This window comes from Nocardia vinacea, assembly GCF_035920345.1.
In the GTDB taxonomy this organism is placed as follows: Bacteria; Actinomycetota; Actinomycetes; order Mycobacteriales; family Mycobacteriaceae; genus Nocardia; species Nocardia vinacea_A.
On record NZ_CP109149.1, the window covers coordinates 9,351,225 to 9,408,688 of the forward strand.

The 57,464-nt window shown below is 65.1% G+C and carries 53 protein-coding genes and 3 pseudogenes (2 of these 56 cut by a window edge); 34 read left to right on the top strand and 22 right to left on the bottom strand.

Annotated elements, in window-relative coordinates:
* The 7 genes from OIE68_RS42395 to OIE68_RS42425 all read left to right on the top strand — a co-directional run.
* Positions 1-6,333: the 3' portion of an SDR family NAD(P)-dependent oxidoreductase gene (locus OIE68_RS42395; protein WP_327096508.1), read on the top strand. The gene continues 138 nt to the left of window position 1, outside the view; 6,333 of the gene's 6,471 nt are visible here — the last part of the coding sequence; its start codon lies beyond the left edge, outside the window; the stop codon is at positions 6,331-6,333.
* Between the two features lie 263 nt (positions 6,334-6,596).
* Positions 6,597-8,492: a beta-ketoacyl synthase gene (locus OIE68_RS42400; RefSeq protein WP_327096509.1), complete on the top strand. Its 1,896-nt coding sequence runs from the start codon at positions 6,597-6,599 to the stop codon at positions 8,490-8,492.
* Complete coding sequence (locus tag OIE68_RS42405) at positions 8,489-10,084, top strand: PfaD family polyunsaturated fatty acid/polyketide biosynthesis protein (protein ID WP_327096510.1); 1,596 nt, start codon at positions 8,489-8,491, stop codon at positions 10,082-10,084. Before OIE68_RS42400 ends, OIE68_RS42405 begins: the two co-directional genes overlap by 4 nt.
* A 223-nt stretch (positions 10,085-10,307) precedes the next feature.
* The gene (locus tag OIE68_RS42410; protein ID WP_327096511.1) at positions 10,308-10,640 is read left to right on the top strand and encodes a hypothetical protein; all 333 of its coding nucleotides are present in this window, start codon (positions 10,308-10,310) and stop codon (positions 10,638-10,640) included.
* A 3-nt stretch (positions 10,641-10,643) separates the two neighbouring features.
* The gene (locus tag OIE68_RS42415) at positions 10,644-11,921 is read left to right on the top strand and encodes a hypothetical protein (RefSeq protein ID WP_327096512.1); all 1,278 of its coding nucleotides are present in this window, start codon (positions 10,644-10,646) and stop codon (positions 11,919-11,921) included.
* Position 11,922: 1 nt separating this feature from the next.
* Positions 11,923-12,582 carry a hypothetical protein gene (locus OIE68_RS42420; RefSeq protein WP_327096513.1) on the top strand — a complete coding sequence of 220 codons (660 nt, stop codon included), beginning with the start codon at positions 11,923-11,925 and terminating at the stop codon, positions 12,580-12,582.
* A gap of 139 nt (positions 12,583-12,721) precedes the next feature.
* Positions 12,722-13,756, top strand: a complete 1,035-nt coding sequence (locus tag OIE68_RS42425) for an RDD family protein (RefSeq protein WP_327096514.1) — start codon at positions 12,722-12,724, stop codon at positions 13,754-13,756.
* Between the two features lie 24 nt (positions 13,757-13,780).
* On the opposite strand, the pseudogene OIE68_RS42430 reads toward OIE68_RS42425, so the two are convergent.
* Both OIE68_RS42430 and OIE68_RS47330 read right to left on the bottom strand, forming a co-directional pair.
* A pseudogene (locus OIE68_RS42430) lies at positions 13,781-13,873 on the bottom strand (carbohydrate ABC transporter permease); the annotation flags it as partial.
* Positions 13,848-14,195: pseudogene (locus OIE68_RS47330) on the bottom strand (ABC transporter permease subunit); the annotation flags it as partial. The pseudogenes OIE68_RS42430 and OIE68_RS47330, both read right to left, overlap by 26 nt.
* A gap of 118 nt (positions 14,196-14,313) precedes the next feature.
* Between OIE68_RS47330 and OIE68_RS42435 the strand changes: the two are divergent.
* Complete coding sequence (locus tag OIE68_RS42435; RefSeq protein WP_327096515.1) at positions 14,314-15,009, top strand: SGNH/GDSL hydrolase family protein; 696 nt, start codon at positions 14,314-14,316, stop codon at positions 15,007-15,009.
* Between the two features lie 22 nt (positions 15,010-15,031).
* Positions 15,032-16,453 (top strand): MFS transporter, encoded by a 1,422-nt coding sequence (locus OIE68_RS42440; protein WP_327096516.1) that lies wholly within the window; start codon positions 15,032-15,034, stop codon positions 16,451-16,453.
* Between the two features lie 263 nt (positions 16,454-16,716).
* Here the strand turns inward: OIE68_RS42440 and OIE68_RS42445 are convergent, their stop codons facing one another.
* On the bottom strand, positions 16,717-17,076 hold the full coding sequence (locus tag OIE68_RS42445) for a hypothetical protein (RefSeq protein WP_327096517.1): 360 nt from the start codon (positions 17,074-17,076) through the stop codon (positions 16,717-16,719).
* A gap of 276 nt (positions 17,077-17,352) precedes the next feature.
* Between OIE68_RS42445 and OIE68_RS42450 the strand changes: the two genes are divergently transcribed.
* Positions 17,353-18,165: an SDR family oxidoreductase gene (locus OIE68_RS42450; protein ID WP_327096518.1), complete on the top strand. Its 813-nt coding sequence runs from the start codon at positions 17,353-17,355 to the stop codon at positions 18,163-18,165.
* A gap of 170 nt (positions 18,166-18,335) precedes the next feature.
* Here OIE68_RS42450 and OIE68_RS42455 read toward each other — a convergent pair whose 3' ends face one another.
* The 8 genes from OIE68_RS42455 to OIE68_RS42490 are packed head-to-tail and all read right to left on the bottom strand — an operon-like array spanning position 18,336 to position 26,112.
* Positions 18,336-19,148: a carbohydrate ABC transporter permease gene (locus OIE68_RS42455; protein WP_327096519.1), complete on the bottom strand. Its 813-nt coding sequence runs from the start codon at positions 19,146-19,148 to the stop codon at positions 18,336-18,338.
* Positions 19,138-20,079: a sugar ABC transporter permease gene (locus OIE68_RS42460; RefSeq protein ID WP_327096520.1), complete on the bottom strand. Its 942-nt coding sequence runs from the start codon at positions 20,077-20,079 to the stop codon at positions 19,138-19,140. Before OIE68_RS42460 ends, OIE68_RS42455 begins: the two co-directional genes overlap by 11 nt.
* A complete protein-coding gene (locus OIE68_RS42465) occupies positions 20,080-20,931 on the bottom strand; it encodes a metallophosphoesterase (RefSeq protein ID WP_327096521.1) in 852 nt (283 codons plus the stop codon). It abuts the gene before it with no gap.
* Positions 20,928-22,301 (bottom strand): ABC transporter substrate-binding protein, encoded by a 1,374-nt coding sequence (locus OIE68_RS42470; protein ID WP_327096522.1) that lies wholly within the window; start codon positions 22,299-22,301, stop codon positions 20,928-20,930. The genes OIE68_RS42465 and OIE68_RS42470 overlap by 4 nt, the downstream gene beginning before the upstream one ends.
* A gap of 39 nt (positions 22,302-22,340) precedes the next feature.
* Positions 22,341-23,468 carry an ABC transporter ATP-binding protein gene (locus OIE68_RS42475; RefSeq protein WP_327096523.1) on the bottom strand — a complete coding sequence of 376 codons (1,128 nt, stop codon included), beginning with the start codon at positions 23,466-23,468 and terminating at the stop codon, positions 22,341-22,343.
* 8 nt (positions 23,469-23,476) lie between these two features.
* Positions 23,477-24,370, bottom strand: coding sequence for an alpha/beta fold hydrolase (locus tag OIE68_RS42480; protein WP_327096524.1), 894 nt, complete (start codon positions 24,368-24,370; stop codon positions 23,477-23,479).
* Positions 24,367-24,945, bottom strand: a complete 579-nt coding sequence (locus OIE68_RS42485; protein WP_327096525.1) for a YiiD C-terminal domain-containing protein — start codon at positions 24,943-24,945, stop codon at positions 24,367-24,369. Before OIE68_RS42485 ends, OIE68_RS42480 begins: the two co-directional genes overlap by 4 nt.
* Positions 24,946-24,954: 9 nt before the next feature.
* Positions 24,955-26,112, bottom strand: a complete 1,158-nt coding sequence (locus tag OIE68_RS42490) for an acyl-CoA dehydrogenase family protein (protein WP_327096526.1) — start codon at positions 26,110-26,112, stop codon at positions 24,955-24,957.
* 144 nt (positions 26,113-26,256) lie between these two features.
* Between OIE68_RS42490 and OIE68_RS42495 the strand changes: the two genes are divergently transcribed.
* Positions 26,257-27,186 (top strand): PDR/VanB family oxidoreductase, encoded by a 930-nt coding sequence (locus tag OIE68_RS42495; RefSeq protein WP_327096527.1) that lies wholly within the window; start codon positions 26,257-26,259, stop codon positions 27,184-27,186.
* 167 nt (positions 27,187-27,353) lie between these two features.
* Complete coding sequence (locus OIE68_RS42500; RefSeq protein WP_327096528.1) at positions 27,354-28,052, top strand: hypothetical protein; 699 nt, start codon at positions 27,354-27,356, stop codon at positions 28,050-28,052.
* 186 nt (positions 28,053-28,238) lie between these two features.
* Here OIE68_RS42500 and OIE68_RS42505 read toward each other — a convergent pair whose 3' ends face one another.
* A complete protein-coding gene (locus OIE68_RS42505) occupies positions 28,239-29,462 on the bottom strand; it encodes an ROK family protein (protein ID WP_327096529.1) in 1,224 nt (407 codons plus the stop codon).
* Positions 29,463-29,609: 147 nt separating this feature from the next.
* Here OIE68_RS42505 and OIE68_RS42510 point away from each other — a divergent pair, with 147 nt between their 5' ends.
* The 8 genes from OIE68_RS42510 to dgoD are packed head-to-tail and all read left to right on the top strand — an operon-like array spanning position 29,610 to position 37,627.
* A complete protein-coding gene (locus tag OIE68_RS42510) occupies positions 29,610-30,656 on the top strand; it encodes a substrate-binding domain-containing protein (protein WP_327096530.1) in 1,047 nt (348 codons plus the stop codon).
* Positions 30,647-32,167: a sugar ABC transporter ATP-binding protein gene (locus OIE68_RS42515; protein WP_327096531.1), complete on the top strand. Its 1,521-nt coding sequence runs from the start codon at positions 30,647-30,649 to the stop codon at positions 32,165-32,167. Before OIE68_RS42510 ends, OIE68_RS42515 begins: the two co-directional genes overlap by 10 nt.
* Entirely contained in the window at positions 32,164-33,204 is a 1,041-nt protein-coding gene (locus tag OIE68_RS42520) for an ABC transporter permease (RefSeq protein WP_327096532.1), read from the top strand. The genes OIE68_RS42515 and OIE68_RS42520 overlap by 4 nt, the downstream gene beginning before the upstream one ends.
* A gap of 19 nt (positions 33,205-33,223) precedes the next feature.
* Positions 33,224-34,108, top strand: coding sequence for an SMP-30/gluconolactonase/LRE family protein (locus OIE68_RS42525; RefSeq protein WP_327096533.1), 885 nt, complete (start codon positions 33,224-33,226; stop codon positions 34,106-34,108).
* Positions 34,105-34,716, top strand: coding sequence for a bifunctional 4-hydroxy-2-oxoglutarate aldolase/2-dehydro-3-deoxy-phosphogluconate aldolase (locus tag OIE68_RS42530; RefSeq protein ID WP_327096534.1), 612 nt, complete (start codon positions 34,105-34,107; stop codon positions 34,714-34,716). The genes OIE68_RS42525 and OIE68_RS42530 overlap by 4 nt, the downstream gene beginning before the upstream one ends.
* Positions 34,717-34,774: 58 nt before the next feature.
* A complete protein-coding gene (locus tag OIE68_RS42535) occupies positions 34,775-35,719 on the top strand; it encodes a sugar kinase (protein WP_327096535.1) in 945 nt (314 codons plus the stop codon).
* Between the two features lie 10 nt (positions 35,720-35,729).
* The gene (locus tag OIE68_RS42540; protein WP_327096536.1) at positions 35,730-36,485 is read left to right on the top strand and encodes an SDR family oxidoreductase; all 756 of its coding nucleotides are present in this window, start codon (positions 35,730-35,732) and stop codon (positions 36,483-36,485) included.
* Positions 36,482-37,627, top strand: a complete 1,146-nt coding sequence (gene dgoD / locus OIE68_RS42545; protein WP_327096537.1) for a galactonate dehydratase — start codon at positions 36,482-36,484, stop codon at positions 37,625-37,627. The genes OIE68_RS42540 and dgoD overlap by 4 nt, the downstream gene beginning before the upstream one ends.
* Before the next feature lie 23 nt (positions 37,628-37,650).
* On the opposite strand, the gene OIE68_RS42550 is transcribed toward dgoD, so the two are convergent.
* From OIE68_RS42550 to OIE68_RS42560, 3 genes are all read right to left on the bottom strand, one after another.
* The gene (locus OIE68_RS42550) at positions 37,651-37,860 is read right to left on the bottom strand and encodes a DUF2510 domain-containing protein (protein WP_327096538.1); all 210 of its coding nucleotides are present in this window, start codon (positions 37,858-37,860) and stop codon (positions 37,651-37,653) included.
* Between the two features lie 158 nt (positions 37,861-38,018).
* Positions 38,019-39,224, bottom strand: a complete 1,206-nt coding sequence (locus OIE68_RS42555; protein WP_327096539.1) for a lipase family protein — start codon at positions 39,222-39,224, stop codon at positions 38,019-38,021.
* A gap of 86 nt (positions 39,225-39,310) precedes the next feature.
* Positions 39,311-39,841 carry a CGNR zinc finger domain-containing protein gene (locus tag OIE68_RS42560; protein ID WP_327096540.1) on the bottom strand — a complete coding sequence of 177 codons (531 nt, stop codon included), beginning with the start codon at positions 39,839-39,841 and terminating at the stop codon, positions 39,311-39,313.
* 38 nt (positions 39,842-39,879) lie between these two features.
* Between OIE68_RS42560 and OIE68_RS42565 the strand changes: the two genes are divergently transcribed.
* Complete coding sequence (locus OIE68_RS42565) at positions 39,880-40,857, top strand: DMT family transporter (protein ID WP_327096541.1); 978 nt, start codon at positions 39,880-39,882, stop codon at positions 40,855-40,857.
* A 125-nt stretch (positions 40,858-40,982) separates the two neighbouring features.
* A complete protein-coding gene (locus OIE68_RS42570; protein WP_327096542.1) occupies positions 40,983-41,948 on the top strand; it encodes an NADP-dependent oxidoreductase in 966 nt (321 codons plus the stop codon).
* 50 nt (positions 41,949-41,998) lie between these two features.
* On the opposite strand, the gene OIE68_RS42575 is transcribed toward OIE68_RS42570, so the two are convergent.
* Positions 41,999-42,892: a LysR family transcriptional regulator ArgP gene (locus OIE68_RS42575; RefSeq protein WP_327096543.1), complete on the bottom strand. Its 894-nt coding sequence runs from the start codon at positions 42,890-42,892 to the stop codon at positions 41,999-42,001.
* Positions 42,893-42,957: 65 nt separating this feature from the next.
* Here OIE68_RS42575 and OIE68_RS42580 point away from each other — a divergent pair, with 65 nt between their 5' ends.
* The 5 genes from OIE68_RS42580 to OIE68_RS42600 all read left to right on the top strand — a co-directional run bounded on the left by OIE68_RS42580 (position 42,958) and on the right by OIE68_RS42600 (position 48,408).
* On the top strand, positions 42,958-43,587 hold the full coding sequence (locus OIE68_RS42580; protein WP_327096544.1) for a LysE/ArgO family amino acid transporter: 630 nt from the start codon (positions 42,958-42,960) through the stop codon (positions 43,585-43,587).
* A 105-nt stretch (positions 43,588-43,692) separates the two neighbouring features.
* The gene (locus OIE68_RS42585; RefSeq protein WP_327096545.1) at positions 43,693-44,505 is read left to right on the top strand and encodes a hypothetical protein; all 813 of its coding nucleotides are present in this window, start codon (positions 43,693-43,695) and stop codon (positions 44,503-44,505) included.
* Positions 44,506-44,555: 50 nt separating this feature from the next.
* Positions 44,556-45,353: an N-acetylmuramoyl-L-alanine amidase gene (locus OIE68_RS42590; RefSeq protein WP_327096546.1), complete on the top strand. Its 798-nt coding sequence runs from the start codon at positions 44,556-44,558 to the stop codon at positions 45,351-45,353.
* A gap of 116 nt (positions 45,354-45,469) precedes the next feature.
* Positions 45,470-47,731, top strand: a complete 2,262-nt coding sequence (locus OIE68_RS42595; RefSeq protein WP_327096547.1) for an MMPL family transporter — start codon at positions 45,470-45,472, stop codon at positions 47,729-47,731.
* Positions 47,728-48,408: a TetR/AcrR family transcriptional regulator gene (locus OIE68_RS42600; protein WP_327096548.1), complete on the top strand. Its 681-nt coding sequence runs from the start codon at positions 47,728-47,730 to the stop codon at positions 48,406-48,408. The genes OIE68_RS42595 and OIE68_RS42600 overlap by 4 nt, the downstream gene beginning before the upstream one ends.
* A 26-nt stretch (positions 48,409-48,434) precedes the next feature.
* On the opposite strand, the pseudogene OIE68_RS42605 reads toward OIE68_RS42600, so the two are convergent.
* A pseudogene (locus OIE68_RS42605) lies at positions 48,435-48,848 on the bottom strand (DUF1772 domain-containing protein); the annotation flags it as partial.
* Positions 48,849-48,857: 9 nt separating this feature from the next.
* Complete coding sequence (locus OIE68_RS42610; protein ID WP_327096549.1) at positions 48,858-49,712, bottom strand: SDR family oxidoreductase; 855 nt, start codon at positions 49,710-49,712, stop codon at positions 48,858-48,860.
* 432 nt (positions 49,713-50,144) lie between these two features.
* Between OIE68_RS42610 and OIE68_RS42615 the strand changes: the two genes are divergently transcribed.
* On the top strand, positions 50,145-51,098 hold the full coding sequence (locus OIE68_RS42615) for a hypothetical protein (protein ID WP_327096550.1): 954 nt from the start codon (positions 50,145-50,147) through the stop codon (positions 51,096-51,098).
* Positions 51,099-51,266: 168 nt separating this feature from the next.
* Here OIE68_RS42615 and OIE68_RS42620 read toward each other — a convergent pair whose 3' ends face one another.
* Both OIE68_RS42620 and OIE68_RS42625 read right to left on the bottom strand, forming a co-directional pair.
* Positions 51,267-51,476 (bottom strand): DUF397 domain-containing protein, encoded by a 210-nt coding sequence (locus OIE68_RS42620; RefSeq protein WP_327096551.1) that lies wholly within the window; start codon positions 51,474-51,476, stop codon positions 51,267-51,269.
* On the bottom strand, positions 51,473-52,363 hold the full coding sequence (locus OIE68_RS42625) for a helix-turn-helix transcriptional regulator (RefSeq protein WP_327096552.1): 891 nt from the start codon (positions 52,361-52,363) through the stop codon (positions 51,473-51,475). The genes OIE68_RS42620 and OIE68_RS42625 overlap by 4 nt, the downstream gene beginning before the upstream one ends.
* Positions 52,364-52,689: 326 nt before the next feature.
* On the opposite strand from OIE68_RS42625, the gene OIE68_RS42630 reads away from it, so the two are divergent.
* Genes OIE68_RS42630 through OIE68_RS42645 form a run of 4 tightly spaced genes read left to right on the top strand, consistent with a single transcriptional unit; the run spans position 52,690 to position 53,908 of the window.
* Complete coding sequence (locus OIE68_RS42630) at positions 52,690-53,043, top strand: hypothetical protein (protein WP_327096553.1); 354 nt, start codon at positions 52,690-52,692, stop codon at positions 53,041-53,043.
* On the top strand, positions 53,043-53,381 hold the full coding sequence (locus OIE68_RS42635) for a hypothetical protein (RefSeq protein ID WP_327096554.1): 339 nt from the start codon (positions 53,043-53,045) through the stop codon (positions 53,379-53,381). The genes OIE68_RS42630 and OIE68_RS42635 overlap by 1 nt, the downstream gene beginning before the upstream one ends.
* A 6-nt stretch (positions 53,382-53,387) precedes the next feature.
* Complete coding sequence (locus tag OIE68_RS42640) at positions 53,388-53,723, top strand: hypothetical protein (RefSeq protein WP_327096555.1); 336 nt, start codon at positions 53,388-53,390, stop codon at positions 53,721-53,723.
* Positions 53,720-53,908, top strand: a complete 189-nt coding sequence (locus tag OIE68_RS42645; RefSeq protein ID WP_327096556.1) for a hypothetical protein — start codon at positions 53,720-53,722, stop codon at positions 53,906-53,908. Before OIE68_RS42640 ends, OIE68_RS42645 begins: the two co-directional genes overlap by 4 nt.
* Positions 53,909-54,126: 218 nt before the next feature.
* Here the strand turns inward: OIE68_RS42645 and OIE68_RS42650 are convergent, their stop codons facing one another.
* Positions 54,127-54,870 (bottom strand): glucose 1-dehydrogenase, encoded by a 744-nt coding sequence (locus OIE68_RS42650; protein ID WP_327096557.1) that lies wholly within the window; start codon positions 54,868-54,870, stop codon positions 54,127-54,129.
* Positions 54,871-54,978: 108 nt separating this feature from the next.
* Between OIE68_RS42650 and OIE68_RS42655 the strand changes: the two genes are divergently transcribed.
* Together OIE68_RS42655 and OIE68_RS42660 are read left to right on the top strand one after the other, a co-directional pair.
* Positions 54,979-55,437: a MaoC family dehydratase gene (locus OIE68_RS42655; protein ID WP_327096558.1), complete on the top strand. Its 459-nt coding sequence runs from the start codon at positions 54,979-54,981 to the stop codon at positions 55,435-55,437.
* 64 nt (positions 55,438-55,501) lie between these two features.
* Complete coding sequence (locus OIE68_RS42660) at positions 55,502-56,467, top strand: alpha/beta hydrolase (protein WP_327096559.1); 966 nt, start codon at positions 55,502-55,504, stop codon at positions 56,465-56,467.
* Here the strand turns inward: OIE68_RS42660 and OIE68_RS42665 are convergent.
* On the bottom strand, positions 56,464-57,464 hold the 3' portion of the coding sequence (locus tag OIE68_RS42665; RefSeq protein WP_327096560.1) for a wax ester/triacylglycerol synthase family O-acyltransferase. 397 nt of this gene lie beyond the right edge of the window; 1,001 of the gene's 1,398 nt are visible here — the last part of the coding sequence; the start codon falls outside the window, past its right edge — the gene reads right to left on this strand; its stop codon occupies positions 56,464-56,466. The genes OIE68_RS42660 and OIE68_RS42665 overlap by 4 nt on opposite strands.

The following is a 57,464-nucleotide window of genomic DNA, read 5'->3' on the forward strand; positions in this document are numbered from 1 at the left end:
TCGCGCTGGAGCCTCGACGACTACTTCGACGCCGATCCGGACGCCCCGGATAAGACCTACTCGCGTCGCGGTGCGTTCCTGCCCGATATCGACTTCGACCCACTGGAATTCGGGCTGCCACCCAATCAGCTCGAAGTCACCAGCACCATGCAGACGCTCAGCCTCGGTGTGGCGCGCGATCTGCTGATCGATGCGGGCGCGGTCGATTCCGCCTGGTACGACCCGGGCAAGACCGGCGTCGTGCTCGGCACCACCGGACCGGTGCCGCTGATGCATCCGCTGGCGGCACGACTTTCGACACCGGTGTTGAAGGAGGCGGCGCGCTCGGTCGGACTCTCCGATACCGACGCCGATGCGATCGCCGATAAGTTCGTCGCGGCTTTCGCACCGTGGGAGGCGAATTCGTTCCCGGGCCTGCTGGCCAATATCACCGCGGGCCGGGTCGCCAATCGGCTCGGCCTCGGCGGTATCAACTGCACCGTCGATGCGGCGTGTGCGGCATCGCTTGCCGCACTGCGGACGGCCATTGCCGAACTGCAGGACGGCCGCGCCGACATGATGATCACCGGCGGTGTGGATACCGAGAACACCATCTTCATCTACATGTGCTTCAGCAAGGTGGGGGCGCTGTCGGCGAACGGACAGATCAGCCCGTTCTCCTCCGATGCGAACGGCACCCTGCTCGGTGAGGGCATCACCATGCTCGCCCTGCGGCGGCTGGAAGACGCACGTCGTGATGGCAATCGGATCTACGCCGTCATCCGCGGCCTGGGTTCCTCCAGTGACGGCCGGGCGAAGAGCATCTACGCGCCGCGTGCGGGCGGGCAGCGGGTCGCCCTCGATCGGGCCTATGCCGACGCCGAATGCTCACCGGCGGATGTCGCGCTTATCGAGGCGCATGCGACCGGTACGCCGGTCGGCGACAAGACCGAGCTCACCGCGCTGAAATCGGTCCTGTCGGACGCGACTTCGGAGTCTCGCTTCGCGGCGCTGGGCAGTGTGAAGTCGCAGATCGGGCATACCAAGGGTGCCGCGGGTACCGCCTCGGTCATGAAGTTGGCGCTCGCACTGCACCAGAAGGTGTTGCCGGGCACCATCAATGTGGATGCGCCGAATGCGGAGATCGCGCCGGACGACGCGCCCTATTACGTGAATACCCGGACGCGGCCGTGGATCCGGGATCCGCAGCGTCCGGTGCGTCGGGCGGCAGCTTCGGCATTCGGGTTCGGCGGCACCAACTTCCACGTTGTGTTGGAGGAGGCCGACTCCGGTCGGACCGAGCCGGTATTGCATCGCACCGCGCGGGCACATCTGTGGCATGCGCCCGATGTGGCCGGGCTGGTGGATGCGGTCCGCAGCGTGGATGGCATTGACGGCGGTGATATTCCGGAGGATCACGCCCGCATCGGATTCGTTTCGGTGGACGATGAGAACGCCGCGCACCTGCGGGCGCTCGCGGTGGACGAACTGGTCCGCAATCCCGAGGCCGTGGCGTGGGACCACCCGGAGGGCGTGTACTTCCGGGCGGCGGCATTGCCGGAGCGCAAGATCGGTGCGCTCTTCGCCGGACAGGGCAGTCAGTACGTCGATATGGGAGCGGATGCGGCACTGAGCAATCCGGCGGTCGGCGCGGCCTTCGATGCGGCGAATATCGCATTCGCCGGAGCGCCGGTGCGGCTGTCTTCGGTGGTGTTCCCGCCGCCCGCGTTCGATGAAGAAACATCATCGAAGCAGGAAACGTCTTTGCGCCGAACTGAATTCGCGCAGCCTGCGATCGGTGCGCTGTCGTCGGGGCAGTTCCGGGCGCTGGCGGACCGCGGGTTCCGTGCGGACGGATATCTGGGCCACAGCTTCGGTGAACTCACCGCGCTGTGGGCCGCCGGTGCGGTCGGCACCGAGGACTTCTTCGCCCTGGCCCGGGCGCGCGGTGCGGCGATGACGCCGGCCGCCGGTGTCGAGGCCGGGACCATGGTGGCGCTCGGTGCGTCGAGGGAGATCGCCGAGGAACTGCTCACCGGTGTCGACGATGTGTGGATCTGCAACCACAATGCGCCCGATCAGGTCGTTGTCGGCGGTGGGCCGGAGGGGATCGCCGCCGTGGTCGAGCGGGCCGGTGCGCGTGGGGTGGCCACTCGGGCACTGCCGGTGTCGGGTGCGTTCCACACGCCGTATGTGGCGCATGCGGTGGACGCGTTCGCCGACGCGACCGCGGCGGTGACGATCGGTGCGCCCGACGCGCCGGTATACGCGAATACCCCCGATGCCCGCTATGGCGATGATGTCGCGGCCAATCGAGCGCTGCTCACCGGACAGCTCAGTAAGCCGGTCGAATTCGTCGCCGCGCTGACCGCGATGCGTGCAGATGGCTGCACGGTGTTCGTGGAATTCGGGCCGAAGCAGGTGCTGACCTCATTGGTGCGGCGCACCCTCGGCGACGATGTCGTTGCCATCCCGACGGACTCCGGTCCCATCGGCAATAGCGATCTGGCGCTGGTACGTGCGGCGGTACGGCTGGCTGTGCTCGGCTTCGGCCTGCACGGCATCAATCGGCACGCCGCGCCTTTGCCTGCTTCGCGCACCTCGAATCGTGCGATGACCGTGACGATCTCGGCGCCCGAGTACGTGCCGGAGAGCCGGCGTGCGGCGTATGCGGCCGCACTCGACGACGGCTATCGCGTCAGTGTTGCCGCACCAACTCCTGTCGACACCGTCGTCGATCCTCAGCCTGAAACGCTGCCCGTGGCAGCAACTTTCGCCGAACCAACGGAGACGACCGTGTATCAGCCCTACGACTCGGGCTCGGACGCACTCGACAGTGCGCTCGTACAGCACCTACAGACCCACCGTCAGTTCCTCGACGGGCAGCTGGATATGGCCCGCAACCTGGCCGGGGCGCTCGGCAATGGATCGCTCGACGAGGCGACCGTGCGGGCGATCGAAGCCGTGAAGGATCACGGTGTGGCGATCAGTGAAAGTCATTCGCGGGCAAATGAAGTGCTCGCGCAGTTGGCGGAGCTGGAGGGTGGATTCGCGCCTGTTGCGCGGACGGCGGCCGTGACGCGGCGGGTGGAGTCCACTCGGCAGGCGGCCATCGAGTCGGCGCCTGAGCGTCGGCCGTTGGCTCCGAAAGGCGTCGGCGCATCGGGTGCTGCCGAAACCGATGCGGCGCATTCGGGGATCTCCACCAACGGTGGACCGGTCACTCCGGAGAGTGGCACTTCCGCCGCTCCCCAGCTCAACGGTGGCGTCGCCGCTGCTCCCGAGTTCCAGGCCAATGGTGGTGCGGCTGCTAGGGAGTCCGGAGGTGGCGCGGTATCCAGTTCTCAGGCCGCATCCACCGACGCACTGCTGAGCGCGTTGCGGGAGGTCGTGGCCGAGAAGACCGGGTATCCGGTGGAGATGGTGGATCCGTCGATGGATCTGGAGGCCGATCTCGGGGTGGATTCGATCAAGCGGGTTCAGGTGATCGGGGCGCTGCAGGAGCTGTTCCCGCAGCTGCCGAACCTCGGGCCGGAGCAGTTGGGGACGCTGCGGACGCTCGATCAGATTGCGAGTTTGCTGGGTGCGGGTGGGGCGGCCTCGGAGGGGTCGGGCGCGCCTACGGCGGCTCCCGGAACCGCTGGGCCGACTGCACCTGCGGTTGCCGGAACTGCTGGGGCGGCTGCGGTTGGTGCCGAAGCTGCTGTACCTGCCGGAGCTGCTGCGGCGGCCGGTGCCGGAAACACCTCGGCGGCCGCACCCACGGGTGACGACCTGCGGATCGCGTTGCGGGAGGTCGTCGCCGAGAAGACCGGCTATCCGGTCGAAATGGTGGATCCGTCGATGGATCTGGAGGCCGACCTCGGGGTCGATTCGATCAAGCGGGTTCAGGTGATCGGCGCACTCCAGGAACGGTTTCCGGACTTACCCAGCCTCGGTCCGGAGCAGCTCGGCACGCTACGCACAGTGGATCAGATCGTCGACGAGCTCGCGACGTCGGTGGGCGGTGATGTCCACCCAAAAGCTGAGGCCGCGGCCGAAACGCCGCGGTATGCCGTCGAACTGATCACCCTGCCGTCGCTGGACCGGGCCGTTGCCCCATATCGCGAGGGCGGTGTGGTCGCGCTGGTCGACCTCACCGGCCAGGCGGATGCAGACTGCGCCGCCATCGAATCCGTGCTCACCGAGCAGGGCTGGTCGGTGCATCGGACGGATTCGGCAGGCCTGTCGGATCTCGATTCCGTCGATGCCTTCCTCGCGGTGCTGAGCTGTGAGTTCGCCGATTGGGAGGCCGCGCAGCGGTGGCTCGGCGCCGCCGTGCTGACCGCCGGTCATGCGGTGCCGCGCCTCGCGAAGACCGCTGATCGGGCGGCGTTCGTCACGGTGACCCGGATCGACGGTCACCTCGGCTTCCTCGGCACGGCGGGTCCGATTGCCGCACTGCTCGGCGGTGTCGGCGGTGTCGTGAAAACCCTTGCGGCCGAACAGCCCGCGCTGTTCTGCCGGGCACTGGACATCGACCCGGAAATCACACCGGCGCGACTGGCCGAGCTGGTCACCGCGGAGTTGCACGACGCCGCACGTGACACGCTCGAGGTCGGTATCGATGCGGCTGAGCAGCGCAGGACGCTGGTGCCCAGTGCACATGCGCCCGCCCGTTCGGTCAGCATCGTGCGTCACGCGCAGGGGCCGAGTGTACTTACAGCACAGGATGTTCTGCTCGTCACGGGTGGTGCGCGTGGCGTCACCGCCACATGTGTCAGAGCGCTGGCACAGCGGAGCGATGCGCGCTTCGTCCTGCTCGGTCGTTCCGAGCTGACACCTGAACCGGACTGGGCTGCAGGCGTTTCCGATGCCGAGCTCAAGGCTGCGGCGGTGCGCGCACTCGCCGGCACCGGAGCAAAGCCGCGCGATATCGAGCGTGCGTGCGCGCAAATACGGGCCACCCGCGAAATCAGCGAAACGTTGACCGAATTGGGTTCGCGGGCAGAGTATCTGGCCGTCGATGCCACCGACGAGGCGGCGGTACGCACCGCACTCGCACCGTGGCGCGACACCATAACCGGCGTCGTGCACGGGGCAGGTGTGCTGGCGGACTCCATGATCACCGACAAAACAGCCGAATCCATCGAGCGGGTACTGGATCCCAAGATCTCCGGGCTGGCCACCGTGCTGGCCGCACTCGGCGAACTACGGCATCTGGTGCTGTTCACCTCGGTGGCCGGACTGTTCGGTAACACGGGTCAGGCCGACTACGCGGCCGCGAACGAGGCGCTGTCTCGATTCGCGGTGAGCTATCGGCGGCGCTATCCCGACTGCCACGTCACCGCGATCGACTGGGGTGCCTGGGACGGCGGCATGGTGACGCCCGAACTGCGCGAGCATTTCCACGCTCGCGGCATCGCCCTGCTGGACCCAGAGACGGGTGCGGCGGCCTTCACCGAACAGTTCACCGCGGACCGACGTGACGATGCGGTAGTACTGATCGGTCCAGCCGAAAGTCTCACGGGCGATACGACAGTCGATCCACCCGCGATACAGGCCCGGCGGATCATCACCGGGCTCACCGACGATCCGATTATCCAGGCGCACCGAATCGGCGAACATATCGTGCTACCAGCCACGTTCGGCATCGGCGCGATGGTGAATCTGGCCGAGCGCAGCTTGCCCGGCCGAATGGTCGTCGGTGCCAGGGGTTTCCAGGTCCTCAAGGGAATCGTGTTCGATCATCCGCTGGATGAGCTCGAACTCGAACTCGTCCCCGGCGAGTCTGTCGATGGCCTGGCGCTGGTCGAGGCGGCTGTCCGCAGTGACGATGCGCTGCATTTCCGGGCGACACTGCTGCTGGCTGCCGAACCCGATCAGCCGCCGACCAAGGCGATCCCGACCGGCTCGGTCAGCGACGCGAATATCTACCGCGATGCCATCCAGTTCCACGCGCCCGCCCTCCAGGGCCTGCGCACGGTACTGGCGGCCTCGGACGAGGCGATCGTCTTCGAATGCGCCTTGCCCGCCGCGCGAGTGGCCGACGGCGCCTACGCCGGCCGCCTGCACGACCCGGTCCTCGCCGACCTGATCTTGCAGGGCCCACCGGTGCTGGGCTACCGACTCCTCGGAGCGGCCTGTCTGCCACTGGGCGTCGGTCGCGTGGACTACTACGGGCAGCTGCCCACGGACGAGCCGTTCCTGCTCACCGTGGACAACCCACGGCCCGGCAGCTTCGATGTCCGGATCGACGCCACCGCGACAACACCGGATGGGACAGTGCTGCAACGCTTCTCGGACGTCACCGTGGTGACGACGCCGGATCTGACCGCGAAATTCCAGGCTTCGGTCCGGGGGTGGATGGCATGACGATGCTCGAATTCGACGGGGTTCCGTTCGATCTGGTCGGCGCTGCTGCCGTCCGGGGCACGTCGGCGCTTGTGGTCCAGGAAAGTCCGGCGGCGCTGGGAAGCCCGGCAGCGCAGGGAAGCCCGGCGGCACAGGAAAGCCGGGGGGCCCAGGGAAGCCCGGGGGCGCACGAAACGTCTTCGGCGCACCAAACATCTGCGGGGAGCGGGACGCCTGGGGTGCATCAAATGTCTGTGGGGAGCGGGACGCCTGGGGTGCATCAAATGTCTGCGGGGAGCGAGGCGCCAGAGGCGCACCGAACGCCTGCGGTGCACGAAGTTGCGATGCCGACGGTGACCGCACTGCCACATTTGCACACCCAGGGACCGCTTACCGAGATTCGTTCGGGCGTCGTCGCCGCGCACCGCGCCGCGCTGAACGCCCAGGTCGCAATGCAACGGGCGATATGGCAGCGGACTGCGCGCCCGCAGACCCCCGATACGGCAACGGAACAGCGGCGCAGCGGATCGCCCATCTTCGGCGCACGCATCGCTGCCGCACCGGAGTGGGCATTCAAGCCGCCGGCCCGCACCACGCGGACCAGTCTGGATCGCGCGGCATTGCTACGCCTCACCGAGGGTGATGTCACCGGTGTGTTCGGATATCGGCGCTCCGGCGTCGAATCCGTCGCGCGACTATCGGCGGCGGGTCCCTTGGTGCTCACCGAGGTAGTAACTATCGAACTGCGCGGTGGCACCGGGCACGGTCGCGTGGTCGCACATTTCGACGGCGATACGTGGGCGGCTGCGGTACAGGCGGCGGAGGTGTTCGCACTGTGCACCGGAATGCACCTGTGCCTCTCGCGGAGCACGTTCGCCAGCATGCCCGGTACGGCGGAAAGTGCAACTGGCACAGTTGAATTCGTAGTCTCCGATATCGACCTGGTGCCCCGACCGCATGTCACCGGCACCGCGACCATCGCGGGTACCGCTCCGCTCCAGGTCACCGTGACGGTGGCCGAACCGGCGGGCGCGGGCGTCGGCCCAGGTGCCGCCGTACCTGGCCTACTGCTCAACGAATTCCACATGACCCACCTCGCCCGCGGCGATCAAGCCATCGCCATGGGACCCGAATTCGCCGAATACACGGGCGTCCGAGCGACCCGCCTACCGACGGGCGGGCTGCTCCTGGTCGACCGTGTTCTCGAATTCGACGGTGCCCGTGGCAAATTGGATGGCGCGACGTACCGTACCGAATACGATTCACCCGCCGATTCCTGGTACTACGGCGATACCGCCAACGAATCCATGCCGCATTTCGTGTACATGGAGACCTCGCTGCAGGCGGCGCTGCTGATGGGCTACTACGCCGGTCCCACGCTCACCCAGCCGGGTGTCACCCTGAGCCTGCGCAACCTCGGCGGCACTGCGACCGTCCTGCGCCAGGTAGATCTGCGGGACAAGACGATCGAGCAGACCTCGCGCCTGCTGTCGACGACGATCCTGCCCGGCTCGTCACTGCAGAATTTCGACTACACGCTGAGTGTGGACGGTGAACCGTTCTATACCGGCGAGACCATGTTCGGGTACTTCAGCGACGAAGCACTGGCGAACCAGACCGGCCTCGACGCCGGACGGTCCGTCCCGACCTGGCTGGACGAGCATCCGCAAGCCACCCGCACCATCGACGTCGCCGCTCGCCGCTCGGATCCGAATGCCCGGCTGTGTGCGCGACGCACCCTGGCACTGATCGATCGGATCGACGTGGTCGACGGCGGCGGAAAACACGGTGCGGGATATCTGCATTCACTACGCGAAATCGACCCGGCGGACTGGTATTTCGCCCGCCACTTCCACCTGGACCCGGTGATACCGGGATCGCTCGGAGTGGAATCGGTCATCCACGCCATCCAGGAGTGGATGCTCGATGCCGGATTCGCCGACACCATCGGCGATCCGGTCTTCCGCATCCCCAGCGATATCGCCTTCAGCTGGCGCTACCGCGGCCAATTCCTGCCGACCGACGCAACGGTGCGGCTGGAGGCGCACATCAAGGAAGTCCGCAGGGGCGCAAACGGTGTCACCGTCATCACGGACGGTTCGCTGTGGAAGCCGGGGCTGCGCATCTACGAACTGGTCGATCTGGCAATCGAACTCGGTGAGCGAGAGGAGCGGCCGTGACCGCATTGTCAACCACCGTCGTCGCGGAAACCGCCGACGACATCACGGCCGTACTGCTCGACGTGCGGCAACCGTGCTGGATCGTGCGGCACGACGGCCGGATGGGCGCGACCTCGGATGCGGCGGTCGCGGCACGATCGCAGGTACTCACCGCGGTCGCGCCGCTGCCGCCGGAGTTGCTAGGGGACAGAAAGTTCCACGTGGCTCACGGCGTGCGCGCGGCATACGCGGCAGGTGCGATGGCCAATGGCATCGCCGCTCCGGCCTTGGTTGCGGCGATGGCGCGTGCGGGCTACCTGGCGTCATATGGTGCGGCCGGGGTGACGCCCCCGGCGGTGGATGCGGCGCTGGCCGAGCTCAGTTCGCTGGGAAAGCCCTTTGCCTGCAATCTGATTCACAGTCCGTCCGAACCGGCGCTGGAACGCGCGATCGTCGATTCCTGCCTGCGCCACCGTGTGCGCTGCGTAGAGGCCTCGGCATTCATGGGCCTGACCACCGAGGTCGTGCGATACCGGGCGGCGGGCCTCGGCATCGACCGGCACGGCCGGATCGAGGTGCGCAATCGCCTGATAGCCAAGGTGTCCCGAGTCGAGGTCGCGGAACCCTTCTTGCGACCGGCACCTGTCGCTCTGCTGCGCCGATTGGTCGAATCCGGTGATCTGACACCGGAACAGGCCCGCTTGGCCGAACATGTGCCGATGGCCGACGACATCACCGCGGAAGCCGATTCCGGCGGCCACACCGACCGTAGGCCGTTGCTCGTGCTGTTCCCGGAACTGGTCGCCGCGCGCGATCGGATTGCCACCACCGTGCCCGCGGCGGCGGCGGTGCGGATCGGTGCTGCCGGCGGTATCGGCACCCCCGCCGCCGCTGCGGCGGCCTTCGCGCTCGGTGCCGCCTATGTGGTGACGGGATCGATCAACCAGGCCACCCGCGAGGCGGCCCAGTGTGAAACAACCAAACAGCTACTGGCCCGAGCGGATTTCGCCGACTGCACGATGGCGCCATCCTCCGACATGTTCGAACTCGGTGTGCAGGTCCAGGTCCTGCGCCGCGGCACCATGTTCGCCGCCCGCGCCCAGCGCTTGTACGACACCTACCGCGCCTACGCCGGGTTGGACGACATCCCCGCCGACCTACGCCGCGACCTCGAGGCAACCCTCTTCCGGCGGCCACTGGAGACGGTATGGCAGGACTGCGTCGCCTACTTCACCGAACGTGACCCCGGACAGTTGGCCGGCGCGGACGAAGATCCAAAACGCAAGATGGCCTTGGTATTCCGGTGGTATCTCGGGTTGTCCTCCGGCTGGAGCATCCGCGGCGAAGCCGACCGTACCGCCGACTACCAGATCTGGTGCGGCCCCGCCATGGGCGGCTTCAACAACTGGGTCGCCGGAACCTACCTGGCCGCCCTCGACAACCGCCACGCAGCCGACATAGCCGACCAAATGATGCTGGGCGCGGCCTATCTCACCCGAATCGCGCAACTCCGCACCGCAGGCGTACGCCTACCAGCCGAATGCACCCGCTTCGTGCCGCGACCCATACAGCAGCCAGCTGGCCGAGCTGGCCGCGTCGAAAGCCGTTGCTGAGCCCGCGTTCTCATCACCCGCTGGGTGTGGTCTACGGTGTCTTGACGATCTCGCGCAACGATCCGCTGTACAGATTCGGCGTATTTCGCAGGGGGATGGGGGTGTTCACGTACTCGATGGAACCGACTTCCATGTGGTTGCGTCCAACTACTGAGGCATGTGGTCTTCCGCCGCTCCCATCCCGGGACCGGCTCGAGCCATATCGGTATGAAGGAGCGTGGACATGGCCAGTGTTCTGAGTACGGACATAGAGGTGCTCGGTAAGGCAGTCCAGTCTCTGAAGAGTGCTGAACAGGTGCTCACCGATGCTATGAAAGCGATGTCGAAAGACAGCCATCCCGACATCGGTACCAAAGAGCTCAACGCCGCCGCTGACAGCTTTCAGACTCGATGGAAATTCGGCATCGAACGCATCGGTGAGTCGGCCAAGACGACCGCGGAGGGCATTTCGAAGTGCCTCGAGGCTTACCAGACAACCGACAGCGCCTTCGCGAAGGCGCTCGAACAGGCCAAAGCGAGCGTCAACGGTACCGACACGCCGAACGCGCAGGGATAAGGCATGAGCGACAACCCCTACCCCAACCTGGGATTCAACCCTGTTCCTGGCTCGGTGAACGACGTGGCCGGCATGCAAGGACAGATCAACAGCGCATACGAAGCCGTCAAAGAAACGAACGGATTGTTGAGTCGTTTGCGCAACAACAACGACGATGTATGGAAGGGCGCCGCCGGCAATGCGTTTCGCGCCAGCTTCGATGCAACGCTGGCACAGGACCTCAACTATGCGCAGAGTTCACTCGAAAAAGCGGTGGCACTGATCCAAGAGTGGCACACGAACCTCGTCACCTTGCAGGAAACCGCCAAGGGATTGGACACCGAGGCCGCGGCGGCCAAGGCGCAGCACACGCAGGCTGTCGCGACATTGAGCAGTGCTCAGTCCAATCCGGACTTGTCACTGGCGAACCACACCTACACGGACGCGGAAAGTCTGCGGGCCGCGCAGACACGCATCGATGCCGCAGTGGCCCAGGTGCGGACTGCGAGTGCGGCAGTAGACGATTGGCAATCGAAGATCGATGCGATCATCAAACGCGCACGCGACCTGGAAACAGCGCACGACACGCTTGCCCGTCGTATCGCCCGGGAGTTGGACGCCGCCGCAAAGGATTTCGCTCCCAGCCCACCGGACAAGAGCATTTGGGACAGGATCACCGACGCCGTCAAATCCTTGGGTGAATGGATCGATGAGCACCGTGAGGGGATCCATCAAGTGCTGTCGATCATCGCAGCGGTCGGCAGTGTTGTCGCCGTCTGCACACCCCCACCTATCGACGCCATCGGTTTCGCGGTCGCAGCCGCTGCCACCGGCGGCTTGATAGCACTGGATCTGTCTGATCCAGAAATACGACAAGGCCTCGCGAACGGCGATTTGAGTACATGGGGCAAAGTCGGACTCGACTCCTTGGGGATTGCACCGGTCGGCGGCGCTGGTATTGCTTCGGCAAAGGTCGGCTGGAGCCTGTTCAAGGGCGGGGAGGCTGTTGCGGCGGGAACGCACGCCCTACAGGGAGTCGGTGTCGGTGAACGGTTCGGTGCGGCCGCGTATAACGCGGTGACACATGAGCCCTTGCTGTCGTCGAAGATCGTCGGTGCGCTCGGGGGGTCGAAAGTCGCGGAAGTCTTGAAGCTCGATGGTGCAGCCACCAAAGTACTGCAGCTCACCGGCGTAGCCGGGCCGCATGCGTCCGTCGCCGGAGTCGAAGCGGTGGACCTGTTCGCCCGTTCGGGCAAAGCGGTTTCCAAGATTCTGGACCCATTCAGTGGAGGTGACGACTGACATGCCGACAACCGACACATCCGCAAATGTATCGATCACAGTCGAGATCCCATCGGGGTATATGGCGCTACCGCTCGACACCATTGACGATTCCATCGCACAAGCCGAATCGCTGTTCGCTTCGCTCGGCCCCGGCACAGTGAGCTCCAGTGCTCCCGCGGTCCTTCGAACACTGAGGGTGTTGCTTACTCGCCTTGCACAGCTCAACACCATGTATTGCGGCCTCGGGAGGCACGTATCAGCAGACGGCCAGGAGATCTCGTCGACGCTGACCATAACGGCGACCGAGTATGGTGACCAAAGAAACCCACGGCTGACGCTGGGCGACGTGCTCACTGCGAGGCGAGATGCCGGTGAACGATTCAATAATGCCGAATTCGTCGAGGTAGCAGGGCAACTGATGCTGTTACTCGACCGGGTGAGAACTGTTCCAACCCCCGACCTGCCCGTATACGACACCTCCGAAACCGAGCAGTCGATCTATCAAATCGAGGCCGTTGTTTCCGCACCGGACGGATCTGCGATCGCCGTCATCGAGTTGTCTACGCCATTCGTAGAGTACGGGGAAGAGTATCTCCTGCCGGTTGCCGCGATGGCCGCATCGATAGAATTCGCGGTCACCCCGAGACAGTCGACAGGCCCATCCTCGTTGGATCTGTGAGGGTTTCGATGTGAATCAGACCAGCGTAAGGGACTCACCTCCGGCGATTTCTTGCCCGGAGACCAAAGCAGCGACACGGAAGGGGATGGTCGTTCGGTGGTCGCTGCTTCTGATCGGGTTGGCGTTCCTGGTCTTGACTATGGTGCTGATCGACGTTGGCGACCGAATCGAGTCCGAGAGCCGATCGGCGGTTGTCGGTGTCGGCAGGAATGTTGCCGCGGTCGGTATGACTGTGGGGCTGATCTTCGGCGTATCTTTACTCTGGATAAACCGCAGAAGGCGCAGAGCGCTCAAACGCTATCCGTGGGTTGCGTGGCCGATGAACTACATATCCACCGGTCGCTATGAATGGGTCGAACTGCTCGATCAGAACCGTCGACCGGTGTCAGCGCTGATCCTCAGCACCTGGCCACACGACATCGGAAAGCTGGTGAACCACAAGACAACAGAGGTGTGGTTCGCCGGCGATCCGTCGAAGTACGGAGTGATCTCCAGGCCCGGTGGCGCAGACATTCGATATGCCTACTTCTCCAAAGGGCGCCAGCCCCCACGTCTCACTTACCGGCCGGCTGACCCGGTGGGCGCGATCGGCCGGAACGAACCGGAGCCGCCTGCCGCAGGGTACGAGTTGACCCGGGCACGCGGTGGTCGGCTGCTGATGAAGCCCACCGGCGAACATGCGGTCGAGTCGGCGCGCCATGGCTCGAAAGGGGATGTCAGGTACCCGTCACCCCGCATGCTCCGCCGAGCGTTGGCGTTCGCCTTCGACTGGACCCTGCACCTTGGCGTCGGGTTGGGCGGGGCGGTCGCTGTCAGTCCCGAATTCTCCGCCCAGGCCGCTACGCAGTTCGACTGGAAGCATGTCGGCGTCAGCCCGTTCATCGCTCTTGGTTTCTGGATGGCGGGCTCCGTGTTCGACCGTGTTGTTGTTCAGGCGGTCTTCCACACGACGGTGGGCAAGGCACTGTTCGGCTTGCGCGTTATTCGGCCCGATAACGGCGAATATCCCGCTTTCGGAAAGCTCTTGGGCGTGTGGCTGGTCGATCTCTACCTGGCACTGGCCTTTCCGATCGCACTCGTCGCCAATTCTGATGCCCCAGGACCCGACAGGGTCGAGGACTACTTCCTGCCGGCTGTACGTAGACGAGATCTGCACCGGCGTGAGATCGGCTGAGCTCCCGTGTGGCCGCGGATCGACTTCGGTGCTGATGAAGCTGCGTAGGCCGAGTTGTAGGACGCTGTTGGATTGGCGGAGAACGACTGCGGGCCAGAAGTATTCGTTCCAGGCGTTGCCGGATCTGTCCCGGACTGGCGCCGTCCACCTGTGCGGCCTCGTCGTAATCGCCGCTGATACCGGCCAATCCGGCCCACACCACCAGCACCGCGAAACCGAGTAGCTGCCAGCCGGTGATCCCGATGATGACGGCGTGCGCGGTGGCCAACGCAATCAACACCGGCAGCACAACGGTGAACGGAAGCATGCCTAGAATCAGTGCCCCCGTCCGCCCGACCGAATCCCAGAACGCCGGAAGTTCCACCAGCCGTTCGTAATTGCTGGTGCCAACCGGCTTCATCGGCGAGGTCGGCAGGAGATTCCACGAGTAGGTGGACAAAATGCACCCGCTTCGTGCCGCGACCGATGGAGCGCCGATAACCAGGTTTGGACCGGGCCCGGTCGGTAGACGGTGATGGCCTTGAGAAAAACATACGACCGACCGTATGCTCTCCCGTATGGAGCAACAAACCTTCACCGAGGCGACCGACCCGTTCTGTCTAGACCAGGCGGATGCCGCGGCATTACTGACTGAGGCCCCGTGGGGCAGGTATGCCGTTGTCGGCGACAGCCTTTCGGCGGGAACCGGCGATCTCACCCCGGGCTACCAGGATCAGGGCTGGTCAGACCGGGTTGCTGGAGTCTTGCGGTCGGTCCGGCCGGATCTGGAATACCTCAATGTCTCCGAGATCGGGGCAACAACAGCCCAGACGCTCGAGAACCAGGCGCCTCGCATGCTCGAGTTCTCTCCTGACCTGCTCCATGTGCCATGCGGGGCCAACGACATAGCGCGGCGCAGGCCGGACTTCGGTGCGATAGAGCGAACGCTTCGGCAGATGTACGACCTGGCGAAGGGGACCGGCGCCTTGCTGACCACTTTCACGCTCGGCAGGGCGTATGTCGTCCCGGTCTTCCCCGACTGGGCGGAGCGGATTGCCGCGGTCAACGAGATCGTGCGCGGGCTGGCTTCCGAATACGACGCCATCGTGGTGGACATGTGGGATCACCCGGTCAACGACCGCGACAACCTGCTCAGTGCGGATCGTATCCACTTCTCTACCTCGGGCCAGGCTGTCATGGCGGCCGAGGTGGTCAAGAAGCTGGCCAATTCCCTTGGGCGCACGAATAAAGAGGTCTCTTACCGTGGCAAGTAGTCAGCAATCAGTTGGCCAGCCGGTGGTGGCCGCGAAGGCTGACGCCATTCCGTGGATGACGATGTCGGTTGTCTTGACCGCGCTGTTCATGGCGGTCCTCGACTCGTTCATCGTCGTGGTCGCCGACCCCTCGATCGTGGCGGACTTGCATGCCTCCGCCGGCGATGTCCAGTGGGTTCTGGCGGGTTATCAGCTCAGTTACGCGGTCTTCATCATTACCGCTACTCGCCTGGCCGACCTGCACGGCCGCAAGCGGATTTTCCTGCTCGGGGTTGCCCTGTTCACGCTGTCTTCAGTCGCTTGCGCACTATCACCGAACGCAGGCAGCCTTATCGCCGCGCGTGTCATCCAGGGCCTCGGAGCCGCCCTAATGGTTCCTCAGGTGTTCGCGTACGTCACGGTGCTGGTGCCGGAGGCGAGGCGGCACAGCGTATACGGCGTAGTCGGCATCGTCCTCGGTATGGCCACCATCGGCGGACAGGTCATCGGCGGACTGCTGATCGGCGCCGATCTGTTCGATTCCGGCTGGCGCCTGGTGTTCTGGGTGAACGTGCCGATCGGAATTGTCATGTTCCTGCTCGCCGTGCGATCCGTGCCGCAGACAGGCTCGGCCGCCACCCGCAAGCTGGACATGCCCGGCGTCCTGACGCTCAGCGCGGCACTCTTCCTCCTGGTGCTGCCGCTGATCCAGGGGCAGCAGACAGGCTGGCCATGGTGGGTGTGGGCTTGCTTCGTGGGCAGCGCGGTCGCGTTCGGCTTGTTCGTCGCGATCGAGCGGGGCCTGGAACGGGGGGGTGAGGATCCGCTGGTACCGCTGACGCTGTTCGGACAGCGCTCGTTCTCGCTCGGGCTCATTCTCGTCCTCGCCCTGTACGCGCTGATCTACTCGTATTACCTGGCCTTGTCGGTAACGTTGCAGCAAGGCCTCGATATGTCGGCGCTCGGCGCGGGCCTGGTCTACACGCCGGCAGCAACCGCATTCTTCGTGTTCAGCATGGTCGCGAGCCGGATCATCCCGAAATATGGACGACGTGTCCTCGAGGTCGGGGCGATCATCCTGGCGAGCGGTTACCTGGCGACCGGCCTATTGCTGGTGTCGGGCCCGCGGATCACTCCGCTGCTCTTGATCCCCACCCTCATTGTGCAGAGCGTCGGTGGCGGACTGGTTATCACGCCGGCGCTCAACACGGTGCTGAGCCGCGTCGAGCCTGAGTCGGTCGGTGTCGCGTCAGGGGCGTTGTCCACGGCCCAGCAGTGTGGCGGAGCGCTAGGCGTTGCCGCTATCGGAGCGGTCTACTTCAGCTCCTTCCATCCCGCGGAAGTCGGCAGGGTTGCCGCCGCCGGCCACGCCTTTGCCTTCGCGTCCTTCGGCACGTTCGTAATCGCTGTCATAGCGGGCATTGTCGTCTTCCTTCTGCCGAAGCGGCCGGCGGCCCAGGCCTGAATGCGAGGATCACCAGTCATGGAACGCGCGGCCGAGCCACTCGCCCGGAACGAACGCCCGCGCCTCGAGGCCAAGACCGATCGCGTCATTCCTTCGAGCTCACGCGCACCGATCCGTAGGGATGCGGCCTGTCAGGGCGGTGATAGGCACAGCATGCGCCTTTCGGCAATGACCCACCGTGCAGAGATGTTGGCGGCCAACCAAATTGCGGCTTGTCGAGCACTTCTGCCAGCGGGCTCGGCTACATGTGTTGATGTCGTCGATCACTGCCCGTAGGAGTACCGGAGATCGGCGAAGAGGAGTTGATTGAGGCGGTGGCGGAGGTGTCCGATCTTGCTCTGGTCGGGCGGCGGTCCGTATGCCAGCAGCGTGAACCGCAGCGATGTGCACCCACCGTCGACAGCCGTAAGGTCTAAGCGCACCTGATCGCCGGGCCTGCTGGGCCACAACGACGACCACACCACCATGGCGGGCTCGTCGGCGTTCAAGACTGTCGGTTCTACCTCGTCCGGCAGCAGGTCGAGCCAAGGCCGAGCGCCTGGGCGCTGGGGCTCGGTCAGCGATTTCCAGACGGTGCGGGGCGGTGCAGGCAAAATTCGTGCCCTGGAACCGATCTCCCTCATTCGAGCAGCGTATGCCGTCCGGCGCCGACGCCACTGTCTGCAAGTGTTCGATCGTGCGGTGGACCTTGTCAGAGCCGGAACTATTGCGCAACAAAAGGTTGCGCGTTTCTGATACTCGTGAAAGAGTGATACGCAACCAATGGTTGCTTATTGGAGGTCTGGAGTGGAGTCCGGCGTCAGCCACCACGACTGCTGGAAGAAATCTCTGGTGACCTCCTCGACCGACGTCGGCGCCCCTGTCGACGTCGCACTTGATGAAACGGAGTCTGATCGGATATGAGTGGATTGCTGCTCGAGGATAAGAGCGCTGTGATCTATGGCGGCGGGGGTGCTATCGGCGGCGCTATCGCACGGGTATTCGCCCGGGAAGGCGCGAGGGTCTTCATCGCCGGGCGGACGCAGGCGAAGCTCGACGCCGTGGCGCGTGATATCGCCGCCACGGGCGGAACAGTCGAGACCGCACAAGTTGACGTTCTCGATCAACAGGCGGTCGAAAAGCACGCCGATGCGGTCGCGGCGACGGCCGGCAGCATCGACATCGCCCTCAACGCCGTGAGCGTCATGCACGACCAGGGGACTTTGCTGGCGGACCTCTCGCTGGAGGAGTTCATGCGGCCGATTGACGGCTTTCTGCGGACGCTGTTCATCACGAGCAAGGCTGTGGCACGGCACATGGGTCGAGAGCGTCCTGGCGTCATCCTGACTTTGTCCGAGCCGGGTTCCAAACTGGCTGTAGCCGGCATATTGGGGCACAGCGTGAGCGCGGCAGGCAAGGAGGCCTTCTCGCGGAACCTGGCCGCGGAGCTGGCGCCCAGCAACACCCGGGTCATCGGCATCCGTCCACACGCTGTCGTCGATGCGCCGGCAGCGGGTTCCTATACCAAGGACCTCTTCGAGCAAATCGCGGCAGCGGCCGGGCAGTCGGTCCAGGAATTGCTCGAAGGCGGGGCGATGGCGCAGGGGACGCTGCTGAAAAGGCTTCCTACGTTGTCTGAAATAGCGGAGACGGCCGCGTTCCTGGCTTCGGATCGAGCTGGATCCATGACGGGAGCAATCGCCAATCTGTCCGGCGGCGCACTCGTCGACTGAGTTCATGCTCGTCATCGATCAACTATCTGCAGATCATTCAGTTTGTGCAGCCGCCGCACTAACCGGTTGTCGCGGAGGGCCGGAACACGCACCTACAGCTTCTCGGCCCTCCACGACCCCTGTACATGGACCGATCGGCCGCCTGCAGTGAACCAGCAGTCAACGCCCTGTTATTTCAACCCCGACCGCACGAACGCGTTCACAATATGCCGCTGTAGCAGCAGGTACATCACCAACACCGGCAGGCAGGCCAGACTTGCCAGCGCCATCATCGGCCCCCACTGATCACCTTCGGTGCCCATAAAACTGCGTAGACCCAGCTGGAGCACGCTATTGGATTGGCGGAGAACGACTGCGGGCCAGAAGTATTCGTTCCAGGCGTTGATGAACAGCAGAATAGCCAGCGCGGCGAGTGCCGGGCGGAGGTTGGGGACGACGACGGTCCAGAGGATGGACCAGGAGGAGCGGCCGTCGATTTTGGCGGCGGCGACGAGTTCCTTCGGAAAGCCGGCCATGTGCTGGCGCAGTAGCAGTACCGCGAGTGCCGAGCACAGGGTCGGCAGGACCACGCCGATCAGGGAGTTGATCAGTCCGAGCCGGGTGAGTAGCACGTAGTTCGGCAGCATCGTCACCTGGAAGGGAACCAGCCAGGTGCCGACGAACGCGAGGTACAGGATCCGCTGGAACGGGAAGGTGTACATCGCGAACGCGTAGGAGGCGAGCAGCGCCACCAGCAGCTGTCCGGCCGCGGACAGTGCCGCCACGAAGAAGGTATTGCCGATCAAGCCGACTACATCGACCTTTTCGGCGGCATCGGTGTAGTTGGCGAAGGAGATCGGCCACGGGACGGGCGAGAGTGAGGTGACATCCTCGGGGCGCCGCAGCGAGGTGGCGAACAGCCAATAGATCGGGAATACGCACACGACGGCGGTGACCGCGAGCAGCAGATGGCTGCTCGCGGTTCGCAGACGGTCAATCATCATGGAAGGCAACCCTTTCCGAGATCCACACCAGAATCCCGGCGATCACACCGAATCCGGCGAACAGCAGCACGCCGGCCGCGGCGCTGAGTCCGGCATCGAAGCTGTGGAAGGCATAGTCCCACAGCAGGTAATAGATATTTGTGGTGGCCTGCGCGGGCCCGCCCTGTGTCATCGAGTCGATGAGCGGAAAGGTCAGTGTGGGACTGAGCAGCACGGTGGTCAGCACCAGGAATAGCAGCGTGGGGGAGAGCAGCGGCAGGGTGATCCAGCGCTGGATCTGTCCCGGACTGGCGCCGTCCACCTGTGCGGCCTCGTCGTAATCGCCGCTGATACCGGCCAATCCGGCCCACACCACCAGCACCGCGAAACCGAGCAGCTGCCAGCCGGTGATCCCGATGATGACGGCGTGCGCGGTACCCGCGTCGTATACCCAGTTGCGATCCGAGCCGAGCGCCTGGTCGACGAAGCCACTGCCGGGATGCAACAGCCACCGCCAAACTGCGGCTGCCGCAACAGGAGCCACCAGGAAGGGCACGAATATGAAGGCGTGATAGATAGTCCGGCCCCGCACCTGCCTGCTGGCCAACGCAATCAACACCGGCAGCACAACGGTGAACGGAAGCATGCCTAGGATCAGTGCCCCCGTCCGCCCGACCGAATCCCAGAACGCCGGAAGTTCCACCAGCCGTTCGTAATTGCCGGTGCCAACCGGCTTCATCGGCGAGGTCGGCAGGAGATTCCACGAGTAGGTGGACAACTCGAACGCCTGCACCAGCGGCCGATAAATCCACACCACCAGCAGGAACAGCGCGGGTGCGAGATACAGGTAGGGCACCACGAACCGCCCCGCCCGGCGGATCCGGGCGAGGCGGCGGGTCTGCGGCACCGGCACGATGTCCGGTGCCGCAGTGGGTATTTCGACTACGAACATCTACCTGGCCTCGGCGGCCAGTGCGGCCAACTGCTCGAGCACATCGGATTCGGCCCGGTCGTAGACGGTTTCGGCGGGTGTCGCCTCGATCGCGGTGGCCACCAGTGTCGTACCGAGCAGATCGATCCGGCTGTAACCGAATCCGGTCAGACCCCGGTGCCGTCCGAGCGGTGCGATCGTATCGATTCGGTACGCCAGCGCGGGCCCTATCCACACCGGAATGCCGCCGAGCGCGGCCGCGCCCGTCAGGTGGTTGTGCCCGCAGATGATCAGTCGCACATCCGATCCGTCCAGCACCTCGCCGAGTAGCTCCGGCTGCTCGAGCCGCAGATATTCGGTAGCGGCGACCGGTGACGGAATCGGCGGATGGTGCAGCACCAGCAGTGTGCCGTGCGGTGCGGGTTCGCGCAGTTGATCGGTCAGCCAGTCCAGCTGTTCGGGTTCGAGCCGCCCGTCGTGCCTGCGCGGTGTGCTGCTGTCCAGTGCGATGATCCGCAGTCCGGCGATGTCGAACACCTGGTCGTGGGTGACGTCCGGGTCGACCGAATCCAGACCGAGCAACTCGATGCCGAATGCCGTGCGCTCGTCGTGATTGCCCATCGTGTACACCGTCCGCGCACCGAGTTCGGCGGCCACCGGCTCCACCGCATCACGCAGCCGCCGATATGCCTCCGGTGACCCGTCATCGGTCAGATCCCCGGATAGCACCAGCGCGTCGATGCGCTGCTGCGAGGCCCGCAGCTGCTGCAGCACCTGGGTGAGGTTGGCGTAGGTGTCGATCATGCCGTGTACCCGTTCCCCGGTGGCCCGGATGTGGGTATCGGTCAGCTGAACGACGGTCACCGTGCTCATGACGCGGGCAGGAGTTTGGCGCCCTGTTCCCGGGCGGTGGTCAACGTGGACTGGGGATCCTTGCCCTGGAACACGATCGACTCGACCGCGTCCATCATGCCGTCACGGATCTGCAGATAGTTGGTGCCCGGCATGGAGATCCACGGCTCCATATTCGCCAGCTGCGCGACATTCGGCTTCAGCAAGGGATTCTGCTCCGACCAGGTCTTCAGCCCATTCGGATCGTCCATCAAACCGGTACGCAGCGGCAGATATCCGATGCCCTGCGAGATCTTCGTGTACGCCTCCTCACTGGTGAGAAATTTGATGAGCTCCCACGACGCCCGCTGCTTGGCCGGGTCATTGGACAGAATGTGCAGCGACGCACCGGAATTCGTCGGCACGGTCGGCTTACCGGCGAAGCTCGGCATGGGTGCCGCGCGCAGATCCCACTTGTCCTTGGCGCCGGTGACGAAGGTGCCCTGGATGGCGCTGGTCTCCAGGATCATGCCGATTTCACCGCGCGCGAACGCTTCATAACCCTGCTTCTGGTTCAGCTTCGGCATGCTGCCCGAATCGACCAGTTGCTTGCTCATCTGGGTGACCTCGACCGCGGGCGCGTCCGCGAACGACAGCGACTTGCGGTCCTCGGAGATGACCCGGCCGCCATTGGAGCGCACCATCGACTGGAAGCACCAGTCCTTGGCGGTCTTGGTCAGGCAATCGATGTACACACCGCCCTTGCCGGTCTTCCCGGTGATTGCGGCGGCCGCATCGGAGACCTGCTGCCAGGTGGCCGGCGGCTTGGCCGGATCGAGTCCGGCCTCGTTGAACAGTGAGGCATTGAAATACAGGACGGGCGTGGAGAATACGAACGGAACACCGTAGGTGTGGCCGTCCCAATCCGCGAGCGTGCGCGCCTTCGGGGCGAACGGGTATTTGGCCCCGTCGAAGTTGTGCTGCACTTCCTGCTTGGAAACCAGCGTGTCCAGCGGCTTGGCGCCGAGCTGGTGGATGGTGTAGTCCAGATCGCTGAAGCCGAGCTGCGCGACATCCGGCGGGGTGCCCGCGACCATCTGGTTCTGAATGCTGGAGATGGTGTCGGTGGCCGGGTTCGGGCTATTGCCCTGCGGCTTCTGCGCGGTCACCTTGATATTCGGGTACTTCTTGCCGAAATCGGCGATCAGCGCATTGAAGGTGTCGGTCCACGCGCCGGCGAGTCCGTAGTTGTAGGACTCGAACACGATGGACACCTGCTGATCCGGCTTCAGTTCCGGGATCTGGGCGGTGTCGGCATTCGAGTCGGTGGTGGTGCTCCCGAGGCCGCCGCAGGCGCTGAGCGCGACGGTGGTTGCGAACACCAGGCCCAGTGCGGGCACGGTGCGTTTCACGGTGGTTCTCCTCATCGATGAAGGGGTGGTTGCTACGAATCAGGCGACGGCGACGACGGCGCTATCGTTGACCGAATCCTGGTGCGGCTCTTGCCAAGTCAGGCGCAGTCCGGATTCGGGGTCGAACAGGTGCAGGTGTGCGGGATCGACGCGCAGCCCGATCGGTTCGTCGGCGCGCACTCCGGCCGGGCGCGGTGCACGGGCGCACAGCGCCTGCTCGCCGGTGCTGAAGTGGATCAGTTCCTCACTGCCCAGGTTCTCGACCATCGTCACGTGGCCGCGGATAGCGGCGTCGGCCGAGTCGATGCGCAGTTGTTCGGGGCGGATTCCGGCGATGACCGCGATGTCGGCATCGAAATCCACTGCGGTTATGGCCAATTCGGTGTCTATGCCATCGGCCACCAGGAACAGGCGGCCGTCGCGCTGGGTGACGACCGCGGGAAACAGATTCATCGGCGGGGCGCCGAGGAAACCGGCGACGAAGGTCGAGCGCGGACGGTCGTAGAGTTCGGTCGGGGTACCGACCTGCTCCACCTGACCGTCATTGAGCAGTGCGATCCGGTCCGCCATGGTCATCGCTTCGACCTGGTCGTGAGTGACGTAGAGGAACGTCGCTCCCAACCCGCGATGCAGCGAAATCAGTTCGGCCCGAGTAGCACTGCGCAATTTTGCATCCAGATTGGACAACGGTTCGTCCATCAGGAACGCACCCGGATCGCGAACCATGGCGCGGGCCAGGGCAACTCGCTGTCGTTGCCCGCCGGACAGCGCGGCGGGCTTGCGCCGCAACAACTCGTCCAACCCCAGCGCTGCCGCCACCTCTGCAACCCGCGCGGCGATCTTCGCACGTGGTGTGCGCCGCGCCCGTAGTGGGAAACCGATATTCTTCGCCACCGTCAGATGCGGATACAGCGCGTAACTCTGGAACACCATGGCCAGGTCCCGCTGCTGCGGTGCCCGATGGGTGATATCGGTGTCGTCCAACAGGATTCGGCCGTCGGTCGGATCCTCCAGACCCGCGATCATCCGCAGCAGGGTGGATTTCCCGCAGCCGCTCGGTCCGAGCAACACCATGAACTCACCGTCGGCGATATCCAGGCTCACCTCCCGCACCGCATAGGTCGTGCCGAAGTGCTTGGATATCTTCTCGATGCGCAGTTGTGCCACCAGATCTCCTAGACCGGCAGCTCGCCCGCGACGACCCAGGTCGCCACCCGGGCCGCGATCGCCGGTGCATCCTTGACCCACTGGAAGTGGTCGCGGTGGTCGACCGGCGCATTCTCGTCGATATGCCACTGGGTGACCCGGGCGTTCGGCATCCGGGAGACCAGGAAGTCGACATTGGACTTCGGGCCGAGCACATCCTCGGACAGCGAGATGACCAGCACCGGCAGTGTCATCCGGCGCAGCAGCGTGTTGTATTGCCGCGCTGTGCCTTTCGGGCGGTAGTAGCTGGTCAGCGAGTGCATCGACCAGTCCCGCATTACGCGGCCGGGCATCGGCGCGGGGATCAGCACGCCGCCGGGCCAGTGCCCCTTCCAGCGCGATACCAAGCCGATCCACTGGATCTGGCTCAGTGCCTCGTACCAGCGGCGCGGTCCGAACGCCCACCAGAACACGGTGCCGGTCCCGATGACGGTCACACCGGCGACCTGGTCGGGTTCGGCGGCGGCGAACAGCAGCGCGAGCTGGCCGCCGAGGCTGTGTCCGAACAGGTGGATCGGTGCCTCCGGAAAACGCGCACGCACCGCGGAAACTATCGCCGGCAGATCGATTTCCAACATCTCGCGATAGCCGAAATCGCTGTGCAGCCCGAATTCCGGCTTCGCCTCACCGTGCGCGCGCAGATCGCAGGTGGCGACCGAAAGCCCCTGGGCGTTCAGCTCTTTGGCGAGGGGCAGATAGTTCTTCGCCTTCATCGCCATGGCGGGCAGGATCAGCACCACCGGCGCACCGGACTTCTTGGCGGGCAGGAAGCGAACGGTGAATTCGACGCCATCGGCGGTCGATACGGTGGTCGACTCCAAACTGCGGAATTCCGAACTCTTCTGGGGTGCAGCGCTGGTCACTGGTCAGCCTCCGTGATCGCGATATCGCAGACGTAGTCGAAGGTGAACTTCGCGACGACCACATCGGCGTCGTCGAGCAGCACCGCCTTGCCGGACAATTCGAACCGGTTCGAGGCGGTGGCGGCCAGCACCTCGGCGAGTTCACGCTGATCGACGGTGGCGATGGCGCGGATCCGCCCGACCGCCGGTTTGCGATAGGACGCCGTGCCCGCGCGCAGCACCAGTCGCTCGACGGTGTCCAAGCGGGTGGCGGCCGCACCGACGAAGGCCGCCGCGCCACCGATATCGGCGGCGGTGAACAGCGCACCGGCGTGCACGGTGCCCATGTGGTTGCGCACGGTGTCCACGGCGGGAATCTCCACGACCGCCTGTTCCGGCGAGATCTCGGTGATCAGAGTGCCGACGTGTCGTCCGAACGGCACCATATCCTGCGATACCGCGCGCAGATATTCGTAATCGACCGCATCGCAATCGAGTTCGGGATATGCGGCCGCGAAGCCAACGATTTCACGCGTTGGCCCACCCGTCACCCGGCCGTCACGCCTCATGGAGTCGCTTCGCGATACTGTATTCATTTCTCTCCTTCAGCGATTGCGCAGTGCGCGACGGGCGATGGACCAGCGCAGCACCTCGGATGGCCCCTCATAGATGCGGAAGGCCCTCGCCTCCACCAGGAATCGGGCGACCAGATAGTCCTCGCAGACTCCGAGTCCGCCGTGCAGCTGCACCGCCCGGTCGAGCACCCGCCAGACCGCTTCGGAGACAAAGGTTTTCGCGATCGACGCATCGTGGCGCGCCTGCGAGGATGTCGGCCCCTGCTCGTCGATGGTCTCGGCCGCCGTGCGGATCACGCCGCGGGCCGCGGCGATATCGATCTCGTTGTCGGCGACGAGTCCCTGCGCCAGACCATGATCGGCGATCGGCACACCGAAAGCCTTGCGGGTGCTGATGTGTTCGATGGCGAGGTGGTGCGCGCGCACGGCCAGCCCGAGCCAGTTCATGCAGAACACCAGGCGCGAGGGCGCGAGCCGAACCTGGGCCAGTACCAGTCCCTGACCGACCGCGCCGAGTACGGCGGAATCCGGTACCGCACAGTCGACGAAGGCGATCTCGCAGTGTCCGCCCGGCGCACTGGAATGGTCGAGCGTCGGCATCCGACGACCCACCTTCAGGCCCGGATTGTCCTGGTCCACCAGGAACATGGTGGGTCCGTCAGTGGTTTGCGCGACACAGATGGTGAACGCGGCACCCTGGGCGCCGGTGGTGAAATGTTTGGCGCCGTTGATGATCCAGCCGTCGTCGGTCTCCTCGGCGACGGTCTGCAGCATGCCGGGATCGGAACCCGCGCCCGGAGCTGGTTCGGTCATCGCAATGGCCGAGCGCACCTCACCGGCGGCCAGCGGCGCGAGATAGCGCTGCTGCTGTTCGGCATCGGCCACATGGGCGAGCAGGTGGATATTCCCGTCATCGGGCGCCCAGGCGTTCACCGCGATCGGGCCGAGCAGACTGGCTCCGGCCGCTTCCAGCACCCGCGCCTGGGCCCTGGTGTCCAGGCCGAGTCCGCCATATTCCGGGGCGGACAGCGGGCCGAATACGCCCGCCTCCTTCGCCTTCTTCTGTAATTCGAGCCGCAGCGCGTCGTCCATGACGCGCCCGTCGACGACGACCTCGCGTTCCACCGGAATTACCTGGTCACGTATGAACTGGGTGGTCTTGTCCACCAAATGCGCCACAGTGTTCATGGCGTCAGTTTCGGTGGGCGGGCGGCGTCTGAGTCGGGTCGATAGTCAACGTCGATTGTGCGAATCGACTGCGCATTCGTCCGGTGCGGATCGGCGGTCTCTCGGCGACGGTAGTCGCGAAGACGAGATAGCCGAGGGGACCAGATGACGGACATTCCGGTACGGGTGTCGGCCCGCCGTGACGAGGCCGAGGGTGTGTTCTCGCTCGAGCTGACCCCGGTTGCGGGCGGGCAGCTGCCGTCGTGGGAGCCGGGCGCACATATCGACGTGGCGGTCGGCGCCGCGGGGGTGCGGCAGTACTCGCTCTGCGGTGATCCGGCGGATCGGCCGCACTGGCGGATTGCGGTGCTGCGCGAGCCGGAGGGGCGCGGTGGGTCCGAATATCTGTACCGGACGGCGCTCGAGGACTCGGAGCTGCGTATTTCGGCTCCCCGCAACAATTTCGAGCTCGTCGAGCGTGCAAGTTACGTGTTCATCGCGGGTGGTATCGGAATCACTCCGATCCTGCCGATGGTGGCCGCCGCGCAGGCCGGTGGCGCTGAGTGGGAGCTGTACTACGGCGGACGGACCCTGGCGCATATGGCCTTCGCCGAGGACATCGTTCGCTACCCGCAGGCACGACTGCTGCCACAGGACGAGCACGGACTGCTGCCGATCACCGACATCCTCGCCGAGCACTCCGATGCCGCGATCTATTGCTGCGGACCAGAACCGCTGCTGGTCGCCGTGGAAACCGAGGGGGAGCGGCGCAATTCGGACGTGCATGTCGAACGGTTTGTGCCGCGGTCGGTGGTATCCGTGGCGCGCGGCTGCTTCGAGGTCCAATTAGCGGGCAGTGGAAGAACTTTCCGCGTCGGCGCGACTCAGTCCATCGTCGACGTCCTCGATGCCGCGGGGATCGAGATCATCACCTCCTGCCGCGAGGGCACCTGCGGCAGCTGCGAAACCACCGTGCTCGCAGGCGATATCGACCACCGCGATTCAGTGCTCACTGCCGAAGAGCAGGCACGCGGCGACACGATGATGCTGTGCGTCTCCCGGGCGGGGTCGGGGGTGCTCGTCCTCGACCTGTGACCGAGCGCAGCGAGGGAACCATCAACACAGCACCTGACAGGTTGCAGCGGAGCCGAGCGCCAGCGAGGCGGAGCTGTGACCTCTGAACCTGTCGGCGCGATCCGCGACCGGCATGCGGCGCGCTCGCGCGCCGACGTCCCCGAAAATCCGAGAGGAAAGTAGTAACGATGAGGAAAATCGTTGCGGTGGCCGCCGGACTGGTCGCCGCAGTCGGGATCGCCGCCGGTACTGCCGGTGCGCAGACCGACGGTGACGAAGCGGTCGGATTCACCGCCTCCGCCACCGATACCCAGACCATCATCAAGACCGACGCGGGCGCCATGGTTGTCGAGGACGGTGTCTTCAAGATCAAGGCGAGCAACGGCACCGTACTCACCGGCATGCCGCTGAAGTTCCGCGTCGACGACTTCGAATTCCCGATCGTCGCCGATATCGCCGACCACTCCGCCACCCTGACGCCGCAGTTCGACATGGGGCACGCGACCTACAAGCCGGTCGCGCTGCCCTTCGAGGACAAGGCACCTTGGAAGAACGAGTACGACCGTGAGCAGGCCGCCTGGTCCCGCATGACCAGCACCATCACCATGGGCGCCACCATCGGCACCCTGGTCGGCGGCCTCAGCGGCGGCGCCATCGGCTGTGTCCTCGGCGGTATCGCCGGCGCCACGGTCGCCTCGGCCGCCATCATCGGCCTGTTCGGCGCGTTCATCCCGGCTGCCGCCATCGGCTGCCTCGGTGGCATCGTCGCGGTCGGCGCCCTCGGCACCCTGGCCGGTCAGATCTTCATCACAGCCCCGGTCGCCATCGGCGCGGCCATCCAATACTTCTCCACTATCAACCAGCCGCCGTTCCCGCCGGCAAAGTAGATAGCGAAGAAGATCCCAACGGCGTTCGTTGGGGGACACCCGACCCCGCCCGGTTCCTCACCCCGGGCGGGGTCTTCCCCCTGTTGGTCGCCTGATCACGTGGTACTGGTGGCGGTATCGGTCGAGAGAGTGCCTCAACCAGTTCCACGTGATCACTTGTCCAGTAGTGCATCTCGGAGGTGTCGGCTAGGTACTCGTGGAGCGGATGGCGCGGCGGGCGGCTATGGAACCGAAGGTTTCGCGGTCGGCGAGGAAGCCTTCGAGGGCGAAGGTGGCGGCGCCGAGGCTGACGGGGTTGTGGGGGAGGGTGCAGAGTTGCAGGGTTACCGCGGTGAAGGGGTCGGACATGGCGTGGTGGGCGGCTACGCGGCGGGTTGCGTCGAGGAGGCGGTCGCCGAGGACGTTCGCGACGAGGTCGCCGAAGACCATGGTGCGGGGGTTGAAAAGGTTCACCAGGTTCGCGACGGCGACACCCAGGTAATTGCCGGTCTTTTCGATGACGTCGCTCGCGATGGGGTCGTCGCTGGCGCCTATGGCCGCAATGGTGGCGGCATCGTCGGCCGCGAGTAGCGGACTGGCCGGGGCGATTTCGCGCAGGGTTTGCACGATGCCGCGCGCGCTCACGTATGCCTCGACGCAGCCGTGACGTCCGCAGCGGCATTCGCGTCCGTCGATGACGAGGTTGGTGTGCCCCCATTCGCCCGCACTATTGGTCACGCCGCGATAGAGCGTGCCGTCGATGACGACACCGATGCCGACTCCGGCACGTAGCGTGACGACGATCAGATCGTCCACATCCCGCCCGGCGCCGAACCAAAGATGCGCTGCGGTACTGGCTTTCAGCGGATTGTCGAGATACAGCGGGTGCGGCACCCGCGGTTGCAGCAGTGATTTCAACGACACGTCGTGCCAGTCCCAGTACGGCGAGAACACCGAAACGCCGCCCTCGGGTTCCACCAATCCCGGCACGCTCAACCCGACCCCGAGTACCCGTTCCGCATCGTCGGCGGTCAGCTCGCCGATGCCGCGAACGATCAGCTCGGTGACATCCTCGGGCCGGGTGGCCGCGGGATCCACCGGAATCTCGACCGACCGCAGCACCGTCATGGCCAGGTCGAAAAGGTCGAAGTGGATGCTGGTTTCGGCGATATCGACTCCGACGAGCATCCCGCGCGCCGGATTTATCGCCAGCTGTGCACGCGGCCGCCCGATGCCGGGCGCGTCGTAGCCGAGTTCGGCGAGCACCCCGACATCGAGTAGTTCGGCGATCATATTGCCCACCGTCGCGAACGAGAGCCCGGTGGCGCGGGCGATCTCCTGACGGCTGGTGTGGCCCTCGGCGGCATAGACCGCCTGCAGTACATAGAACCGATTCCGGCGTCGGATATCGCGCGCGGTCAGCTGGTACACGGTCGGGCCATCTCCTTCCGATTGATATTCGCAGACGCTACCCGAGCACTTCTGACAACACTATTTACAACGGTTATCCGAAGTCCTACTGTAACCCAGGTCACTACAAGACGCCGAGTGCCCGGCGCAGCATCAGAGGAGCACCCCATGTCCTGGACCCGCCGAAGCCGTTGGACCAGAGCCGTTTTCTGCGGGGTATCGGTCGCGCTGGCCGTGTCGGCCTGCTCATCGGGCAAGGACGATTCCCAGGCGACCGGACCGCAGCACACCACCGGCGCGATCAGCCTGGTCTACGCCCAGAAGCAGGGCGATCAGGAGTACTTCATCGGCGAGGCCGAGGGGGCCAAGGCCAAGGCCAAGGAACTGGGCATCGATCTGAAGGTGGTGAATCTCGGCAATGACGCGAACAAAGCGGTCACCGAGGTGCAGAACGCGGTGAACCAGAAGGCAAGCGGTGTAATCGTCGTGGTGCCCGATCCGTCGGTCGGTCCGCAGGTCGCCCAGCTCGCGAAGGCCGGTGGTGTCGCATTGCTGACCTCCGATGACCAGGTCTGCACGAACGGGCCGGATCCATCGTCCTGCGCGAAAGACAATCTCGTGCCACGGGTCGGCTTCAGCGGCACCCAGATGGGCACCGAGGTCGGCACCCGCGCCGGTCAGGACTTCAAGAAGGCCGGGTGGAAGCCGGAGGAGACCGCGATCATCGACGCCTGGAAACAGGACGTGACCGTGTGCACCGACCGGGTCAAGGCCAATCAGAAGGCCTTCAAGGAGGCCGCCGGTGTGGACGTCAAGGTGATCGAGGTCGGCACCGACAACACTCCATCGGATGCGCAGAACAAGATCTCGGCGACGGTGTCGGGCAATCGGTCGGTGAAGAACTGGATTGTCATGGGCTGCAACGACGAGAACGTCAGCGGCGGCGTCGCGGCGATCCAGAACGCCGGATACTCCGCCGACAATGTGCTCGGCGTCGGCCTCGGCGCCTACCTGGCCTGCAAAGAATGGCGCGGCGGCAAGCCGACCGGCTTCAAGGCAGCACTGTTCATCAATGGCAAAGACGTTGGCGCACTGTCGGTTCAGACGATCTACGACTACCTGAAGAACGGCAAGCAGATGCCGCCCGAGGCCTATGCGCCGACCAAGATGGTCGACTCGACCAACTGGCAGCAGGCGGGCGTCACATGCGGCTGACCGGACTGCGGGTATCCGGGCTGAGCAAGAGCTTCGCCGGGGTGCCGGCCCTGCGCGAAGTGAGCCTGGATTTTCCCGCTGGTGCGGTGACCGCCCTGATGGGTGAGAACGGGGCGGGTAAATCCACCCTGATCCGCATCCTCGGTGGCGATCACCGCCCGGATGGTGGCCGGCTCGAGTTGGATGGTGTGCGACTCGAGCTGGCCACCCCCGCCGACGCGCGGTCGGCCGGAATACGGGTGATCGGCCAGGAGCCGGAGATCGTGCCGCATGTTTCCGTCGCCGAGAACGTCTATCTCGGATCGCTGCCGCGGCGCTCGGGCCGGCTGCTCGATCGGGCCGCCCTGCGCGAACGGATGCGCGCCGACCTCACCCGACTCGGCTTCGACCGTGACCTCGACCCGGACACCATCGGATCGAAACTCACGGCGGCGCAACGGCAATTGGTGGAGATCATGCGCGCGTTGACCACCGATGCCAAGGTGATCGCCTTCGACGAGCCGACGTCATCGCTGTCGGACCATGAGACCGAATCGCTGTTCGCGCTCATCGGTCGATTGCGTGCGCAGGGCCTCGCGGTGATCTATGTATCGCATCGGATGCGGGAGATCTTCCGGCTGGCCGATCGGGTCGCGGTGCTGCGCGATGGCGCGCTCGTCGGTGAGCGCGCGATCGCCGCCGCCACCGATCGCGAGATCGTCCGGATGATGGTCGGCCGGGATCTGTCGACGTTGTTCGCGCGCAAGCACAATACGCCGGGCCGGGTGGTGCTCGACGCGGATGCGGTGACCACCGACGACGTTACGGACGTGAGTCTGCAGGTGCGCGCCGGTGAGGTGGTCGCGCTGGCCGGTCTGGTCGGCGCGGGTCGCTCGGAACTGGCCGGTGCGCTGGCCGGTGATCTGCCGATCCGTTCCGGCGAGGTGCGGGTGGACGGTAAGAAACTGCGTCTGCGGCAACCGCGTGACGCGGTGCGGGCCGGAATGGGGTACGCGCCCGAGGAGCGCAAGGCGCAAGCCCTGCTGCTGCATCGCGGTGTGCGCGACAATATTTCGCTCGCGATGCTCGACCGTTTACGGCGGCTACGGTTCGTCCGGGGCGGCGAGGAACGGCGGCTCGCGCGTCAGTACGTCGAATCACTCAGGGTGCGAACACCTTCCATCGAGCAGGAGGTGCGCAAGCTCTCCGGCGGCAATCAGCAGAAGGTGGTACTGGCCCGCTGGCTCGCCCGGAAACCCAAGGTGCTCATCCTGGATGAGCCCACCCGTGGCGTCGATGTCGGCGCCAAAATCGAGATCTATCACATCATCGAGGAACTGGCCGAATCCGGTGTCGCGGTGCTGGTGATCTCCTCGGAGCTGCCCGAAGTGCTCGGCCTGGCCGACCGGATCGTGGTCATGCAGCACGGCCGGGTCACCGGCGAACTGGACCGCGAAGAGGCCAGCGAGGAGGCGATTCTCGCGCTGGCCATGGCCGCCGACCTGTCGCATACATCGCAAGGAAACCCATGACAGACCAACAACTTTCGATACCGGTGGAGACCACCGCGCCCTCGGTGTCGGCTCCCGGCGCGGCCACGCGTCGGCTGGTGCAAGCGATCGGCACCGGCAATCTCAGCCTCATCGGCGCACTCGCGGTGGTGGTCGCGATCTTCGCCTGGCTCAACGACGGCTATCTGGATCCGGCGAATCTGGCCGGAATCGGTGAAGCGGTAACGGTTTTCGGTCTGCTCGCCGTGGTCCAGACGGTCGTGATCATCTGTGGTGCGCTGGATATTTCGGTCGGCTCGCAGGCCGGTGTCGCCTCGGTGATCAGCGCGATGGCATTTACTGCGACCTCTGACAATGCCTGGTTGGGCATTCTGGCCGCGATCGGTGTCGGGCTGGTGCTCGGGGCGATCAACGGGTTGATCATCGTCTACGGACGCGTCAATCCGGTGATCGCGACACTGGCCACCCTGGCCGCATTCAAGGGCCTCGCGCAGTTGATATCTGGCGGTAAGGCACAGGGTTTCGTGCTCGGCGACGATGTATTCATCTTCATCGCTCGCGGCAAGATCCTGGGTCTGCCGGTGCCGGTGGTCATTCTCGCGGTGGTCGCGATCGGTATGCATGTGCTGCTGAAGTACACCGATATCGGCCGCAATATCTACGCCATCGGCGGAAACGACACGGCCGCAAGGCTTTCCGGCATCAATATCAACAAATACCTGATCGCGGTGTTTGTGCTCGCGGGCGCGGTAGCGGCGATCGCCGGGATCATCCTGACCGCGCGGACCGGCTCCGGGCAGCCGGTCTCGGGCAGTGAGGGGCTCGAGCTGAAGGCGATTACCGCGGCGGCGTTGGGTGGGTGTGCGCTAAAGGGTGGTAAGGGCACGATCGGCGGCACACTGCTGGCCGTCGTGCTGCTCGGTGCGCTGGACAACGGGCTGAACGTTGTTGGTGTGAATACGTTCTGGCAGAACGTTGCGCAAGGGTCGTTGCTGGTGGCGGCGGTTGTTATTCAGCAGCGGCGCAGCGGGGAACGTGCGGTCGGGTTGCCGACCTAGAACCCGTCAGGAGCGAATGATGATCGAACTGAAAGCCGACCGGTGCTCGCCGAGGCCGGGCAGGTTGTGCGAGGGACCGGTCTGGGATGACCGCACCGATGAGGTGCTGTGGGTGGACATTCCGGCGGGCCGTATCCACCGCGCGACGCTGCGCGACGGTGACCTCGTCCAGCGGTCCACCGTGGCGCTGGGGAAGCGAGTCAGCGCGGTGGTGCCGTGCGCATCGGGCGGGCTGATCGCGACTGCCGTCGACACCTTCCTGCATATCGCTGACGGCGCAATGACCGAGGTCGCGGCGCTGTCGCTGCCCGATGACGGGGTTCGGCGGCGCATGAACGATGCCAAGGCCGACCCGTGGGGGAGACTGTTCGCCGGGACCATGTCGGAAGACGAAATCCAGGGCACCGCAGCGCTTTATCGACTCGATCCCGATGGCGAGCTGAGCATCGTGCGGCGGCAGGTGACGATCTCCAACGGACTCGGCTGGAGCCCGGACGGTGCCACCGTGTATTACGCGGACAGCCCGACCCGCCGAGTCGACGCCTTCGATTATGACTCGGCCATAGGCACTTTCAGCGGCGGACGCATCTTTGCGGAATTCCCGGACGGTCTGCCCGATGGATTGACCGTGGACGCACGGGGTTTCGTCTGGGTCGCGGTGTGGGGTGCCGGGCAGGTTCGCGCATTCGATCCCTCGGGTCGGCCGCATGCGGTGATCGATGTCGGTCCTGCGCAGGTCTCCAGTTGTGCCTTTGCTGGACCGGACCTGGATGTCCTCGTAATCACCACGGCCGCTGAAGGTTCCGCCGATCCGGATGCCGGGCGGCTGTTCACCTGTAGGCCGGGCGTGACCGGTCTTCCGACGAATACCTACTCCGACGCGAGGTTGGTGAGCAACCCATGACTGACCATGGCCTGATCCTGGATCCGCCGGTAATCGCAATCCTGCGCGCCCCGACGGCCGCTCGGTTCGCCGAGGTGGCCGCCGTACTGCACGAGTCGGGTATCACCGCGGTGGAGTTCACCCTCAACTCGCCGGGTGCACTGGAGGCATTGCGCGACTGCGCCGGATCGGTCCACCCGGTCGGTGCGGGCACGGTGCTCACCGCGGTCGATGCCGCACGAGCCGTGGATGCCGGTGCGGCATATCTGATCACCCCGACGGTGTGCCGCGAGGTGATCACGGAGGGCCTCCGCATGGGTGTCCCGGTGATCTGCGGCGCGTTCACACCCACCGAGATCTACAGTGCGTGGCAGGCGGGCGCGACCATGGTCAAGATCTTTCCGGCCTCGGTCGGCGGTCCCGGCTATCTGAAGGCGATTCAGGGTCCGCTGAACGAGATCCCACTGGTGCCGACGGGCGGCATCGGGCTCGCAGATGCCAGAGCATATTTGGATGCGGGTGCCAAGGCGCTCGGCATGGGTTCGCCGCTTGTCGGTGATGCGTGCATCGGCGGTGATCTGGACGCGCTGCGGGAACGCGTATCTGCGGTGCGGAAGGCACTGCTGTGAGGGCTGTTTCGCACGGGCCGATTGGGGTTGCGGCTCTCGGCGCGCGAAGGTCGCTGCTATGACCGGTGGATTGGTCACCCTGGGCGAAGCGCTCGGTGTTGTCGCCGCCACCGAGCCCGGTCCGCTGGCTCCCGGTGCGGCAATGCGCATGGATTTCGCGGGTGCGGAAGCGACGGTCGCCATCGGCGTCCGCAGACTGGGGCACGAGAGTGCGTGGGTGGGCAGCGTCGGTGCCGATGCCGTCGGCACGATGGTGCTCGATCGGCTCCGCGCCGAACGGGTCGATATTTCGCGGTGCCGAATCGATCCGGAACTGCCGAGCGGGCTGATGGTGCGCGAGCGACGAACTGCCGACCACATGCGAGTTATCTACTACCGTAAGGGTTTCGCAGGATCTCGACTGTCGGCCGCCGACATCGATACCGCTCAGATCGCCGCCGCACGGGTGCTGCATCTCACCGGCATCACCCCGGCACTGAGTTCATCCGCCCGCGACGCCGTTCATACCGCACTCGACGCCGCCATCGATGCCGGGGCGATCGTCTCACTCGATATCAACTATCGCCGCGCACTGTGGTCGGAACCCGATGCGGCCGTGGAGCTTTCGAAACTGGTGTCGCGCGCCGACATTGTCTTCGCCGGTGCGGATGAAGCCGCCATCCTGGTACCTGCTGCGACCCCTGCCGCGATGGCGGAATCCCTGGCCGCACTAGGACCTTCGCAAGTCGTGATCAAACTCGGATCCGAAGGCGCACTCGCACTGCACAACGGTCAGCTGATCCGACAGCCCGCAGTGGGTATCCGCAGCGTAGACCCGGTCGGAGCGGGTGATGCGTTCGTCGCGGGCTACCTCGCCGGTGTGCTCGACGACGGGTCCGTGAGACACAGCCTGCAATTGGCCACCACCTGCGGCGCATTCGCCGTATCCGTCGCCGGTGATTGGGCTGGTCTGCCGTTCCGGCACGAACTCGGCCTGCTCACCGGCGCCGACATCAACCGATGAAGGGAACAGCATGAGTCGTCTGGCAGACCGGGTCGCGGTCGTCACCGGGGGTGCATCCGGCATCGGTGCGGCAACCGCACATCGGCTCGCCGCCGATGGCGCCGCGGTCGTCATCGCCGATATCGCCGAGGCGAGTGGGCGCGAGGTCGCCTCCAAGATTCGTGCGGCCGGTCATCGAGCCGAATTCGTCCGCTGCGATGTGTCGTCCGAGGACTCCTGGATCGAGCTGCGGAACAGTGTGAACGAGTTGTTCGGACCGCTGGACTTCCTGTGCAGCAACGCATCCCGGCAGGCCACCATCCCGGCACACGAATTGACGAGGCAGGCATGGGATGACGGCCTCGCGGTCAACCTGACTCCGCTGTTCCTCGGCCTGCACACCTTCATCGACGATCTACGCAACCGCAGCGGCAATGTGGTCGCGGTGTCCAGTGTGCACGCCCAATTCGGGCTATCCGGATATCCGGTTTATGCCGCCGCCAAGGGCGGGTTGACCGCATTGGTCCGGCAACTAGCCGTGGAGTACGGGCGCTCTCGCGTGCGGGTCAATGCCGTACTGCCGGGCCCGATTCTCACCCCGGTATGGGACGACGTCGACGAGGCAGGTCGGCGGCTATCCGCCCAGGCCACCGCCCTGGACCGGATGGGTGCGCCCGAGGAGGTCGCCGCCGCGGTCGCCTTCCTCGCCTCCGACGACGCGTCCTTCATCACCGGTGCCAACCTGGTCGTCGACGGCGGCTGGAGCGTGCGAAAGGAGTCCCGGTGAAGATCACCGCACTCACCACCTACCTGGTCGCGCCGCGCTGGTGCTTCCTGAAGATCGAGACCGACGAGGGCATCACCGGCTGGGGTGAACCGGTACTCGAGGGCCGCGCCCACACCGTCGCGGCCGCGGTCGACGAACTGGCCGACTACCTCGTCGGCAAGGACCCGATGAGTATCGAAGCGCACTGGCAGGTGCTGACCAAGGGCGGTTTCTATCGGGGCGGACCGATCCTGTCGAGTGCGGTCGCGGGCATCGATCAGGCGCTGTGGGATATCACCGGAAAGGCGCTGGGCGTACCGGTTTGGCAGTTGCTCGGCGGTGCGGTGCGCGATCGTGTCCGGGTATACAGCTGGATCGGTGGCGATCGTCCCGACGATGTCGCGCGCGCGGCGGTAGAACGAAAAGAACAGGGCTTCACCGCGATCAAGATGAACGGCTCCGCCGAATTGGAGCTGATCGATACGCCGCGCGCGACCCGAGGCATCGTCGATCGCGTCGCGGCGGTGCGCGAGGCAACCGGCGACGATTTCGATATCGCCGTCGATTTCCATGGCCGCCTGTCCATTCCGATGGCGCGACGGGTGCTGCCGCTACTCGAACCGTATCTGCCGTTCTTCGTCGAGGAACCGCTCGTTCCGGAGTGCAGCAGCCAGATCGGCGAGATCACCCGCGCGACAAGCATCCCCATCGCCACCGGTGAACGGCTCTATTCGCGTTGGGATTTCAATGCGGTGCTCGATCAGGGCATCGCCGTCGTCCAGCCCGATCTCTCGCACGCGGGTGGCATCTCCGAGGTCCGCCGCATCGCCGCCCTCGCCGAGGCTCGCGATATCGCTCTGGCCCCACACTGCCCCCTCGGCCCCATCGCCCTCGCCGCCAGCCTCCAGGTCGGCTTCGCCACCCCCAACCTGCTCATTCAGGAGCAGAGCCTCGGCATCCACTACAACACCGGCTCGGATTTGCTCGACTACCTAGCCGACCCGACGGTCTTCGCTTACCGCGACGGCTATGTCGACCTGCTCCAGGCCCCCGGCCTCGGCATCCAGATCGACGAAGCCGCGGTGACTCGCGCCGCCGAACACGGGCATCGCTGGCGAAATCCGATCTGGCACCGAAAGGACGGTTCCTTCGCCGAGTGGTGACGGTCCCCGAAGTTTTTCCCCCATCATTGCCGCGGCTGCGTGTAATTCGTCCACTGATACCCGTCGAACCACCGCACCAGCGCCGGATTCGCATGGTCCGGATACCACCCCGGAGCCATCGCAGACGCCTGCGATCCACCCCTCGAACCGGACTTCACGATCAACACGATGACCACTGGCACCGCCACGATCACAAGCAGAATCAAGATGTGCAACAAACTGATAGCACCCATGCGGTCAGTATGTAGTACACCCGACCCCCCGGCCCTCCACGGGAGTCCCTGCTGTACGGGTGATCGTTGCGTTGTTCTCTCTCGGGCGATGCCGCCAAGGATGCACGGTGATCACTAGTAGAGGAGTGCGTCGGCGCGGCTGCTCTGGTCCGAACGGATCAGCATCCGTTCGGTGCCGGAACACCTGCGAACCGATCCGCCAGATACTCAGCCGCATCCTGTTGGCGGACAAGGCCTTCCAACACATGGTCGAGCCAACCATCGCGGACGATCTGTACGTTTGCCCCGCCTGCGCACCACTGACGCGTCATATCGTCGGCTTGACTCACCGGCACGATTTCGTCGAGAACGCCGTGAAAGCTGTAGATCGGGACGCGTGGCACGAATCGGCCGAGCGTATTGCGCGCCAGGACATCAGCGACGCGTGGATCACCGAGGAGGTCCGGCACGGCCGACAGGCTACGTAGGCTGGTGAAGGCGAGACTGGTCAACGATTGTTCGGTGCACATCTGCCGAATCCGGGAGAACACCTGCGTGCCTTGGGGATTGAGCAAAGACGCGATACCGACCTCGGGATACTCGGCATCGATACCCGCCAGCGTTGCGATCACCAGTGGACTGGCCGCACCCTCACCGTTGAATCGGCTGAGCAGCAACAGGTCCGACGGGATGCCGCCCAGGGCTGCCCCGACGATGGGGAGTTCGGGTGCATAGGACGGCTGCAACTGGGCCGCCCACCCAGAGATGGCCGCACCACCGGAATAGCCGGTCAGTCCCCAGGGGGTTGCCGCGGTGAGATCTCCGGGCTCGAATTGCCGGGCCGCCCGAATGCCGTCGAGCACGATGTGTCCGCCGGAGTAGCCCGCCGAGAATGCCGACCTCGGTCCCTCGTGGTCCGGTACCACGACCGCCCAGCCCCGGCGCAACAACGCGACGGGAACCGAGGTTTCGTTGGCTTGCAAACCGATGCCGGAGCCACTCTGCATAGTGCGTGAGGGCGCGCATTGCTCGGATACCGCGTCCTCGGCGAACTGGACCGAGACCGCAGGCCTCGGATCCGGACCCGGCCATGGCGTTGTGGGAACGAGAAGGGTGGTGACCCCCAGAATCGGCTGGTCGTGAGAGTCGTTGCTGCGGAAGGAGATCTGCCATGCCCGCGTGTCTGCCGGTAAGTCGGGAATGGCGAGTTCTACCGGCCTGGCTGCCACGATTGCGCCGGGTGTGAATGCCGACAGCGACGCGGGCGCTTGGTAGAACGAGTCCTGTTGCGTGGGAGCCAATTCGGATGTCGCTGGTTCCGCATGCACGGTTGGCGAGCCCGCGAGTGCGCAGATGGTCCCGACGATGAGCACCAGAAACCGCATGACACACCTTCTCGGGGAGAGGATTCAGTGCCAGCAAGGTAGTACCGGACTCGCCCGCCTGCGATTGCGCTTCCACTGATCGGGATTCACTTCTTCCTGGCGCGGTAGGCGGCGACAGCGTTGCGATTTCCGCAGGCCGTGCTGCAGTAGCGGCGCGATCTATTGCGGGACAGGTCGAGAACCAGGCCCTCGCAGTCCTCGTCGGCGCAGAGGGATAGCCGACTCAGCTCGTCGGAGCGGACCAGATCGATCATTGCCATAGCGGTCTCGACGGCGATGCGAACGGGGAGCGGAGCCTGCGCGGGCACCGCATGGATGTGGTAGTCGACATCGCCGTGCCTGACCAATTGCGGCAGGGCTCGATGCTTCGACAGCGTCTCGTTGATCAGCCGTACCGTTGTCTCGCGATCGCTGGTCAGCATTCGGCGTAGCGGCGTGCGCAGGGCGCGCACGGCCGCGAGCTCGGCGGCGTCGCCGGAGTGCACGCCGGTGTAGACGTGCTTGACGAAAAACTCGTCGAGCTGGCCGATCTCGGTCAACGTATCCGGCTCCTCCGCCGAATTCACCAGCTCCACCGCAGCAACCAGCGCCGCCTCGGTGTCATGAGCAAAGATCATGTTGACATATTACCCGACCGACCTTAGCGTCATTAGTCATGGTTGCGATGGCTCATGACAACACTGCGCAGCGGCTGCGGACCGGACTGCTCTGCGCGGTGGTGTCCGCGTCCTCGTTCGGGCTGTCGGGATCACTGGCTCGCGGCTTGATGAATGCGGGCTGGAGCTCCGCATCCGTGGTGGCGGTCCGTGTGCTGGTCGCCGCTGCGGTTCTGGTGCCGATTGCGTTGGTCCAATTGCGCGGTGACTGGGATCTGTTGCGCCGCAACGCATCGTTGATCACCGCGTACGGACTGCTCGCCGTGGCAGGCACCCAACTCGCCTACTTCAACGCCGTCGCCCATATGCAGGTCGGCGTGGCACTGCTCATCGAATACACCGCGCCGGTCGCCGTGGTGGGTTGGCTATGGCTGCGTCATAGCCAACGACCCAGCGCGGCAACGGTTCTCGGCGCACTACTCGGAATGACCGGCCTGGTCCTGGTCATCGACCTGCGCTCCGGCCTGGCCGCCAGCGGCATCGGCATCGCCTGGGCCCTCGCCGCCATGATCGGAGCCGCCGCCTACTTCCTGCTCTCCGCCCACGGCGACGGCACTCTGCCGGGCACCGTACTCGCCGCCGGAGGCCTCCTCCTCGGCGGACTCGCCCTCCTCGCAGCGGGCGCGATCGGCATCGTTCCGCTCCGTGCCACCACCGATCCCGTTGTCTTCCAACACCTCACCGTCTCCTGGTGGCTCCCCGTCCTCGCGCTCGGCACGATAACCGCCGCCCTCGCCTACGTCTCCGGCATCGCCGCCACCCGCCTCCTGGGCTCCCGCCTCGCCTCCTTCGTAGCCCTCTTCGAAGTCCTGGCCGCCCTGGCCTTCGCCTGGGTCCTCCTCGGCGAATCTCCCCGCCCGCTCCAACTCCTCGGCGGCGCCCTGATCCTCATAGGCGTAATCACCGTCCGCCGAGGCGAAACCACCCCCGCCCTGCAGACCCCCGAATCAAGCCGACAGCTTCGCCTGGAACGGTGACACGGCGCATTGGGTGGCCGCACAGGCTCGATCTGTGACCGGGACCACATCGGCGGCAACCGGCGAGGCCAACCCAAGGGCGCGGCTTGACCTTCACGTATACGTCAATCCGTAGCGTCGCTCCCATGACTGTTATGACGCGAACCGCACGGGCTGTCCAGCTTTCCGCGCGACCGGACGGATTTCCGGAACTGTCCGACTTCCGACTGGTCGAGCAGCCGGTGTCCGATCCGGCGCCGGGGCAGGTGCTGGTACGGAATCTGTACATGTCGGTCGATCCCGGGATGCTCATGCAGATCGGCGCCTATCCGGGAATTCCCATGCCGTCGTTCGCTGTTGGCGCCACAATGTCCGGCGACGCGATCGGTGAGGTCGTCGCCTCCGCGGATCCGGATGTTCCGGAGGGCGCGCTGGTGCTGCATCGGCTCGGTTGGCGGGAGTACGCGATGGCCGAGGCGAGCGCGATACGGGTCGTGGATCCGGGTGCGTACCCATCGCCGTCCAGCTATCTCGGATTCGGGCTGGTCGCCTACGCGGGCCTGACGGCCGTGGCGGGTCTGCGTGCCGGCGATACCGTTTTCATTTCCAGCGCGGCGGGCGCCACCGGTGGCATGGCCGGCCAGATCGCGCGGCTGCTCGGCGCGGGTCGGGTCGTCGGTAGCGCTGGCTCGGCGCGAAAGGTACGCCATGTCATCGACGAACTCGGCTTCGACGCGGCCTTCGATTACCACGACGCGCCCCTGGCCGAGCAGTTGCGAGCAGTCGCGCCGGATGGCATCGACGTGTATTTCGACAATGTGGGTGGTGCTCAGTTGCGGGCGGCGATCGAGGTGATGAACGTGGGCGGACGCATCGCGCTCTGCGGTGCTCTCACTCGGCAGCGGTCCGGCGGTCTGCCCGCCGTATTTCCCTTCGAACCGCGCTGCGCCACCGGATACGCGGCCGTCGGACCGCCACGGGTTGCCGAGTTGAACGAGCGCATCACTCGGTTGACGGAACTGCGGGACCGGCTGCTCGACCGCATGCCCTGGCTCGCACCCGACGCCCCAACCGCTCAGCGCGACGAAATCCCGTCCACCGACCAGGAATAGGGCGGGGCCTCCACCGCGCACTGGCCGCCCTTCCCGTGACATTCCCCAAGTCACCGACGTGGACCATCTGACAGCGCCTCAGCCGCGGCAGCCGCAATGGCACCCGCGACGCCACTGAGCGCAGGCGAATCGACCTTCCACTGCTGCCAATAGAGCGGCACATCGATATACGAATCCCCATCGATGGGCACGAGGTCCCGACCACCCCGAGTCTGCAGATCCGGCAGCATTCCCCACCCCAGCCCGATCCGAATCGCCTCCGCGAATCCGGCCGACGACGGCACATAATGCCGCGGCGGATCCACCGGCTGCCCACATCGCCGCCGTAGATGCCGATCCTGCAGATCATCCTTGCGATCGAAAAGTACAACGGGTGCAATGGAATACGCCTCGGCGCTCGGCCCATCCGCGAACCAGGTCCGCGCGAACCGCGGATTCGCCATGGGCCGATAACGCATGGCACCCAGCCGCTTTACCCGACACCCCTGCACTGCCGACGAGGTGGCTGTGATGGCCGCCATCACCGTCCCGTCGCGCAGCAATCGAGTCGTATGTTCCTCATCCTCGCGATGTATCTCGAAACACACACCGGCGGGCGCCTGCCGCAACGCGGGCATCACCCACGTTTCCAGCGAGTCGGCATTGACCGCGATCGGTACCCGGATCGGCCGACCCGGGGGCCGATCGACATCACCGAGTTCGCGTGCGGCATCCCCGGCGAGCAACTCGATCTGTCGCGCCAAACGCAGCACCGCGAGCCCGGATTCGGTGGGCCGCACCGGTTTTGTGCGTTGTAGCAGGATGCGACCGGCCGCATCCTCGAGCGCCTTGATGCGTTGACTGATCGCCGACGGCGTCACGCGCAGACTGCGGGCGGCCGCATCGAAGGTGCCCTCGGTGACCGCCGCGTTGAGCGCGCGGAGCTGATCGAGCTGCAGGTCCATTAAGAAATCGTAAAGGTACTTCAGAATCTTTAGCTGGTCTGGTCAGAGCTGCGGATCTAGCGTCGATGCATGTGACGGCATCATCGGCGGCCCTGGCGGCCATCTCGGGACTCGGCTTCGGACTCTCCTTGATCGTGGCGATCGGCGCGCAGAACGCTTTCGTCCTGCGACAAGGTCTGCGCGGTCAGCATGTGCTCGCGGTGGTCGCGGTCTGCACCGTGTCGGACATCGTGCTGATCGCCGCGGGAGTCGGCGGGTTGGGCGTCGTGGTCGAATCCGCACCCGTGCTGCTGACGGTGATCCGCTACGCCGGAGCCGCATTTCTGCTCGGCTACGGCATTCTCGCCGCCCGCCGCGCCTTCGCGTCATCGAGCCTGACCGCCGAGTCCACCGGCGCCACCGTCGCACTCGGCGCGACCGTCCTCACCAGCCTGGCCCTGACCTGGCTCAACCCGCACGTCTACCTGGACACGGTGCTGCTGCTCGGCTCCTTCGCCAATACCTACACCAGTCCGGACCGCTGGTTCCTCGGCGCCGGCGCGATGGTCGCCAGCATCATCTGGTTCGCCTCGCTCGGCTACGGCGCCCGCAAACTCGGCCCGCTGTTCGCCCGCCCTATCGCCTGGCGCGTGCTCGATTCGGTGATCGCGGCCGTGATGTTCTGCCTTGCGCTGGGCCTATTGCTCACCGGCTAGGCTGGCATAACTGCAACGCCGGGGGATCGGCTCGCGATCAGTACCTGACTGGTTCGGCCGAAGCAGGGCGGGGGTCGCCGCCCCGGCGGGAGAGGTGGGCAGGCAGTGAATTATCCGTATGGCTATGGGGAGCAGCCGCGGCAGGATCCGGCGTCGTGGGGACAGCCGGTGGACTATCCGGCGCAGCAGGGCTGGGCGCAGACGGGCTACCCGATGGGGTATCCCAGCGCGCCGCCGCCGGGCCCGCCGCCGCCGAAATCGAAGACCGGTGTGATCGTCGCGGTGGTGCTCGGGCTTGTCGCGGTACTCGCCGTGGTAGGCGTCGGCCTGGTCGCGATCACCGCGCGAGATAACGACCAACCGCAGGCATCGGACGCCACCGCCACCGTCGTTCCGGCGACGAGCACCCCGCGAACGAGCACCCCGCGAACGACCACGACAACGCCGCGCCCGGGGCAGCCGTCATCGGGCAAGCTCACCTACAACGACTTCGCCGGCGACTGGAATTTCAAGTTCGACAGCGTGGAACTGCACGCCGACTGGGTCGAGGGCCGCGACCACGCCAACTGCCGCGATTTCGAGGTGGACGGCAAGCTCAGCGGACTGGGCTGCAAGTACGCCGCCGAAATGGTGTACCGAGCCGAGGGCGGCGGGCTGAAGATCACCCAATTCGTCATTGCCATGTCGAGCGAGAGCCAGGCCACCGCCGCGCTCGGCAAGTTCACCGACGAGGACCTGCACCTGCGACCGGGCACCTACATCGACAATTTCGTCACCGGCAAATGGCGCGACGGGACCGAGAAGGAGTTCGTCGTGGTCACGGTGGCCACCGCGAATGCTGCCGTTGCCGCGGACACGGTCAAGAAGTATCTGCAGTACCGGCACGCGGATACGCTCGGCGCACTGGCCTTCCGTTAGCCATCACCGTGTCGATGAACCGGCCGCAAGCTTGTGGCAGGGTCGATGTCATGCGATTGCGAAGCTGGAAGACAACCGCCGCGATCTGCGCATGGGGCATGTTGCTCGGCGGATGCGCGCACAACGCATCGGGTTCACCGGCGCGTACCACCGCGCCGCGGATCGGCGACGAACCGGCGACAGCCCCGCCGCATTTCATCGCCGATGACCGCGTCGTTGTGATCGACCCCGGACACAATGGTGGCAATGCCGCACAGCCCGGCGAGATCAACCGTCAGGTGCCGGACGGTCGCGGAAAAACCAAGGCGTGCAACACCACCGGCACGTCGGCCACCGACGGCTACACCGAGCACGAATTCACCTGGGACGTTGCAATCCGTGTCCGAGATGCCTTGGCTGCCCATGGAATTCGCGTCGTGTTGACTCGCGACGACGATGCGGGCGTCGGTCCGTGCGTGGACGAACGCGCCGCCATCGGAAACCGTAGTGGCGCAGCGGCTGTCGTCTCGATCCACGCCGATGGCGTCGCCGCGGGCGCACATGGCTTCCACGTCGCGTACTCGTCGCCGCCACTGAACCCGGCGCAGCACGAGCCGTCGCAGCGACTGGCAACGACCTTGCGCGACACTATGATCGGGTCCGGCTTCGTGCCGTCGACCTATGTCGGCTCCGACGGCATGAACCCGCGCGCGGATCTGGCGGGTCTCAACCTGTCCGAACGTCCGGTCGCATTGGTCGAGTGTGGAAATATGCGCGATCCGGGTGACGCCGCGCTGATCGAATCGCCCGACGGTCGGGCGAGGTACGCGGACGCCATCGCCAATGCGATCGTCGCCTTCCTCGGCTAGTCGCCTCCATCGTGATCGGGATCACTATTTGTTAGCTAGATCCCCCTGTCGTCACTGAGTTAACGGCGTTACGCTAACGCTGTTACCCGGGGTTAGTCGAACTAGGGGAGTCGCTCATGCTCGTACGGATCGCACATCTGGCCACCAGGCATCCGCGGACGATCCTGCTCGCCGCCGCACTATTGGCCGTGCTCTGCGGCGCATTCGGCGCCACAGTGATCTCGCATATGAAGACCGGCGGTTTCACCCCGGCTGATGCTGAATCGTCGCAGGTCGCCAAATTGATCGCCGATAACTTCGGCGGTGCGGAACCCAACCTCATCCTGCTGGTTCGCGATGATGCCGGTGCGGACAGCCCGGCTGCCAAGGCCGCGGGCGCGAAGGTGGTCGACACCCTGCGCTCGCGCGGCGATGTGATCGGCATCCAGTCCTATTGGAATGCTCCGCAGTCGATGTCGTCCGTGTTGCGCAGCAAGGACGGTAAGAGCGCGCTGGTGCTCGGCTACATCACCGGCGAGGAGTCCGTGGCCCAAAAGGCCGCCGGTGCGATCGCCGAAGAGGTCACCGGCACCAGCGACGGCGTCAGCGTCTATCAGGGCGGCCTCAGCTCCATTTACCACGATTCGAACGAGCAGATCACCCACGATCTCGCGGTCGCCGAGGGCGTGGCCATCCCACTGTCGTTCATCGTGTTGATTCTGGTGTTCGGCAGCCTGGTCGCGGCCTTCCTGCCGCTGGCCGTCGGCATCTTCGCGATCTTGACCACCCTGGCGATCCTGCGCACCCTCACGGTCTTCACCGATGTGTCGATCTACGCGCTGAACTTGACCACGGCACTCGGTCTCGCCCTCGCGATCGACTACAGCCTGTTCATTGTCAGTCGCTACCGTGAGGAACTCGGCAATGGACTCGATGTCGAGGCGGCGGTGGTGCGCGCGGTGCAGACCGCGGGACGCACGGTGCTGTACTCCGCGCTGACCGTCGCGCTGTCGGTGGCCGCGCTGGGCGTCTTCAATCTGTACTTCTTGAAATCCTTTGCCTACGCGGGCGTTGCGGTGGTCGCCGCGGCCGCCGCGGCATCGATCCTGATCCTGCCCGCGGTATTGATGGTGCTCGGACACCGAGTAAATGCCTTGGACCTGCGAAAGCCGTTGGGGCGCTTGCTCGGCCGGGACCTGCACGCCCAGCGCGCGCCCGAGCAGACCTTCTGGTACCGCACAGTCCAGTGGGTGATGCGCCATGCCGCACCGGTCGCCATCGCGATCATCGTGCTGATGCTGGCGATCGGATCCCCGTTCCTCGGCGTGAAATTCGGCTATCCGGACGATCGAGTGCTCAATACGGGCGCCTCCACCACCAGCAGCACGGTCGGCGACGCACTGCGTTCGGACTTCCAATCCAATGCGGCGACCAGTGTCTCCGTGGTGCTCGACGACTACCACGGAAATCCGGCCGCCATCGGCGATTACGCCGCCGCGCTGTCGAAGGTGGACGGTGTGTCCGGAGTGCTCTCGGGTCCTGGCCTGTATGCAGGCGGCCTGAAGGTGGCGGCGGGATCGTCGCAGATGACGAACGACACCGGCGCATTCCTCACTGTCGCAACGACAGTCGATCCCTTCACCTCCGCGGGTAAGACGCAACTGGACCGGCTTCGCGATGTCCCGAGCCCGGGACCGGCGCTCTTCGGTGGCAGCGCCGCGATCAACCGCGACTCCCTCGACGCATTGGGTACGCGACTGCCACTGGCCGGTGGGCTGATCCTGCTCACCTCCTTCGTTGTGCTGTTCCTGTTCACCGGCAGTGTGCTGCTGCCGCTGAAAGCTCTTGCCCTCAACACGCTTTCGCTGACCGCCGCCTTCGGTGCGATGGTCTGGATCTTCCAGGACGGACACTTGTCCAGCGTTTTCGGCAATAACGCGACCGGATATCTGGTTCCGACCATGCCGATCCTGATGTTCTGTCTCGCCTTCGGAATGTCCATGGACTACGAGGTATTCCTGCTCTCGCGCATCCGCGAGGAGTGGCTGGCCTCGGGACGCACCGCCGCGGACAACACTCGCGCGGTGGCGCTGGGTGTCGCGCGTACCGGCCGGATCTTCACCGCGGCCGCACTATTGATGGCCATCGTGATGGCCGCCATGGTCACCTCGAAGGTATCGTTCATCCAGATGACGGGCCTGGGACTGACTTTGACAGTGCTCGCGGACGCAACGCTGATCCGCGGCCTGCTCGCGCCCGCACTCATGCGGCTGCTCGGCACCGCGAACTGGTGGGCGCCCACGCCACTCGCCCGGCTACACGCCAAGATCGGCTTGAGCGAGGGCGAAACCGTGCCGGGTGCAACCGAATCCGATAAACAATTAGCCGGACGAACGTGACTTTTACTCGCAGGAAGCGTTCGGCACGTGGCTCCGGTGCGGAGTTACGCGCCGAAATCCTCGACGCCACAAAGAAACTGCTCGCTGATGCCGGTCACGTCGACGCGGTTTCCATCCGGGAGATCGCCAAGATCGTCGGTGTCACCCCGCCGTCGATCTACCGCCATTTCGCGGATAAGGATCAGCTGATCGAGTCGGTGGTGGCCCAGGTATTCGAAGATCTGGACGCGGAAATGCTGGCCGCATCCGATCCGAACGATTCGCCTGCGGAGCGTCTGCGTCAGCAGGGTCATGCGTATGTCCGGTTCGCCAGGGAACATCCGGAGCAGTACCGCTTGGCCATGACGCCCGGTGAGACGGCAGGCGCGGTCGACCAGGTGCTGACGAGCAGCGCCTTCGCCCATCTCGCGGCGACCGTCACCGAGTGCATGAACCTCGGCTTGATCACGCCGGGTGACCCGGTGCCGGTCGTCTTGGAACTGTGGTCGAGCGTGCACGGCATCGCCTCGCTGCTGATCGCCAAACCCTATCTGCCGTGGGGAGATGCGGAGGCGTTCACCGATCGCGTACTGCGCTCGATCTGCGTCGGGCGGGTCGTCATCGATAACGTGCTCGGCGAAGACGTGTCCCCCGACGCCGTCGCCGCGTGGGCGGTGGCGAACCGGCGGGTGCCCTGAGCCGCGCTCAGCGCCGCGAAGGCGAGGGTGGCGGCCACTGTGCGCACCGCATGGGAGAGCTGCCAATGGTCACGGATGGTTGCCCAGTCGTCGGGCGGCATGGTGACGATCCAGTCGCGTTGGTCGGCATTGATCGGCAGGTTGACGATGATCGTCAGGATCAGGACGCCCGCGAGCAGTGCGAACGCGATGATCGGGAGCCAGCGGGTCGGGCCGCGGTCACGGAAACGGGTCGCGATGATGAGAGCCGTGGCGATCAGGGCCGGCAGCAGGGTGACGGTGGCGAGGACGTCGAGCCATTCCAGTTCGATCTGCCTGACCTGGGTATAGACGGCTGCGGTTGCGTCTCGCATCGATAGTTCGAGGACCAGGACGGCGATCAGGAATCCGGCGAAGATACCGCTGAACACCTGGGCGGCGAAATGAGCGACTGTGCGCATGGTTCCCACTCAATTCCGAAAGGCGGCAGCGTTATCGGCAGCCCACGCGGCGAAAGTTCTTGTGCGGCCGAGGATTTTCTCGACCTCGTCGGTGACAGGTGCGGGCTGGCCGACACCATCGGCGTAGCGGGTCAGCAGCGAGTCGACGAAATCCTCGGGAAAGCCGCGCGCCACCATGCCTTGCCGCACCACTGCGGCGGGGACTTCCTCATAGCGCAAGGGCCTACTGACGACCTCGCCGATGATCCGAACCATATCCGCATGGGTAAGTGATTGGGGCCCGGTCAATTCCACTCTTTGACCCAGCAGATCGTCGGTCAGGAAGGCATGCGCCGCGACCGCCGCGATATCGTCTTCGTGCAGCGGACTCTCGGCGAATTCGGCATAGGGCCCGTGCACCACATCACCCGCGCGAATCTGGGCATTCCAGCCGCTCTGCAGCACATTGACCGCAAAGCTGCTGGCGCGCAGGCTCACCCACTCGAGACCGCTGTCGACCACCGCCTGCTCGGCCTCCCTGTTCCGGTCGCCGCGGAAGCGGGACGGCTGTGCGCCGAGCGGGTCGTCGATATTGATGGCCGAGAGGGCGACGAGTCGGCGCACGCCACGCTTACCAGCCAGTTCCGCGAACTCGAAGGCCGCATCACCCACGGCGCGCGGATGCAGGAATGCAGCGGACGCACCGTCGAGAGCATCGGTAAGGGTGTCCGGCCAGGCCGGATCCCCGGCCACCACCTCGACACCGGTGGGCAGCGCGGCACTTTCGGGAGATCTGGTGACGGCTCGTACCTGAACCCCTTGTGCGACAAGTAGTTCGACGAGCGGGCGGCCGACGGTTCCGGTGGCTCCGGTGACAACAATCATGACATTCCCATCTGTTCGAGAATCATATCGTATGAATCTCATATTAGATTACCTGGAGTGTCATGAGATATGACTTCCGTAACATCTGAATAGTGGCAACCGTCCGGCGAGGTGGGCGCTACCTGAGTGGATTGCCCGCGCGGTATGCGGCTATTAGTGCGTGCCCGCTCCATGGAGCGGAGGACACCCCATCCAAAGGGCTATCGCCGCTGCGGTCGGCGGCAGAGGCGTGCTCGCTGGGTCCTACCGCTTGCTCGTCTACCGTATAGTTACCCCGGGACCTGCGGGAAGGGCGTGATGGGGTTCGTATGGCGTTGTGTGCCTGCACTATTGGTGGTTGCGCTCTGTGGGTGTTCGCAGGCGCAGTCTGGTGTGCCGCGGGCGGCTGAGCCGATTCCAACGAGTGCAGCGCCCAAAACGTTCGGGGTCACGGTGTCTACCGATGATCGGCAGAAGCTCGAGGTTGCCGAGAAGATCAGGGCAGTCGATCCCTGTGCCTTCTTCGGCGAGGACACGGTCTCGGCCCACGGTGTCATCGCCACTCTCGGCCCTGAAACGTCGGTCGGGGATTGCGAGATCAGTTTCTGGCAGAACGAGCAGAGACTGCTCAGCTCGAAGATCACTGTCGACCTGGATGGTCCGGGCCTCGCGCCGAGCGCGGAGGACACCAGCAAACAGATCGCGGGTGAGACCGTCGCGGTCGATACGCGCCGTGGCTCCAACGGTGACTGCGCTTATAAAGTGCCGCTGCGGTTTCCGGCGCAAGACAGCGGATCGGCAGGCAACCCCGGCGCGACCGTAGCGGCTCCGCTCGCCTACGCCTCGGTCAGTTCGTCATCGGTGAAGCCAGCGGCGTTGGGTTGTCAGCTAGTGGAGGCCACTGTCACCAATATCGTGACCGCTTTCCGGGACAACCGGATCCCGCGCCGCGATAACGCGATGGTCGATGTGCCTTTGGCCCGACGCAGTCCGTGCGAGTTGATGCAACACCTGCCCTTGGGGTACGAGTTCGAGAGAATCAACGCTGAGACCGACCCCTACTCCTGCACGTCCTTCCTGGTCTCACCCGATACCAAAGGGTTCAGCAGGGCACTCTCCGTCAAGTTCGACGTAGCCCAGGAGGACAGGGCGATGACACCGAACGAAGATTGGAAAGCCGCTCAGGTCAATGGAAAGGCTGCCCTCATCAGCCGTGATAGCGGCAAGGAACCGACCTGTACGGTGATATTCCCTGTAGGTCCAGTCGTCGACGGCTACCGTCCAGGCGCTCCGGAGGTATCCCGGATCCTTGGCCGAAAACAGGTTCTGGTGCAGGTCATGGCACTGTGTAAGTTCACAGACGATCTGGTGCCCGTCGCGATGGATCTGTTCGGCGCCAACGGATGACGTGTCGTCACAGGTTGTCCGCGGTCAAGGCTGCTTCCCGGTGTGCCTCCCTGCGACTCTGATGTTGCAATCTGTTGTGCGGGAAAATTTTCCGCGAACAACAGCGACGGCCCCGCCACGACGTCATGGTCGCGCGGGGCCGGTTCGCGGTGTTCGGTTTTGCCTGACTCAGGCCGGGCGGTTGAACTCTTCGATGGTGATGCCGGCTGTGAAGGCATCCCATTCGCCGGGCGTGAAGGTCAGTGCTGGGCCGGTTGGGTTCTTCGAGTCGCGAACGCCGACGCTGCCTCCGTCGAGCCATGCCACCTCGACGCAGTCGGTCTGGCCGCCGCTGTGGCTGCTCTTGAACCAATTCACCCCGGATAGGTCAGTATTCACGCTCTGTAACTCCTTGCTGCCCGCCTGAGCAGTTCTCGCGTTTGCGTCTCATCCAGTGCTGTACTCCGTATGGCCGAAGCAATGTCATGGTAGCGCCGGAAGTCATCGGTGTGTTCCAGGTACAAGTCCGGCTTCCCGTTCCCTTCGAGATAGACCAACGGGGGTTCCACTGTGCGGCCCTTGGTGTCTGTGCCGAAGTCGAGGAGCACGAACGGGCCATGCAGCACACCCAACGCGCATCCGCCGACGAACGGATGTATACGGATCGAGACGTTCGGCAGCTTGCTGATCTCGGCCAGATGGTTCAGCTGTGCAGCCATCACCTTCGGTCCGCCGACGACCCGGTGCAGCGCCGATTCATGAAGTAGCAGTTCGAGTTTCACCGGATCGGCTTTGCGGGTGACGATCGTTTGCCTCTTCAGCCGCAGTTCGACTCGGCGTTCGATGTCTTCCGGGTCGCTGTCACGGTAGAACGCGCTGATCAGCGCCCGCGCATAGTCAGCGGTTTGTACTAGACCGAGAACGATCTCGTGGTACGCGATCAGTTCGCGTGCGGCAGCCGCCAGTTCGACGTACATGTTGAACGTCGCATCGCTGTAGAGCCCGCCGAATGCGGTGTACCACGAGGTGACTCGTGCTTGCTTGGCGAGTTCGACCGCGCGGTCGATGTCGGCCGGTTTGACTTCGTACAGTTCGCACAGCGCTTGAATGTCGCGGATGCGGGACTTCTTCACACCGCCGGTCTCGATGCGATGAAGGGCGGTCTTACTCAGCTCCACGAGGTTGGAGGCTCGCTCGAGAGATAGTCCGGTGCCTTCGCGTGACTCACGCAGGAAACGTCCCAGTTGTCGCCGGGGCAGGGTCGAGGGTTCATCGTCGCTGGTCATGTTGTTTGCATCCTTTGCAGAAGCGGAACGAAACGAAACCCGAACGCGGGACGGACTTTACGCGGGTAGTGGACCTCTTCTTGGTGATTCGGGCCAATTGGATCCGGAACTTCCGGATTCGCGTGTTTCACTCGAGGTTCGTGGTGTGCTTGGCCCCGACGTTGGGATGACACCACAGGTTGAAGCGCCGAGAACAGCGCCGATCTGCCACAACCACAACAACTTCAGCTATCCGCCTCGCGGCTCGAAGTTCCCGCGAGCGGAAACCGCGATCGTTGTCGCCGGACGCCCGACACCCAGCCCACCGACCAGGTTCCGGGGAAGCCATGACACATACGCAAACCACCACCAGCGCCAAACCGAAGGCCATCGGGTTCGTCCGCGATGACGTGTCCGGCCCGGATGCGCCACGCCACGCCGCCGATGTACAACGGCACGCGAACACGCTTGGCTACCAATACATTTACACCGTGCGCCCACCGGGCGATATCGACGATCCGATCGGATACGCACTCGCGATGGCGGCCGGTCTCGAGGTCGAGGTGATCGTTGTCTTCGACCTCGAGCATGTCGGCTGTCGGCCCGCATTGATCTGCGACGCGGGCTTCGATCTGGAAACCGTATGCCCGCAAGGTATCTGGATGCGCTCCAGTCCCCGCGTCGAACGGGGAGCAGCCTGATGACTGACGACACGATCCTCACCCCGCCCACGATCTGCGGCCGCGCCGAAGTCGAGTTGGCGCACCAGCAGATGCGGCAACACCGCGCGTGCCGGATCGAGCGGTGCGCTTGGAAGTGGGCGGCCTACTACACACTCGTGCGGCACGGCCGGATCGTGCCGCAGGCGTTGAGCCCGCGCGAGCGCGCCCACCGGCGCGGCATCGCTTTCCCAGCCGAGACCATCGAGCGCTGCCTGCCCATTGGTATGCCCGGACTCCAGACGTTCCAGCAGGTGCTCGACGGACTCACACAACTGGCACTACCGCCGACCCACCCCTGCCAGGATCGCGGGCGGTGAACGACCATGGGCGCGTGGCAAGTGGTGCATAGCGTGCTCGCGGTTATCGGGTGCGGCGCGTTCGCGATGGTCGGGGTGGCGTGTGTGTGGCCGGTCGACCGGCCGCGACGCCACCGGCGCGCCGCGATCCGCGGCGGCCTACTTCCTATCGAATGGCCGAAGGCATGGACGTGCGGTCCGCCCGACCAACCGTTCACTCTGGCCGACGCTCATCTCGCGATGCAACTGCACCGCGACCACGACTGCGCCCGTAAGCACGCCGCGTTCGACGCGCTGGTGGCGGCCGGACGCATCCATCCCGACTCGGCACGCCGCCACCGACTGTGGGGGAGGCCGTGGTGAACACACCGCACCCGGATTCGATTGCAACGCGAGTGCGTTTCCTCGAGGCTCGGGCCGCCCGTGCCGGATATCGACTGGTTCGTGACGAGCGGCCGCCGTACGGATGGCAACTATTGGCCATCGAGAACGGCGAACGCATTTACAGTGGCAGCCTCGATCGGATCGACGCGTGGTTGACGTCGTAGCGGTGCCGAAATACCAAGAAAGGCCAGTGCATTCACGCTGCGTGATTTGTCGATCCGAAGGAGCCGGAGCCGGAGGCTATCCAAGCGACGTCAGCAGGCACTGGTCGAACGCGGAGTTCCGCCGAGCGTAGTCGAATGGTGGTCAGCCAAGCCGCATTCGACCGCCATATCACTACGCTCGGCGACTAGCTATCTGGACGCGGCACTGGCGGTAGCGATCAGGAGAGCGTCTTGTGTGGCACTCCCACGGTCAGGCCGCCATCGATGACGAATTCAGCGCCCGTCGAATAGGACGACTCGTCGCTGGCCAGATAGGTCACCAGGGCCGACACCTCGGACGGATCAGCGGCGCGTCCCAGTGGGATCTGCAGGAAATCCTCCGGAATACCGTCGGTCATGGGGGTGCGGATCAGCCCTGGATGGATCGAATTCACCCGAATTCCGTACTGCGCCAACTCGAGTGCGGTCGATTTGGTGAGTCCGCGGACCGCGAATTTGGTGGCGGTGTACCCGTGCAGGCCGGGGCTGCCGCGCATGCCCTCGACCGAGGAAATATTGATGACCGAACCGCCGCCCGCCTCGATCATCGCCGGTGTGGTGGTCTGCATGCCGAGGAAGGTGCCGGTCAGATTGATATCGATGATCTTCTGCCACTCGGACAATTCGAAGTCGACGAGCAGATTGCCATTGACGATCCCGGCATTGTTCACCAGGACATTCAGCGCACCGAAGCGCTGCACTGCCTCGGCCACCGCGTCCTGCCACTGCTGCTTATCGCGCACGTCGAGATGGACATACGCGGCATCGTCGCCGATTTCCTTGGCCAGGGCCGCGCCCTCCTCGTCGAGGATGTCGCCGAGCACCACCCGCGCGTCCTCGGCCACCAGTGCCCGCGCGTGCGCGGCGCCCATGCCCCGCGCACCGCCGCTGATCAGTGCCACCTTGCCGGTCAACCGCCCCATCGCGGCCTCCTCTCGATCCCGTCAACTTACTGAAACACGTTACAGATAATTGCCGGTCGAATCTCGCCTCGGTATCGACCAGCGGAACTCGGCACTACTCTGCGGTCTATGGGTCAACCGACCGTATTCAGCATGGACTCACTGCGCACGGCGGCGGGTACAGATCTCGGCGTGAGCCGCTGGATCGAGGTCCCCCAGGACCGCATCGACGCCTTCGCCGAGGCGACCGAGGACCGGCAGTGGATCCACATCGATGCCGAGCGTGCCGCCACCGGCCCGTACGGCACCACCATCGCGCACGGCTACCTCACTCTCTCGCTGCTCCCGCCGCTGATGGCCGACCTGATCGCCATCAAGGACGCCTCGGCGCGACTCAACTACGGCCTGAACAAGGTCCGTTTCCCCGCGCCCGTGCCCGCTGGTGCCCGCATCCGCGGCCGCGCCCGGATCGTGAGTGTCGACGAGGTTCCCGGCGGCCTGCAGATCGTCATCCAGGCGACCATCGAACGCGAAGGCGGTGATAAGCCCGCCTGCATCGCCGAATACATCGTCCGCGCCCTCGCCTGAATCGGGTCCTATGGCATCATCGATGTAGAACACGTTCTAATATTTCCGCGCGAGGAGGCCGACGATGACGAATCCGAATCCCGCGGTGGTGGCCATGCGGCGATTCTCCGGGCGTTCAGGGGTGCCTGATATCGCGGAGGTGCCCGGCGGACGGCTCGTCGAGCTGCCGGGACGCGGGCGCACTTACGTCGTCGATATTCCGGGCCCCGAGGGCGCACCGACCCTGATCCTGCTGCACGCCACTGCCTGCACGGGCTACCTGACCTGGTTTCCGGCGCTCGACGCGCTGGCCGAGCGTTACCGGGTGATCGTCTTCGATCAGCGCTGGCACGGCCGCGGTATCCGCTCGGAGCGGTTCTCGGTACAGGACTGTGCCGACGACGTCGTCGCGGTGGCGGACGCGCTCGGCGTCGAGCGGGCGATCCTGGCCGGATACTCCCTCGGTGGTGTCGTGGCATTGCTTGCCGCGCACCGGCATTCGGATCGGGTGAGTGGTCTGGTGCTGTGCGCGACGCCGTATCGGTTCCAGGAGAAGTTGCGCGAGCGCGCATTTCATCTGACCTTCGGCGCATTGGCCGGAGCCATCGGCCCCTATTCGTACCGCCGTGCCGCAGAGTACGTGGGTCGGTTACCCGAACTACCGGAGCACGCCTGGGCTCCGGGAAAGCTGAATCGCTGGGCGCTCACCGAATTTCGCAGCAACAGCGGTTGGGCTATGGCGCAGGTCATCGCCGAGGTCGGCCGATTCGATGCGACCGCTTGGCTTTCCACGCTGAGGATGCCGACCGCCGTCGTGATCACGACGCGGGACCGTGCGATTCCGGTCTATCGGCAATTGGAGATGGCGACCATGATTCCCGGTGCGAGCATTCATCTGGTCAAGGCCGGTCACGCATGCTGCGTGCTCGAGGCCGACCGCTTCGTGCCGGTACTGCTGGAGGCCTGCGCCGCCGTTGCCGCAAGGCAGCAAGAGACTTCGAATGCGGCCCTGTCCGGCGGCGATGGCGAACAGGGCAGCGGTGGACATTAGCCCAGATCGCGTGCCGCGGTCAGCAATTCATCGACAACGCCGGGGACCGCATCGGCGATCGCCTGTAGGTCGGGCACCAGTTCCCGGCAGGCGATGAATCCGAAGTCCAGATCACCGTTGTTGGACAGCACGGTCACGGTCAGTCCCGCGCCGTGGAAAACCGGTCCGAACGGATACATGGCCTCGACCTGAAGGCCGAGGAAATACAACGGCATCGGCGGGCCCGGCACATTCGACACCACCAGGTTGTGCACCACCGGATGCAGCTCGGCCAGCTTCAGCGACGAGTAGAGGCGCGCGGCCAACTGAAAGGTGTTCGGCGGAGCGTACTTCGACCAGTCCATCAAGAAATCCGCGCCGACGAATTCGTGTTCCTGCTTGGCCTCACGGTTGGCCTCGGCCACCTGCCGCAGTCGCTCCACCGGATCGGCGATATCGGTGCCGAGCTGGGAGAACAGCGAGGAGACCTTATTGATGCCCGCGGTGTGCCGGGAAGCGTCGTGCACCGACACCGGCACCGAGGCGATCAGGGATTTGTCGGGCAGCTCGTCGTGCTTCTCCAGGTAGGTGCGCAGCACGCCCGCCACGATGGTCAGGACGACATCGTTGACCTTCACATCGAAGGCGGTCTTGATCTCCTTGATCGCGCCGAGTTCGGTCTCGGCGCAGGCCACCACCCGGTCCGGGCTGATCGCGCCGTTGAACGGGGTTCGTGGTGCGGTCAACGGTAAAGCCATGCCCCCCTCGTTGTTTCGGCGTCGCTGCGCGAAACCGGCAACCATGCCAAGGGTTTTCGGCACCATGCCGAACAATCCGAGCTTATTCGGCAGGTTGAGCACGGCCTCGGCCGCCAGCTTCAAATCACTCGGCTGGGCTTCGGGCTTCCACTGCTCGGCCGGTTCGGGCTCACTGAGTCCGGGTTCCAGATCGCACAGATGCATCATCATGTTGGCGCCGGTGATGCCGTCGACGGCGGCGTGGTGGTACTTGCAGATCA

Coding starts and splice junctions, on each gene's coding strand:
- OIE68_RS42400 (WP_327096509.1), top strand. CDS start 6,597: ATGTCTGCGGGGAGCGAGGCGCCAGAGGCGCACCGAACGCCTGCGGTG.
- OIE68_RS42410 (WP_327096511.1), top strand. CDS start 10,308: ATGGCCAGTGTTCTGAGTACGGACATAGAGGTGCTCGGTAAGGCAGTC.
- OIE68_RS42415 (WP_327096512.1), top strand. CDS start 10,644: ATGAGCGACAACCCCTACCCCAACCTGGGATTCAACCCTGTTCCTGGC.
- OIE68_RS42420 (WP_327096513.1), top strand. CDS start 11,923: ATGCCGACAACCGACACATCCGCAAATGTATCGATCACAGTCGAGATC.
- OIE68_RS42425 (WP_327096514.1), top strand. CDS start 12,722: ATGGTGCTGATCGACGTTGGCGACCGAATCGAGTCCGAGAGCCGATCG.
- OIE68_RS42435 (WP_327096515.1), top strand. CDS start 14,314: ATGGAGCAACAAACCTTCACCGAGGCGACCGACCCGTTCTGTCTAGAC.
- OIE68_RS42445 (WP_327096517.1), bottom strand. CDS start 17,076: ATGAGGGAGATCGGTTCCAGGGCACGAATTTTGCCTGCACCGCCCCGC.
- OIE68_RS42450 (WP_327096518.1), top strand. CDS start 17,353: ATGAGTGGATTGCTGCTCGAGGATAAGAGCGCTGTGATCTATGGCGGC.
- OIE68_RS42455 (WP_327096519.1), bottom strand. CDS start 19,148: ATGATGATTGACCGTCTGCGAACCGCGAGCAGCCATCTGCTGCTCGCG.
- OIE68_RS42460 (WP_327096520.1), bottom strand. CDS start 20,079: ATGTTCGTAGTCGAAATACCCACTGCGGCACCGGACATCGTGCCGGTG.
- OIE68_RS42465 (WP_327096521.1), bottom strand. CDS start 20,931: ATGAGCACGGTGACCGTCGTTCAGCTGACCGATACCCACATCCGGGCC.
- OIE68_RS42485 (WP_327096525.1), bottom strand. CDS start 24,945: ATGAATACAGTATCGCGAAGCGACTCCATGAGGCGTGACGGCCGGGTG.
- OIE68_RS42490 (WP_327096526.1), bottom strand. CDS start 26,112: ATGAACACTGTGGCGCATTTGGTGGACAAGACCACCCAGTTCATACGT.
- OIE68_RS42495 (WP_327096527.1), top strand. CDS start 26,257: ATGACGGACATTCCGGTACGGGTGTCGGCCCGCCGTGACGAGGCCGAG.
- OIE68_RS42500 (WP_327096528.1), top strand. CDS start 27,354: ATGAGGAAAATCGTTGCGGTGGCCGCCGGACTGGTCGCCGCAGTCGGG.
- OIE68_RS42510 (WP_327096530.1), top strand. CDS start 29,610: ATGTCCTGGACCCGCCGAAGCCGTTGGACCAGAGCCGTTTTCTGCGGG.
- OIE68_RS42515 (WP_327096531.1), top strand. CDS start 30,647: ATGCGGCTGACCGGACTGCGGGTATCCGGGCTGAGCAAGAGCTTCGCC.
- OIE68_RS42520 (WP_327096532.1), top strand. CDS start 32,164: ATGACAGACCAACAACTTTCGATACCGGTGGAGACCACCGCGCCCTCG.
- OIE68_RS42525 (WP_327096533.1), top strand. CDS start 33,224: ATGATCGAACTGAAAGCCGACCGGTGCTCGCCGAGGCCGGGCAGGTTG.
- OIE68_RS42530 (WP_327096534.1), top strand. CDS start 34,105: ATGACTGACCATGGCCTGATCCTGGATCCGCCGGTAATCGCAATCCTG.
- OIE68_RS42535 (WP_327096535.1), top strand. CDS start 34,775: ATGACCGGTGGATTGGTCACCCTGGGCGAAGCGCTCGGTGTTGTCGCC.
- OIE68_RS42540 (WP_327096536.1), top strand. CDS start 35,730: ATGAGTCGTCTGGCAGACCGGGTCGCGGTCGTCACCGGGGGTGCATCC.
- OIE68_RS42550 (WP_327096538.1), bottom strand. CDS start 37,860: ATGGGTGCTATCAGTTTGTTGCACATCTTGATTCTGCTTGTGATCGTG.
- OIE68_RS42555 (WP_327096539.1), bottom strand. CDS start 39,224: ATGCGGTTTCTGGTGCTCATCGTCGGGACCATCTGCGCACTCGCGGGC.
- OIE68_RS42560 (WP_327096540.1), bottom strand. CDS start 39,841: ATGATCTTTGCTCATGACACCGAGGCGGCGCTGGTTGCTGCGGTGGAG.
- OIE68_RS42565 (WP_327096541.1), top strand. CDS start 39,880: ATGGTTGCGATGGCTCATGACAACACTGCGCAGCGGCTGCGGACCGGA.
- OIE68_RS42570 (WP_327096542.1), top strand. CDS start 40,983: ATGACTGTTATGACGCGAACCGCACGGGCTGTCCAGCTTTCCGCGCGA.
- OIE68_RS42575 (WP_327096543.1), bottom strand. CDS start 42,892: ATGGACCTGCAGCTCGATCAGCTCCGCGCGCTCAACGCGGCGGTCACC.
- OIE68_RS42580 (WP_327096544.1), top strand. CDS start 42,958: ATGCATGTGACGGCATCATCGGCGGCCCTGGCGGCCATCTCGGGACTC.
- OIE68_RS42590 (WP_327096546.1), top strand. CDS start 44,556: ATGCGATTGCGAAGCTGGAAGACAACCGCCGCGATCTGCGCATGGGGC.
- OIE68_RS42595 (WP_327096547.1), top strand. CDS start 45,470: ATGCTCGTACGGATCGCACATCTGGCCACCAGGCATCCGCGGACGATC.
- OIE68_RS42610 (WP_327096549.1), bottom strand. CDS start 49,712: ATGATTGTTGTCACCGGAGCCACCGGAACCGTCGGCCGCCCGCTCGTC.
- OIE68_RS42625 (WP_327096552.1), bottom strand. CDS start 52,363: ATGACCAGCGACGATGAACCCTCGACCCTGCCCCGGCGACAACTGGGA.
- OIE68_RS42630 (WP_327096553.1), top strand. CDS start 52,690: ATGACACATACGCAAACCACCACCAGCGCCAAACCGAAGGCCATCGGG.
- OIE68_RS42635 (WP_327096554.1), top strand. CDS start 53,043: ATGACTGACGACACGATCCTCACCCCGCCCACGATCTGCGGCCGCGCC.
- OIE68_RS42640 (WP_327096555.1), top strand. CDS start 53,388: ATGGGCGCGTGGCAAGTGGTGCATAGCGTGCTCGCGGTTATCGGGTGC.
- OIE68_RS42650 (WP_327096557.1), bottom strand. CDS start 54,870: ATGGGGCGGTTGACCGGCAAGGTGGCACTGATCAGCGGCGGTGCGCGG.
- OIE68_RS42655 (WP_327096558.1), top strand. CDS start 54,979: ATGGGTCAACCGACCGTATTCAGCATGGACTCACTGCGCACGGCGGCG.
- OIE68_RS42660 (WP_327096559.1), top strand. CDS start 55,502: ATGACGAATCCGAATCCCGCGGTGGTGGCCATGCGGCGATTCTCCGGG.